The sequence below is a fragment of the Pseudonocardia halophobica genome (genome assembly GCF_027922425.1).
GTDB classification, from domain to species: Bacteria; Actinomycetota; Actinomycetes; order Mycobacteriales; family Pseudonocardiaceae; genus Pseudonocardia; species Pseudonocardia halophobica.
Genome location: NZ_BSFQ01000015.1, coordinates 115,343 through 157,229 on the forward strand (window position 1 = coordinate 115,343; position 41,887 = coordinate 157,229).

41 protein-coding genes (1 of these 41 only partly in view) are annotated in these 41,887 nt (G+C 74.7%); 18 read left to right on the top strand and 23 right to left on the bottom strand.

Annotation, left to right across the window (positions count from 1 at the left end; all coding sequences use genetic code 11):
• On the top strand, window positions 1–13 hold the end of the coding sequence (locus PKE99_RS18835) for an STAS domain-containing protein (protein ID WP_051737674.1). Its footprint begins 458 nt before the window's first position; 13 of the gene's 471 nt are visible here — the last part of the coding sequence; the start codon falls outside the window, past its left edge; the stop codon is at window positions 11–13.
• A 64-nt stretch (window positions 14–77) separates the two neighbouring features.
• On the opposite strand, the gene PKE99_RS18840 is transcribed toward PKE99_RS18835, so the two are convergent.
• The 3 genes from PKE99_RS18840 to PKE99_RS18850 form a co-directional block, all read right to left on the bottom strand.
• Complete coding sequence (locus PKE99_RS18840; RefSeq protein WP_037047790.1) at window positions 78–425, bottom strand: VOC family protein; 348 nt, start codon at window positions 423–425, stop codon at window positions 78–80.
• Window positions 426–455: 30 nt separating this feature from the next.
• Window positions 456–4,835, bottom strand: coding sequence for a Pls/PosA family non-ribosomal peptide synthetase (locus PKE99_RS18845; protein ID WP_197040703.1), 4,380 nt, complete (start codon window positions 4,833–4,835; stop codon window positions 456–458).
• A gap of 234 nt (window positions 4,836–5,069) precedes the next feature.
• Complete coding sequence (locus tag PKE99_RS18850; protein WP_037047791.1) at window positions 5,070–6,173, bottom strand: VIT1/CCC1 transporter family protein; 1,104 nt, start codon at window positions 6,171–6,173, stop codon at window positions 5,070–5,072.
• An 87-nt stretch (window positions 6,174–6,260) separates the two neighbouring features.
• On the opposite strand from PKE99_RS18850, the gene PKE99_RS18855 reads away from it, so the two are divergent.
• Together PKE99_RS18855 and PKE99_RS18860 are read left to right on the top strand one after the other, a co-directional pair.
• Window positions 6,261–7,730 carry an APC family permease gene (locus PKE99_RS18855; protein ID WP_051737675.1) on the top strand — a complete coding sequence of 490 codons (1,470 nt, stop codon included), beginning with the start codon at window positions 6,261–6,263 and terminating at the stop codon, window positions 7,728–7,730.
• 64 nt (window positions 7,731–7,794) lie between these two features.
• On the top strand, window positions 7,795–8,931 hold the full coding sequence (locus tag PKE99_RS18860) for a hypothetical protein (protein ID WP_063739792.1): 1,137 nt from the start codon (window positions 7,795–7,797) through the stop codon (window positions 8,929–8,931).
• Here PKE99_RS18860 and PKE99_RS18865 read toward each other — a convergent pair.
• Window positions 8,873–10,324: a glutamate synthase subunit beta gene (locus PKE99_RS18865; protein WP_037047794.1), complete on the bottom strand. Its 1,452-nt coding sequence runs from the start codon at window positions 10,322–10,324 to the stop codon at window positions 8,873–8,875. The two genes, PKE99_RS18860 and PKE99_RS18865, sit on opposite strands and share 59 nt — an antisense overlap.
• Window positions 10,325–10,479: 155 nt before the next feature.
• Between PKE99_RS18865 and PKE99_RS18870 the strand changes: the two genes are divergently transcribed.
• Together PKE99_RS18870 and PKE99_RS18875 are read left to right on the top strand one after the other, a co-directional pair.
• A complete protein-coding gene (locus PKE99_RS18870; protein WP_037047796.1) occupies window positions 10,480–11,985 on the top strand; it encodes a flavin-containing monooxygenase in 1,506 nt (501 codons plus the stop codon).
• An 8-nt stretch (window positions 11,986–11,993) separates the two neighbouring features.
• Window positions 11,994–12,305, top strand: a complete 312-nt coding sequence (locus PKE99_RS18875) for a Rieske (2Fe-2S) protein (protein WP_051737676.1) — start codon at window positions 11,994–11,996, stop codon at window positions 12,303–12,305.
• A 6-nt stretch (window positions 12,306–12,311) separates the two neighbouring features.
• Here the strand turns inward: PKE99_RS18875 and PKE99_RS18880 are convergent, their stop codons facing one another.
• The gene (locus PKE99_RS18880; RefSeq protein ID WP_051737677.1) at window positions 12,312–13,064 is read right to left on the bottom strand and encodes an SDR family NAD(P)-dependent oxidoreductase; all 753 of its coding nucleotides are present in this window, start codon (window positions 13,062–13,064) and stop codon (window positions 12,312–12,314) included.
• Window positions 13,065–13,074: 10 nt separating this feature from the next.
• Window positions 13,075–14,517 (bottom strand): amidase, encoded by a 1,443-nt coding sequence (locus PKE99_RS18885; RefSeq protein WP_037047799.1) that lies wholly within the window; start codon window positions 14,515–14,517, stop codon window positions 13,075–13,077.
• 130 nt (window positions 14,518–14,647) lie between these two features.
• Between PKE99_RS18885 and PKE99_RS18890 the strand changes: the two genes are divergently transcribed.
• On the top strand, window positions 14,648–15,619 hold the full coding sequence (locus PKE99_RS18890; protein WP_037047800.1) for a helix-turn-helix transcriptional regulator: 972 nt from the start codon (window positions 14,648–14,650) through the stop codon (window positions 15,617–15,619).
• Between the two features lie 15 nt (window positions 15,620–15,634).
• On the opposite strand, the gene PKE99_RS18895 is transcribed toward PKE99_RS18890, so the two are convergent.
• On the bottom strand, window positions 15,635–16,627 hold the full coding sequence (locus PKE99_RS18895) for an acyl-CoA dehydrogenase family protein (RefSeq protein ID WP_037047802.1): 993 nt from the start codon (window positions 16,625–16,627) through the stop codon (window positions 15,635–15,637).
• 191 nt (window positions 16,628–16,818) lie between these two features.
• On the opposite strand from PKE99_RS18895, the gene PKE99_RS18900 reads away from it, so the two are divergent.
• Both PKE99_RS18900 and PKE99_RS18905 read left to right on the top strand, forming a co-directional pair.
• Window positions 16,819–17,259, top strand: coding sequence for a cupin domain-containing protein (locus PKE99_RS18900; RefSeq protein ID WP_051737678.1), 441 nt, complete (start codon window positions 16,819–16,821; stop codon window positions 17,257–17,259).
• 40 nt (window positions 17,260–17,299) lie between these two features.
• Entirely contained in the window at window positions 17,300–18,127 is an 828-nt protein-coding gene (locus tag PKE99_RS18905; RefSeq protein WP_081924290.1) for a CBS domain-containing protein, read from the top strand.
• A 9-nt stretch (window positions 18,128–18,136) separates the two neighbouring features.
• On the opposite strand, the gene PKE99_RS18910 is transcribed toward PKE99_RS18905, so the two are convergent.
• From PKE99_RS18910 to PKE99_RS18935, 6 genes are all read right to left on the bottom strand, one after another.
• Window positions 18,137–18,877, bottom strand: a complete 741-nt coding sequence (locus PKE99_RS18910; RefSeq protein WP_051737679.1) for a DUF2182 domain-containing protein — start codon at window positions 18,875–18,877, stop codon at window positions 18,137–18,139.
• Window positions 18,877–19,506, bottom strand: a complete 630-nt coding sequence (locus PKE99_RS18915) for a DUF1326 domain-containing protein (protein WP_037047805.1) — start codon at window positions 19,504–19,506, stop codon at window positions 18,877–18,879. Before PKE99_RS18915 ends, PKE99_RS18910 begins: the two co-directional genes overlap by 1 nt.
• 81 nt (window positions 19,507–19,587) lie before the next feature.
• Window positions 19,588–20,262 carry a GIN domain-containing protein gene (locus PKE99_RS18920; protein WP_037047806.1) on the bottom strand — a complete coding sequence of 225 codons (675 nt, stop codon included), beginning with the start codon at window positions 20,260–20,262 and terminating at the stop codon, window positions 19,588–19,590.
• Window positions 20,263–20,332: 70 nt separating this feature from the next.
• Complete coding sequence (locus PKE99_RS18925) at window positions 20,333–20,989, bottom strand: TetR/AcrR family transcriptional regulator (RefSeq protein ID WP_156067709.1); 657 nt, start codon at window positions 20,987–20,989, stop codon at window positions 20,333–20,335.
• 114 nt (window positions 20,990–21,103) lie between these two features.
• Entirely contained in the window at window positions 21,104–22,273 is a 1,170-nt protein-coding gene (locus PKE99_RS18930; protein ID WP_063739793.1) for an LLM class flavin-dependent oxidoreductase, read from the bottom strand.
• Between the two features lie 41 nt (window positions 22,274–22,314).
• The gene (locus PKE99_RS18935; protein ID WP_037047808.1) at window positions 22,315–23,526 is read right to left on the bottom strand and encodes a serine hydrolase domain-containing protein; all 1,212 of its coding nucleotides are present in this window, start codon (window positions 23,524–23,526) and stop codon (window positions 22,315–22,317) included.
• A gap of 161 nt (window positions 23,527–23,687) precedes the next feature.
• On the opposite strand from PKE99_RS18935, the gene PKE99_RS18940 reads away from it, so the two are divergent.
• Both PKE99_RS18940 and PKE99_RS18945 read left to right on the top strand, forming a co-directional pair.
• Window positions 23,688–24,041, top strand: coding sequence for a response regulator transcription factor (locus tag PKE99_RS18940; RefSeq protein WP_051737682.1), 354 nt, complete (start codon window positions 23,688–23,690; stop codon window positions 24,039–24,041).
• A gap of 47 nt (window positions 24,042–24,088) precedes the next feature.
• A complete protein-coding gene (locus PKE99_RS18945; RefSeq protein ID WP_051737683.1) occupies window positions 24,089–24,400 on the top strand; it encodes a response regulator transcription factor in 312 nt (103 codons plus the stop codon).
• Between the two features lie 128 nt (window positions 24,401–24,528).
• Here the strand turns inward: PKE99_RS18945 and PKE99_RS18950 are convergent, their stop codons facing one another.
• From PKE99_RS18950 to PKE99_RS18960, 3 genes are all read right to left on the bottom strand, one after another.
• The gene (locus PKE99_RS18950) at window positions 24,529–24,858 is read right to left on the bottom strand and encodes a hypothetical protein (protein ID WP_156067710.1); all 330 of its coding nucleotides are present in this window, start codon (window positions 24,856–24,858) and stop codon (window positions 24,529–24,531) included.
• Between the two features lie 46 nt (window positions 24,859–24,904).
• Window positions 24,905–25,222: a hypothetical protein gene (locus tag PKE99_RS18955; RefSeq protein WP_037047812.1), complete on the bottom strand. Its 318-nt coding sequence runs from the start codon at window positions 25,220–25,222 to the stop codon at window positions 24,905–24,907.
• 83 nt (window positions 25,223–25,305) lie between these two features.
• Entirely contained in the window at window positions 25,306–25,866 is a 561-nt protein-coding gene (locus PKE99_RS18960; RefSeq protein WP_197040704.1) for a DUF6790 family protein, read from the bottom strand.
• A 135-nt stretch (window positions 25,867–26,001) separates the two neighbouring features.
• Between PKE99_RS18960 and PKE99_RS18965 the strand changes: the two genes are divergently transcribed.
• A complete protein-coding gene (locus tag PKE99_RS18965; RefSeq protein ID WP_037047815.1) occupies window positions 26,002–26,907 on the top strand; it encodes an alpha/beta hydrolase in 906 nt (301 codons plus the stop codon).
• 45 nt (window positions 26,908–26,952) lie between these two features.
• Here the strand turns inward: PKE99_RS18965 and PKE99_RS18970 are convergent, their stop codons facing one another.
• Together PKE99_RS18970 and PKE99_RS18975 are read right to left on the bottom strand one after the other, a co-directional pair.
• The gene (locus tag PKE99_RS18970) at window positions 26,953–27,399 is read right to left on the bottom strand and encodes a DUF6197 family protein (RefSeq protein ID WP_037047816.1); all 447 of its coding nucleotides are present in this window, start codon (window positions 27,397–27,399) and stop codon (window positions 26,953–26,955) included.
• Window positions 27,400–27,907: 508 nt separating this feature from the next.
• Complete coding sequence (locus PKE99_RS18975; RefSeq protein ID WP_051737684.1) at window positions 27,908–28,552, bottom strand: DUF5134 domain-containing protein; 645 nt, start codon at window positions 28,550–28,552, stop codon at window positions 27,908–27,910.
• A gap of 538 nt (window positions 28,553–29,090) precedes the next feature.
• Here PKE99_RS18975 and PKE99_RS18980 point away from each other — a divergent pair.
• Window positions 29,091–29,756 (top strand): winged helix-turn-helix domain-containing protein, encoded by a 666-nt coding sequence (locus PKE99_RS18980; protein WP_051737685.1) that lies wholly within the window; start codon window positions 29,091–29,093, stop codon window positions 29,754–29,756.
• Here the strand turns inward: PKE99_RS18980 and PKE99_RS18985 are convergent.
• Window positions 29,735–30,445, bottom strand: coding sequence for a winged helix-turn-helix domain-containing protein (locus PKE99_RS18985; protein ID WP_051737686.1), 711 nt, complete (start codon window positions 30,443–30,445; stop codon window positions 29,735–29,737). The genes PKE99_RS18980 and PKE99_RS18985 overlap by 22 nt on opposite strands.
• Before the next feature lie 458 nt (window positions 30,446–30,903).
• Here PKE99_RS18985 and PKE99_RS18990 point away from each other — a divergent pair, with 458 nt between their 5' ends.
• The 5 genes from PKE99_RS18990 to PKE99_RS19010 all read left to right on the top strand — a co-directional run bounded on the left by PKE99_RS18990 (window position 30,904) and on the right by PKE99_RS19010 (window position 35,752).
• Window positions 30,904–31,284 carry a hypothetical protein gene (locus tag PKE99_RS18990; protein WP_037047818.1) on the top strand — a complete coding sequence of 127 codons (381 nt, stop codon included), beginning with the start codon at window positions 30,904–30,906 and terminating at the stop codon, window positions 31,282–31,284.
• 87 nt (window positions 31,285–31,371) lie between these two features.
• Window positions 31,372–31,977 (top strand): malonic semialdehyde reductase, encoded by a 606-nt coding sequence (locus tag PKE99_RS18995; protein ID WP_037047820.1) that lies wholly within the window; start codon window positions 31,372–31,374, stop codon window positions 31,975–31,977.
• 32 nt (window positions 31,978–32,009) lie between these two features.
• Window positions 32,010–33,236 (top strand): acyl-CoA dehydrogenase family protein, encoded by a 1,227-nt coding sequence (locus PKE99_RS19000; protein ID WP_051737687.1) that lies wholly within the window; start codon window positions 32,010–32,012, stop codon window positions 33,234–33,236.
• Between the two features lie 10 nt (window positions 33,237–33,246).
• On the top strand, window positions 33,247–34,635 hold the full coding sequence (locus PKE99_RS19005; RefSeq protein ID WP_231498275.1) for an isochorismate synthase: 1,389 nt from the start codon (window positions 33,247–33,249) through the stop codon (window positions 34,633–34,635).
• A 31-nt stretch (window positions 34,636–34,666) separates the two neighbouring features.
• Window positions 34,667–35,752 (top strand): methyltransferase, encoded by a 1,086-nt coding sequence (locus PKE99_RS19010; RefSeq protein ID WP_051737688.1) that lies wholly within the window; start codon window positions 34,667–34,669, stop codon window positions 35,750–35,752.
• 100 nt (window positions 35,753–35,852) lie between these two features.
• On the opposite strand, the gene PKE99_RS19015 is transcribed toward PKE99_RS19010, so the two are convergent.
• The 4 genes from PKE99_RS19015 to menD form a co-directional block, all read right to left on the bottom strand.
• Complete coding sequence (locus tag PKE99_RS19015; RefSeq protein WP_037047823.1) at window positions 35,853–37,226, bottom strand: MFS transporter; 1,374 nt, start codon at window positions 37,224–37,226, stop codon at window positions 35,853–35,855.
• Complete coding sequence (locus tag PKE99_RS19020; RefSeq protein ID WP_037047827.1) at window positions 37,219–38,025, bottom strand: PEP/pyruvate-binding domain-containing protein; 807 nt, start codon at window positions 38,023–38,025, stop codon at window positions 37,219–37,221. Before PKE99_RS19020 ends, PKE99_RS19015 begins: the two co-directional genes overlap by 8 nt.
• A gap of 7 nt (window positions 38,026–38,032) precedes the next feature.
• A complete protein-coding gene (locus tag PKE99_RS19025; protein ID WP_037047831.1) occupies window positions 38,033–39,673 on the bottom strand; it encodes a PEP-utilizing enzyme in 1,641 nt (546 codons plus the stop codon).
• Window positions 39,674–39,844: 171 nt separating this feature from the next.
• On the bottom strand, window positions 39,845–41,512 hold the full coding sequence (gene menD / locus PKE99_RS19030) for a 2-succinyl-5-enolpyruvyl-6-hydroxy-3-cyclohexene-1-carboxylic-acid synthase (RefSeq protein ID WP_037047833.1): 1,668 nt from the start codon (window positions 41,510–41,512) through the stop codon (window positions 39,845–39,847).
• A gap of 122 nt (window positions 41,513–41,634) precedes the next feature.
• Here menD and PKE99_RS19035 point away from each other — a divergent pair.
• Window positions 41,635–41,887 (top strand): enoyl-CoA hydratase-related protein (locus PKE99_RS19035; protein WP_271214896.1); only part of this gene is annotated, 253 nt, incomplete at its 3' end.

Genomic DNA, 41,887 nt, shown 5'->3' on the forward strand with positions numbered 1-41,887 from the left:
GGGCGCCGCCTGAGTCCGAGCGGCGCCGGTGCGGCATCAGTGCAGCAGAGCGGCGTCAGGGTGGCGTCGGAGCAGCATCAGTCCCCGACCGGCGCCCCGCCGACGCCGATCTCGTTGCCGTCCGGGTCGCGGTACAGCGCCTTGCGCACACCGTTCCAGTAGGTCTCCCGCGTCTCCGGGTGCACGCCCCGGCCGGCCGCGGCGGACACGAACCCCTCGAGGTCGCCGACGAACAACGTGACCCGCGCGCAGCCGGCGTGGTCCGGGTACAGCTCGACGTACACGTGGCGGTGCTCCGCGATCGTCCAGACGCGCTCGGTGTCGTTCGGCGCGAAGGACCCGACCTCCCCGAGCAGCCGCTCGAACCAGCGAACGGCGCGCGGGAGGTCGCTGACCGCGACACCGGCGAACAGGTCGACGTCCATGTCCCCTCGGACCGGCCGGCGGCCCCGAACTCATCGGTGCGCGCCGACCGCCGTGGGGGCGCGGTCGGGGACCGCGGCGACGGCCTCGCCCAGGTCCTGGGCGGGGTTGCCGCCCCAGTGCGCCCCGGCCGGGACCTCCTCGCCCTTCATGACGAACGTGTCCGGCTCGATCTCCACGGCGTCGCCGACCGACACGCCGTAGTGCACGAGGGCACCGACGCCGAGGGTGACCCCGGCACCGAGCGCGGAGCGGTCGGACTTGAAGGCGCCGTCCTCCTGCGAGTGGCACTGGATGGTCACACCGACGTTGAGCGAGCAGTCGTCGCCGACGGTGGTCATCGTGCGTTCGGTCATCGCCGCGCCGTCGTCGAACACGCGCCGGCCGATGCGCAGGCCGAGCATCCGGGCGACGAGGTTCTTGTACGGGGTGCCGGCCAGCAGCCGCTCCATCGGCGGCATCGTGAGCTTCCAGTACCGCTCGTGCCGCCAGAAGCGCACGTCGTAGATCGAGCAGGACTTCGGCCGGAGGCGACGGAAGCCCGCCCCCGCCCGCTCCCAGAAGATGAACCAGAGCAGCGAGAACAGCACGCTCGCCGCGACCTCGGCGGCGAAGGCGACCGCACCGAGATCGGCGTAGTGGTCCACGGCCACCATCGCGAGCAGCAGGAGCCCGAACACGTGGCCCCACCGGACCAGCAGGGCGAGGACGATCGTGACGGCGTTGTGCGCGTTCTTCCTGCGGAGCAGCCGCCGCCGTTCGTCCCGGTCGATCTCGAAGCCCCGGTCCCGCCGCACCGTCCGCGGGATCTCGAAGGCGGGCGAACCGAGCAGACCGACGCCTTCGCGCACCGGCCCGTCGATCGGGATCGCGACCTTGGTGGCGAGCAGGCAGTCGTCGCCGCTGCGGCCGCCGACGGGGTAGGCGATCTGGTTGCCCAGGAAGTTCCGCGCACCGATCGAGACGCGGGAGGCCCGGAACGAGGTGTTGGAGAAGTCGGCGTTGTTGACGGACAGCCCGTCCGCGATGACGGTGCCGGTGCCCACCGAGACGAGGAACGGCGTCTCCTGTGCCACCAATGAACCGAAGTTCGAGCCGGTCTGCTCGACCTTGCCGAGGTCGTAGCCGAGCAGGTAGAGATAGCCGACGATGTACGAGCTGTCACCGAAGAGCGTGACGAACAGCTTGACGTTGGTGAGCCGGGTGATGGTGCGGTGCAGCGAGTACCGGATCCCGTGCACCGGGTACACGTGGTCGGGCCGCACGAAGGCTGCGAGCAGCCGCGGCACGGTGAACACGACCATCAACCCCACGAGCAGGCCGCCGAAGACGATCGCGACCGATCCGAGCAGGGCGTCGAGGTAGAACTCGGACGTCGTGTACCCGACGGCGCCGGGCTCCAGCAGGATCCGCAGCCGCGGCACCTCGGTCAGCAGGAGGAACAGCCCGCCGAAGCCGAGCGGCAGGTAGATCGCGAACAGCTTGGCCAGCTGGCTCGTCACGTAGGTGACCCTGCGCAGGCGCCGCACCCGGACCGCGGGCACGGCCCGGAAGTCGGTGTGGGTCGGGACCGGCGGCGAGCCGTGCCACCGCTCCCTCGCGGGCACGCTCTGTCCCCGGTGCAGGGAGGAGGCATGGCCCAGCTGGGCGCCGTCGCCCATCGCGGTGCCGATGTCCAGCACGCACTTCTCCCCGACCACGACGTCGCGGCCGAGCGTGACCGGCCCCTGCTGGATCTTCCCCGCGTGTGCGCGGTAACCCAGCAGGAAGGTGTCCTTGCGGACCACGGTCCCGGCGCCCAGCGAGATGAGGTCCGTGCAGATCGGCACGAAACGCGTGAGGATCACGACGTTCGGCCCGACCTTCGCGCCGAGCAGGCGCAGGTACAGGGTGTACAGCGGCGACCCCACCATGAGCAGCACCAGCGGGTTGCCCCGCACGAGTGTCTTGACCAGCCAGAACCGGACGTAGCGCAGGCTCCAGACCGGGAACTCCGTCTCCTTCCAGCGTCCGATCAGCAGCCACTTCGCCACGATCGGCATCAGGGTGAGGGCCAGGAACGCCACGGCTCCCGCCACGAGCGAGCGGAGGTAGATCTCGACCAGCCCGACGCCCGAGGAGATCCAGATGTAGGCACGGTCCATGACGACGCCCGTGCCCGTGACGTAGAGCAGGAAGATCAGCAGCTGGAGGACGCCCGTGAGCACGTACCCCGCGGTGCTGTGCCGCACCGGGACGACAGCCGGTGGGGCGGCCGGAGTGGGGGGCGCCGCGTCCGTCGGGCCGGCAGCAGCGGCGGCCATGCCGTCGAGCGTCGGGGTGGCGTAGACGTCCCGGATCGAGATCGACGGCAGGTCGTCGCGCTTGCGCAGGCGCGCGCAGAACCGGGTCATCACCATCGAGTCCGCGCCGAGGTCGTCGAACACGTTCCGATCGGTCGGCACCTGCTCGACGCCCAGCACCTCGGCCAGCACCCGGGCGAGCCCCTGCGCGACGTCGTCGCGGGACGCCGACGGCGCGGGTGCCTGCGGCACGGGCGTCGCCGCCACGGCGAGCCCGGCGAGCGTCGGGTGCGCGTACACCTCCTTGATGGAGATCGACGGCAGGTCCGGCCGCGTGCGCAGGCGCGCGCAGAACCGGGTCATCACCATCGAGTCCGCGCCGAGGTCGTCGAACACGTTGCGGTCGGTCGGGACGTGCTCCACCGCGAGGACCTCGGCGAGCACGCCGGCCAGCGCCGCGGCCAGGCCAGCGTCGGGCGCGGTCCGGGGGCTCGGCGCCGGGCGCGCCGCCGGCGCCGTCGGCGTCGGGAGGCCCGCGCGGTCGACGTTCCCGTCGAGCCCGATCGGGAGGGAGTCCAGCCGGACCAGGAGCGCCGGGACGTGGCTGCCGGTCAGGCGTTCGCGGAGCCGTGACGAGACGGCCTGCTCGTCGACCGGGGGCGCGTCGGCGCGGCAGGTGTAGTAGCCGACCAGCCCGGCGCCGTCCGGGGCGAGGTCCCGGACCGCGGCGGCCGCGGAGGCCACGCCGGGCACGGCCAGCATCGCCGCCTCGACCGCGCCGAGGTCGACCCGCTCGCCGCGGAGGTCCGCCTGCAGGGCGATCCGGCCGCGGTACTCGATCCGCCCGGTGTCGTCGACCCGCCCGAGATCGCCGGTCCGGTGGATCCGGCCGGACGGGTTGCCGGGGATCCCGAGGAAGTCCTCGACCTCCGCCGGGCCTCCCGGCCGGTACCCGCAGGCGAGCCCGAGCCCGGCGAGCCCGACCTCCCCGGTCTCGCCGTGCCGCAAGGCGATCGGGAAGTCGGGATCGAGGACGACGCCCGCGTAGGTCGGCAGCGGTACGCCGATCGACGCCGGGATGTCCGGGTCGGCCTCGGCCCACGCGGCCGCCACCGCCGCGCCCTCGGGCACGTACGCGGTGAGGAGGCGCCGGCCGGGGCGGTACCACCGCGCGACGAGGGGCTGCGGGCACGGTTCCCCCGCGACGACCAGCAACCGCAGCGCGGGCAGGTCCGGCTCGACCGTCGAGAGCAGGGTCGGGGTGGTGCACCACGCGGTCACCCGACGATCGGCGATCTCGGTGTGCAGCGCGCGTCCGGACAGCGTGGGATCACCGGGCACGAGGGTCGCGCCCGCGACCCACGCCATCCACGTCTCCGCGATCCCGGCCCCGGTGAAGAGCGGTCGCCCCTGGTACACGCGGTGACCGCCGATCCCGAACGTCTCCGAGGCGATCCGCACCGCGTTGCAGAGGCCGCGGTGGTCGATCGCCACCGCCTCCGGGAGGTCCGAGGCACCGGGCGCGTACAGCGCGAAGGCGGGCCGGTCGGCGCGCTCACCCCGTTCGGCCGGCTGCAGCCGCCCGGGGCTCATCTCCGCGATCAGCCGCGCGGCGGCGTCGATCGCGACGACCTCGGCCGTGCTCTGCCGCAGCGCGTCCCGCAGGTGACTGCGCCCGAGCACGACGCGCGCCCCCGAGTCGGCGACGACGAAGGCCAGCCGGTCCGCCGGGGCGCCGGGATCGAGGGGCACGCAGGTCCCGCCGAGGGTGAACACGGCGAGCTGGGCGACGCAGGCGTCGACGGGGTCGTCGAACAGCAACGCGACCCGGTCGCCGGCGCCGGTCCCGCGCACCCGCAGGTAGCGGGCGAGCCGGTTGGCCCGCGCGTCGAGCTCGTCGTAGGTCAGCGCGGCGCCGGGGGCGTCGACGGCGAGCTGGGTCGCGCGCCCGTACTCCCGGATCCAGTCGCACCGCTCCTCGAACACGGCGTCGAGCCGCTCGTGGCGGCGCACCCGCCAGCCCTGCGCCTCGTGGCGGTCGACGACCACGAGGTCCGACAGCGGGACGTCCGGACGCCCGACGGCACCCGGGAGCTCGGGACCGGGGTCCCGTGGCGTGACGATCGACATGAGGCCCCCACCCCAGCACGACATCTGCTGCGCCACACGACGGAGATCGTCGCTGCGACGATTCGTCTCGGCCGTCCGAGGGTGTCCCCGGCGGGGCCCTCGGAACAATGGGACCAAGTACCCGGCGGTGAGATTTTGCCGTCGTCTCACCTGGGGCTTCCGTGAGGAAACAGACATATCGAGGAATGGCCGGGATTCGGCCCCGTCCCCGTTCCGCGAATCGGACGACCGCCCTCACCCGAGCGTTGCGCCGAACAGCACTCCCAGGCCGTAGGTGACCAGGGCGGCGCCCCCGCCGATCGCCAGCTGGCGCAGCGCGCGGCGCAACGGGGGACCGCCGGAGAGCACGCCGACGACGGCCCCGGTGAGCATCAGCGCGATCCCGACGAGCACTCCCGAGACCGCGACGGCGAGACCGCCCGCGAGGCCGACGAGGAACGGCAGGATCGGGATGGCGGCGCCGGAGGCGAAGAACAGGAAGCTCGACAGGGCGGCGCCGAAGCTGCTGCCCACCACGTCGTGCCCCTCCGGGGCGGGGTTCGTCGCGGCCACCGCGAGGGCGGGGTCGTTGCTGCGCAACACCTGCTCGGCCCGCCGCCGGGCCTCGTCGGCGCTCAGCCCGCGCGCCCGGTAGACGAGGGCGAGCTCGTTGGCGTCGACGTCGAGCTGCGGCAGGACCCGGGAGGCGTCGCTGATGTCCGGGGCCGAGGCCGCCAGCAGCTCGCGCTGCGAGCGCACCGACACGTACTCCCCCGCCCCCATCGACAGCGCCCCGGCGAGCAGCCCGGCCAGACCGGTGAGCAGGACCGCCGTGCGGCTCGCCCCGCCGCCGATCACGCCGAGGACGAGCGAGAGGTTGCTGACCAGGCCGTCGTTCGCGCCGAAGACGGCGGCGCGGAAGGTGCCGGACACCCGCGCCCGGCCGCGGACCGCGAGGCCCCGGACGACCTCCTCGTGGATGCGCTCGTCGGCCGCCATCGCCGGCGTGGCGTCGACGTCCCAGCGGTAGGTCGAGCGGGTCTCCGCCCGCTGCGCCAGCGCCAGCACGAACACCGAGCCGAACCGCCGCCCGAGCAGCGCCAGCAGCCGCATCCGCAGCGAGCCGCGCCCGGCCGAGGTCGCGTCGTCGCCGAGCAGGTTCGCCCAGTGGGCGATGTGCCGCTCCTCCGCCTCGGCGAGCCCGAGCAGGATCTCCCGCTCGTCGCCGCTGCGCCGGGCGGCCAGGTCGCGGTAGACCTTGGCCTCCTCGCGCTCGTCGGCCAGCATGCGGCGCCACCGGCGGCGGCTGGCGCGGGACGTCCGTGCCGGAGGCTCGCTCCCCGTCGGGCTGTCGGGCATGGGCGACAGTCTGCGCCCGGCCGGTGGTCCGCGCGTAACCCTCACCCCCGCCCGGGCGACCTCCCCGGGTCGGAAGAGGTGAGCGCGATGGTGCAGAGCTCGACCCCCCGTTCCCGGCTCCGCCGCGGCCTCGGCGTGTGGGAGGCGATCGGGCTCTCCCTGGCGCTGATGGCGCCCTCGATGGCCGCGAACATCAACCCGCAGGGCACGGCGAGCTCGGTCGGCCGCGCGGTCCCGCTGGCCTTCGCGCTGGCGACGGTCGGCGTGCTGCTCGTCGCCTACACGTTCGTGCGACTGTGCCAGCGGTTCCACCACGCGGGCAGCGTCTACGGCTTCGTCGGCGCCACCCTCGGCCCGCGCGCCGGTGTGGTCGCCGGGTGGTCGCTGCTGGGCACGTACGTGTTCTACGGGGTCGTCACGTCGACGGCGGCGGGCATCTTCGGCGCCGACGCCCTGCGGGTGCTGGGGATCTGGCCCGACCAGCCCCGCTGGGCGGGGTTCGCCCTGGCGGCGATCGCCCTGCTCGGTGTGCTGGCCCTCGCCGTCGTCCGGGTGCGCGGCGGGACGCGGGTGCTGCTGACGATCGAGGGCGTGACCGTCGGGTTGATCCTCGCGGTGTGCGTGGTGGTCCTCGTCCGGCTGGCCGACGGTACGGCGCCGGGAGGGCACACCCTGGACGGGTCGGTGTTCAGCGTCGCGCCCGGCACCGGCGTGTCCGCGCTGTTCCTCGGCGTGGTGTTCGGGTTCCTCTCCTTCGCGGGGTTCGAGGCCGCGGCCACGCTCGGCGAGGAGGCCCGCGACCCGCGCCGCAGCATCCCGCGGGCGATCCTGGGCACGGCCGTCTTCGGCGGCGTCTACTTCGTGTTCGTGACCACCGTCGAGGTGATGGGCTTCGGCACCGACCCGGCAGGGATCGCGGCGTTCACGGCCTCGTCGTCGCTGCTCGGCGACCTCGGGGCGGAGTACGTCGCCGGCTGGGTCGGCCACCTGATCACGGTGGGCGCGGCGGTCAGTGCGTTCGGCTGCGCGCTCGCCTGCGCTGTCGGTGCCTCCCGGCTCCTGTTCGCCCTGACCCGCGACGGCGTCGGGCCGGCCGCGCTCGCGGAGGTCTCCCCGCAGCGCGGGACCCCGGTACGGGCGACGTGCGTGGTGGTGGGGGCGATGTACCTCGAGGTCGCGCTCGCGTGGTTCGTGCTGGACTCGGCGCCGTTCACACTGTTCCAGGCCTCGGCGACGATCGGCACGCTGATCCTGCTGGTGGTCTACGCGCTCGCCACGATCGGCGCCGCCCGGCTGCTGTTCTTCTCGGGGCACCGGGAGGTGGCGGCGTGGGAGGTGGTGGTCCCGGCGCTCGCACTGGTCCTGCTCGGGTACACGCTGTTCCGCAACATCGTCCCGTACCCGGAGGGCGGCGCGGGGACCTATCCCGCGATCTCCGCGGCCTGGATCCTGCTCGGTGTCTTCTGGGTGCTCACCCGGCCCGGCACGGCCCGCGCGGCCGGCGCCCGGCTCACCGCGAACGAGGGGCTCGGTCCCGCGGTCACCCCGCCGGGATGAGGTCGACGCGATCTTCCGCGCGGCACGCTCCGCTCGGCGGCCGGTCGGAGGGGGTGGCACCGCGGTGCGACGACGGCGGTTCACGACGCTGCTCGGCCTGCTCGTCGTGCTCGGCCTCGCTCTGGCACCCGGTTCCGCGGCCGGGTTCGGCACGATCGACAGCGGCGGGCAGAGCCGCGAGCACGAGCGGATCACCCGGGCCGCCCTGAGCTGCGCCGGGACGGCCGGTTCCGACCCGGACTGCTTCCAGCCGTTGACCATGGACTACCTGGCCGGGCACGACCGCGAGTTCGGGGCCGTCGGCGCGCCGGACAGCGACGAGCTGTCCGACCCGGCCGCGCACTGCGACGACGCGGACTACGTGGCGGGCACCTACCCCCGCACCCGCGACCAGGCCACGGCCTCGCTCGTCGACTGCCTGAACCACATGCGCATGCGGTTCGCCGAGGGGCTGGACGACGCCCGGGGCCTGCTCGGTCCCGACGGCGAGGTGCTCCCGGCCGAGGTCGAGTCGCACCCGGAGTGCCGGTCCCGCGAGCAACGGGAGGAACGGGCCAAGTGCGCGACCCTGGAGGCGTTCGGCCGGGCCCTGCACGGCGCGCAGGACTTCTACGCCCACAGCAACTGGGCCGACCAGCCCGACCCGGCCCGCCCGATCGGGGACGAGAACCCGCCCGGGCTCGCCCTCCCCGCGCCCAGTCCCCTGCTCGACCTGCGCGGCAGCGCGGCGCCCGACCCGCCCGACGCGCTCAGCACCGGGTGCTTCGTGGCCCGGGACGAGGTCCCCGGCGTCGGGGCCTGCCAGCTGCGCGTCACCCATGCCGGCCTCAATAAGGACCGCGGGCAGATCGACCCCGTCACCGGCGCGGCCGCCGACCCGACGACGCCGCGCGGGATGGTCGGCACCAACTTCGCCAGGGCCGTGACCGGCGCCGTCACCGAGACCCACCGCCAGTGGCAGGACTTCCGCTCCGAGCTGGTCGCGCGGTACGGGACCGAGCGCGGCGAACGCATGGCGTGCGCACTCAGCCACGACGACCCCGTCAACGACTGCGCGGGCACGAACCTGACGGTGGCCGTCGCCGTCGCCGTCGGGCTCGTCGTCGTGGCGGTCGCGGCGATCCTCTGGCTCCGGCGCTCGATCAGGCGATCGGGACGCGGTCCGGACGGATCGGCCGGGGCAGCAGGTCCCGCCCGGTGAGGTAGGCGTCGACCGCGGCGGCCGCGGCGCGGCCCTCGGCGATCGCCCACACGATCAGCGACTGCCCGCGGCCCATGTCCCCGGCGACGAAGACGCCCTCCTCGGTGGACATGAAGTCCTCGTCCCGCAGGACGTTGCCGCGCCCGTCGAGCCGGACGTCCAGCTGCGCGAGGAGGTCACCCTGCTCGGGGCCGGTGAAGCCGAGGGCGATCAGCGCGAGCTGGGCCGGCACGTCGGTCGTCGCCCCGGCGGGGTGGAACCGCTTGGTCTCGTCGCGGAAACCCTCCACGAGCGTGACCGCCCGCAGTCCGCCGTCGGCGTCCCCGTGGAACTCGACGGTGTCGACCGAGAACAGGCGCGCCCCGCCCTCCTCGTGCGCCGGCGACGTGCGCAGCACCGCCGGATAGGTCGGCCACGGCATCTCGGGGGTGCGCCGCTCCGGCGGGCGGGGCCGGATGTCGACGTGCGCCACCGACCGGGCGGCCTGGCGGTGCACGGTGCCCAGGCAGTCCGTGCCGGTGTCGCCCCCGCCGATGATGACGACGTCCTTGCCCTCGGCGCTGATCGGCGACTCGGCGAGGTCGCCCTCCTGCACCCGGTCCGCCCAGGTCAGGTAGTCCATCGCGAGGTGCACCCCGGCCAGGTCACGGCCCGGCACCGGCAGCTCGCGGGCGGCGGTCGCGCCACAGGCCAGGACGACGGCGTCGGACTCGTCCCGCAGCCGCTCGACGCTGACGTCGACGCCGACCTCCACCCCGGCGCGGAAGGCCGTGCCCTCGGCGAGCATCTGCGCCAGCCGCCGGTCCAGCCGGCGCTTCTCCATCTTGAACGCGGGGATGCCGTAGCGGAGCAGGCCGCCGATCCGGTCGGCCCGTTCGCAGACCACCACGTCGTGGCCCGCGCGGGTGAGCTGCTGGGCGGCCGCCAGCCCGGCCGGGCCCGACCCGATCACCGCGACCGACCGGCCCGTCCGACGCGGCGGCGGGAGCGGCCGCACCCACCCCTGGTCCCAGGCGTGGTCGACGATCTGCAGCTCCACCTGCTTGATCGACACCGCGTCGGCGTTGATGGCCAGCACGCACGACTCCTCGCACGGGGCCGGGCACAGCACGCCGGTGAACTCGGGGAAGTTGTTCGTGGCGTGCAGCCGCTCGCTCGCCTGCCGCCAGCGGCCGCGGCGGACGAGGTCGTTCCACTCGGGGATGAGGTTGCCCAGCGGGCACTCCGCGTGGCAGAACGGGACGCCGCAGTCCATGCAGCGCCCGGCCTGCGCGCGCAGCGCCGGCTCCGGCAGCGGCTCGTACACCTCGCGCCAGTCGCGCAGCCGCAGGTCCACCGGCCGCCTCGGCGTGGGCCGGCGTTCGGTGCGCAGAAAACCCCAGGGGTCAGCCACGGCGGGCCTCCCGTCGGTGTGGTCCACGTACGGTGCACCCCCGGGCGGGCGCCTGACAACGCCCTACTTCGCGCGGACCCGCTCGGCCGACGTTGCGCGCCGAAATCCGGACTAACATGAGCTGAGTCACATCGTGCGCACCGGAGGTCGAGCCGATGACGTCTGCACCCGCGAGCGCTCCCCAGGACACCGCCGTCGAGGAGGCCGGACACGTCGACGTCCTCATCGTCGGCGCCGGCGTCTCCGGCATCGGCGCCGCCCACCACCTGCAGGAGAGCTTCCCCGACCGGACCTTCCTCCTCCTCGACGCCCAGCCGGACCGCGGCGGGACCTGGTGGACCCACCGGTACCCGGGTGTGCGCTCCGACAGCGACCTGTTTACCTACGGCTACCGGTTCAAGCCGTGGCGCGGCCCGTCGATCGCCGCCGGGGAGGAGATCCTCGCGTACCTCGACGAGGTCCTCGACGAGGACGACCTGCGCCGCCACATCCGCTACCGGCACCGGGTCGTCGCGGCCGCCTGGTCGTCCGACGAGCGCCGGTGGGCCGTCGAGGTCGACCAGGAGGAGACGGGTCGACGGCTGCGCTTCACCACGGACTTCCTGTGGATGTGCCAGGGCTACTACAACCACGCCGAGCCGTACCGGCCGGAGTGGGAGGGCGTGGACCGCTTCGGCGGCACGATCGTGCACCCCCAGGACTGGCCCGCGGACCTCGATCTCACGGGAAGACGCGTGATCGTGATCGGCTCGGGCTCGACCGCCTCGACGCTGATCCCGGCGATCGCCGAGACGGCCGACCACGTGACGATGCTGCAGCGCTCGCCGTCCTACTACTACGCCCCGCCCGTCACGCACGAGCTCGCCGTCCAGCTGCGGGCACTGGACATCCCGGAGGAGTGGACCCACGAGATCCTGCGCCGCCAGTACATGTCGCAGTACCACTGGCTGGCCCGGACGTCGCTGGACGCGCCCGACGAGGTCCACACGTATCTCATGGAGTCGATGCGCCCGCTGCTGCCGGAGGGCTTCGACATCGAGAAGCACCTCACCCCGCGCTACCGCCCGTGGCAGCAGCGCATCGCCATCGTGCCGGACGGCGACTTCTTCGCGGCCCTGCGCGCGGGGAAGGCGTCGATCGTCACCGACGACATCGCGGAGTTCACCGAGACCGGGATCCGGACGGCCTCGGGCCAGGAGCTCGAGGCGGACGTCGTGGTCACCGCCACCGGCTTCAACCTCTCGGCCTTCGGCGACGTGGCGTTCACCGTCGACGGCGAGCCGGTCGACTTCACGCGGAAGGTCACCTGGCGCGGGGTCATGATCAGCGACGTGCCGAACATGGCCTACGTGTTCGGCTACTTCCGGCACAGCTGGACGCTGCGCCTCGACCTCGTCGCCGACCTGGTGTGCCGACTCTGGGAGCACATGCAGGACAAGGGCGCCACGATGGTCGTCCCGATGCTGCGGCCGGGCGACGCCGACATGCCGCTGCTCCCGTGGTCGGACCCGGAGAACTTCAACTCCGGCTACGTCATGCGCTCCCAGCACGTGCTGTTCAAGCAGGGTGACCGCGAGCCCTGGACGCACATGCTCGAGCACGAGGAGGAACAGGAGATCCTGCCGAAGGCCGACCTCGACGACGGCCTCGTCTACCGCTGAGTCCGCCGGTGTCCGCCACGCTGACGACCACGGACCGGGTTCCCGTCGGTGGCGGGGTGATCGTGGCGGAGCGCGGGGTGGTGGTGACGCAGCCGGTGGAGGGCACGTTCGTCGCCTTCTCCACGACCTGCCCCCACCGCGGCTGCGCGGTCCGGGCCGTGGCCGCCGGGACGATCAACTGCTTCTGCCACGGCAGCCGGTTCCGCATCGCCGACGGCGTCGTCGTCGGCGGGCCGGCGGAGGAGCCGCTGCGGCGGCTCCCGGTCACGGTGGTCGGTACGGAGATCAGGGTGGGCGACGAGGCGGACGACCCGGGCTGAGCGACGTCAGCCGGTCGGCGCGGGCGGGGCCGGCCGGCCGCCGTGGGCGACGGTGCTGGCCTGGTCGACGACGGCGGCCCGCCACTCCGGCGGGACCACGGCGAACACGCCGTCGTCGACTGCACTCAGGGCCTCGCGGGCGGCGTCGGCGGGGTCGGCGCCCACCGGGGACATCCCCGTCGCCACCAGGGCCGGACAGATCATGCTGATCCCGACCGGCGTGCCCTCGAGCGCCATCGCCGTGTGCGCGACGACCGCCGCCACCGCGTGCTTGGACGGGCCGTACGCGCCGCCTCCGGGGAACACCGTCATCCCGGCGAGGGACGCGGTGACCAGCACGTGCGCGGGCTCCGCTGCCGCGAGGAGCCTCGGCACGAAGGCCCGCAGGCCGTTGACCACGCCCGCGACGTTCACCCCGAAGACGCGGTCCCACTCCGCGGCCGGCACCTCCCAGGGCGCGCCGACCGACGAGCCGACGATCCCGGCGTTGAGGCAGACGAAGCGGGCGGCGGCCGCCTGCTCGGCGAGCCGCTCCATCGCCTCCGGGTCGGCGACGTCCACGACCACACCGGCCCCCCCGAGCCGCTCGGCCGCCGTGTGCACGCCCGCCTCGTCGACGTCCGCGAGGACCAGCTCGGCGCCCCGCCCGCGCAACTGCTCGGCCAGCGCGAGACCGATTCCGCCGGCCGCACCGGTGACCACCGCGGTGAACGGCCGGTCCCCGCCCCACGGGCTGGTCAACGGTCCGCCGGTCGTCATGCGCCCCAGGCTAGAGGGCTCGGCCGACCACGGTCGCCGGCCGATGGCCGTCCCACGGCAGGGCCTTCTCGAGGTCGGCCGCCACGGCGAGGAGCATGCCCTCGCCGGCGTAGGGACCGGTCAGCTGCACACCGATCGGCCAGCCCTCGTCGGTGCGGCCGAGCGGGAGGGAGATCGCCGGGTTCCCGGTGACGTTGGACAGCGCGGTGAAGCCGGCGGTCGCGAAGATGCGGTCGTACCAGCCGCGCGCGTCGAGGGAGTCGTCGTCGGCGTCGAGGTGGCCGAGGGGCGTGTTGGGGACGTTCATCGTCGGCGTGAGGATCAGGTCGAACCGCTGGTGGAAGGCGGCGACGGCGCGGGTGGTCGCGTTGAAGACGCGGTCGGCGGCGAACAGGTCCGAGGCCCGGAGGGTGCGCCCGTGGTCGGCGCAGGCACGGGTGGTGGCCTCGAGGTGCTCGGGTCCGGGGTCGACGCCGAGCGCCGCGGCCAGCGAGTCCACCCCGTCGGCGAGGAAGCTCGTCCAGGCGATCAGGTTGGCGTCGTCGAACGCGGCGGCGTCCACCGCGGGGGCCGCCGGCTCCACGGTGTGCCCCAGCTCCTCGAGCGTGCGCCCGACCGCCTCAGTGGCCGCCACGCAGCGCGGGTCGACGGAGCCGTGCCCGGAGAACGCGGCGGTGTGCAGGGCGATCCGCAGCGGCCGGCTCCCGGCGCGGACCTCCTCGGCGAAGGGCCGGACGGGCTCCGGCAGCAGGTACCGGTCGCCCGGCTCGTGCCCGTGCACGGCGTCGAGCAAGCCCGCGCAGTCCCGCACGGTGCGCGTCACGGCGAACTCGATGCCGAGGCCCAGCAGCGGGTCGGCGTAGTCCGGGCCGGGCGACGTCCGTCCGCGGCTGGGCTTGAGCCCGACCAGCCCGCACGCCGCCGCCGGGATGCGGATCGACCCGCCGCCGTCGTTGGCGTGGGCGACGGGCAGCGCGCGGGCCGCGACCAGGGCGGCCGAGCCGCCGCTCGACCCGCCCGGGCTGCGCGTGAGGTCCCACGGGTTGTGGACCGGACCGGTCGCGACGGGCTCCGTGCTGGCGTTGAAGCCCAGCTCCGGGGTGGCGGTGACGCCGAGGGTGGCCAGCCCGGCACGCCGGAAGCGGGCCATGAGGTGGGTGTCCGCGGGCATCGGCACCCCGTCGCCGAGCAGCCGGCTGCCGGCCCGCTGCGGGACTCCCGCGGCGTGCACGATGAGGTCCTTGATCGCGAACGGCACGCCGGCGAACGGCCCGTCCTCCGCGTGGTCGAGCGGCGCGGCGAACCGCTTGCCGACCAGTGCGTTCAGCGCGGGCTGCACGGCGTCGAGGGCCTCGGTCGCGGCGGCCTGCACCTCGCCGGCCGTGACCTCGCCGGAGCGGATCAGGGCGGCGAGCGCGGTGGCGTCGAGGTCGGCGTACTCGTCGGGCTTCATGGCGTCCTCCGTGGTCGGGAGGCGCGACGGTACGGACGCCCGCGCCAGTGCACATCGGTCGGTTGACGGATGCCCGGGCACCCGCCGTCGTCCCTGGTCAGGAGGCTGCGGGCCCGGTAGCGTGCGCCGCGTGACCGCCCTCGCCGCGGCCCGTGAGCTGCGGTCCTTCCTGCGGCGCAACGGCAGCCGCACCCCCGGTGCGGCGTCCGCGGCGCTCGAGGCCCTGCGCCCGGTGGTGCCGGCGGACTGTCTGGCGTTGTCGCTCTGGGACCCCGCGGCGTCCCGGCACCGCACGCTCGCCACCTCGTACCCGCCCGCGGTCACGGCCCTGCTCGACGGGCGCATGCACACCGATCCGCTGTTCGACTCGGTCCGCTCCGGCCGCGTTCCGGTCCGGGTCCGGGACCTGGCGCCCCGCCGCCGGCACGGCGAGATCTTCGACCGGATCATCACGCCGCTCGGCTTCCGGGACGGCGTCACGCAGTGCCTGTTCGCGGCCGACGGGCGGTACGTCGGCATGCTGAACGCGAGCACGCTCGACGCCCGCCATCCGGACGACGACACCGTCGCCCTGCTCGACCTGCTCGGCCCCGACCTCGCCGCCGCGCTCGACCCGGTCGCCGCTCCCCGGTCCCCCACCGAACGGCTGGCGCGCGGGGAGGTCGACGGGTTCGTCGCGAGTGCCGACGGGACCGTCACCCCGCTCTCGCCCGCGCCGCGCCCCGACCTCGTCGCCCCGCCGTCGCCACTGGCCGGCGTGGTGGCACAGCTCCGCGCGGGTGTCCCGCCCGCCGCCCCGGTCCTGCACCTCGTCCGGGACGCCGGCGTGGTCGCCGTCGAGCTGTACGCCTCCCCCTCGGGCGTGGTCGTCCTGCACCGCGAGGCGCCCTCGCCGGCCGGGCTCACCGTGCGCGAGCTGCACGTCCTCGACGGCGTCGCCCGCGGCCTGAGCAACACCGAGATCGCCGCCGCCCACGGCATCGGCGGCCGCACGGTCGCCACGCACGTCGAGCACATCCTGGCCAAGACGGGCTGCCGCAACCGGGTCGAGGCCGCGCGGCTGGCCACGCGGTGGGGCCTGCTGGTGGCCCCGCCGCGCTGAGCGCGCCGCTACCGGTCAGAAGGCGAACAGGGGCCACTCCGGCGGCAGCCCGAACATCAGCTGGCCGACGGACTCGTACCGGCTGGGCGAGACGAAGGCGTGCTGGGTGACGGTGTGGACATCGCGGAAGTGGGCCGCGAACGGGCGATTGTTGCGGATGGCCGAGGTGCCCGCGACCTGGTGCACGAGCCGTACGGCGGTGGCGGCCGCCTCGACCCCGTGGGAGGCCGCCAGCTGGATGGACCGGCGGTGGTCGGTGTCGAAGGGGCGTCCGGCCTCGCAGGCCGCGTAGCCCTCGGCGAGCACCTCGCGCAGGTACGCGCGGGCCGCGCACCGGTGCCCCTCGGCGCGGGCGATCTCCGACTGGGCCACGGCGCGCTCCCGCAGCGGGACGGTCGTGAACGCGGGCGTCTTCGCCGTCGCGAGTTCGGTGACCTCGGCGATCGCGGTGTGCGCAATGCCGAGGGCGATTGCGGCCATCACGGCCGTGCCCTGCCAGATCACCATCCGGTACAGCGGCCCCTGGAAGGCGGATCCCGGTGGGGCGTCGGCGAAGGGCACGAGCAACGGCGCCCGGTGGTCCGGGACGAACACGCCGTCGACGGTCACGTCGTGGCTCCCGGTGCCCCGCATGCCCAGGACGTCCCAGTTCTCGACGATCTGCCACTCGGCCCGCGGCAGGAACACGAGCACCGTGACCGGCTGGCCGTCCTCCGTCGTGCGTGGTATCCCGTCGTCGGTCGGCACGGCGGTGAAGATCAGCCACGTCGCGGCGTGACAGCCGCTGACGAACGGTATCCGGCCCGTGATCCGGTATCCGCCGTCCACGGGAACAGCGGTCATCGGCGGGACCAGCGTCCCGGCGAACCGCGGCTCCCCGGCGAACACCTCGTCGGCGCCCTGCTCCGGCAGCCACATCCCGACGAGGCCCGGGTTCACGGACATGAAGAGGTTCCACGCAGCGGCAGCGTCGGCCCGGGCGATCTCCTCCAGGTCGAAGGCGCTCACCGGGTCGATCTCGAAGCCGGCGGGCGGACCGCGACGGCACCCGTCGGCCTGCCGAGCGGGACGGCCAGGGTCCTGCGCGCCTCGCCCGGCGTCAACGGTCCGCCCGTACGCAGACCTGCGTAGCCGGGAACGGGCCTTCCGCCGGTACCGTCTCCGGGACGGGTCACCAGCTACTCCGGGCAGGTGGAGACATGTCGAGCACCCTGCTTCCCCCTGGCGCGGGCCGCCGCTTCGGCCCCTGGATGACGACCAAGGTCGAGTTCGGCCAGAGCGAGGACTTCGCCGTGTTCGAGTCCGCGCTGCCGCCGCACGCCGACGGCCCGCCGCCGCACATCCACCGCGTCTACGACGAGGCCTTCTACGTCCTCGAAGGAACGATCGCCATCACGGTCGACGGCACCACGACGGAGTGCCCGGCGGGGTCGTGCGCCTTCGTCGGCCGCGGAGCGGTGCACGGCTTCGGCAACCCCGCACCCGAGCCCGCCCGGCTCCTGGTGATCACCACGCCGGAGGCGATCCGGCTCGTCGAGCAGGCGAACGAGCTCATGGCCCAGGATCCGCCCGACCGCGAGGCGATCCTGGCGCTGTTCGCGGCCCACCAGAGCGAGCTCGTCGGCCTTCCCACGCCCTGAACCGGGGGTCGGGGACCGCCCCGCCACTAGGGTCGGACGAATGCCCGTCCGCGTGCGCGATGTCATGACCCGGCGGCTCGTCACGGTGCAGGCGGACGATCCCGTGGACCTCGCGGCCCGGCGGATGCTGCGGGCGGGGTTCAGCGCGCTGCCCGTGGTGCGGGGCGTCGACCGGCTGGTCGGGATCGTCAGCCTGGTCGACGTCCTGCGCCATCAGGAGGACGGCGCGCCCGCCGGCGCGACCGTGGGGTCGATCATGACCACGGACGTGCTGACGATGTCGCCCGCGACGAGCGCCGCCGTCGTCGCGCACCGGCTGCGCACCTACGGCGAGCTGCGGGTGATGCCGATCGTGGAGCGCGGGCTCCTGGTCGGGGTGGTCACCCGCAGCGACCTGCTCCGCGGCCCCCGCGAGCAGCCCGGGCTGTTGTCGCGGCTGTTCGGCCGGACCACGCTGCCCGATCCCGTGCCGGCCCGGATGCCGCGGGAGCGCAGGCCGGACGCCCGGACGGTCGGCGAGGTGATGACCAGCACCGACCTGGTCGTCGTCCGGCCCACCACCCCCTGCTCGCAGGCCGTCGAGCTGCTCCTGACCCGCCGGTTCAGCCTGCTGCCGGTGGTCGAGGACGACGGCGGGCTGGTCGGCGTGGTGAGCGAGGCCGACCTGCTGCGCGACCCGCTCGACGGCAGCCGCAGCGGGCCCCCGCGGACCGTCGGCGCCGCGATGACCCGCTCCCCCACCGTCGTCCGGCCGGACACGCCGCTGGCCGAGGCCCGGCACCTGGTGGTCGACCGGGGCTTCCGGGTCCTGCCGGTGACCCGCGGCCGACGCCTCGTCGGGATGCTCAGCCGCAGCGACCTCGTCTGAACGGGCCGGTCAGGCCGGCCGCGCCACCCCCGCGATCAGGAGCGCACCACCGAGGACGAGCAGCCCGGTCCCGATCACCGGGACCAGCCGGGGCCCGTGCCGGCTCGTCTTCTCCAACACCATCAGCGCGGTGAGGCCGAGCATCCACAGCAGACTCGCCGCCCCGGCCACCACCATGACCAGCATCAACGCCCAGCAGCACCCCACGCAGGACACCCCGTGCCGCAGGCCGAGGCGCGCCGCCCCCGCCGGGCCGCGCCGGTACTCGCGGCGCAGCACGGTCGCCGGGCTGCGGCAGGCGCGCAGGCACGCCTCCTTGAGCCGGCTGAACTGGAAGCCGCCCGCGAGCAGGATCGCCAGGCCGAGCAGGACCTCCGGCCGGGCGGCGAGCCACGGGACCGCGCCGGTCGCCGCGGCCACGCCCAGCGCCACGGCGAAGGCGAGCCCCGCGACGGCCGTCCACACCGCGAGATAGCCGCCGAGCAGCGCCGGCAGCGCCCCGCCCGGCTGCGGGGCCCGCGCCCGGACGTGCGCGAACAGCCGCACCAGCGGCACGACCGTCGGCAGCATCATCGCCCCGACCATCACCAGCCAGGCCACCAGGAACGGGCCCGGCCGGGGCACCGCGGGACCGTGGTGGTGGCCGCCCGCGAGCACGAGCCAGCCGCTGAGCAGCCAGCACGCGCCCGCGGCGGCCCACAGCCCGGTCGCGGGGTCGCGGAGCCGGGCCGGGACCGCGACCGGGGACATCAGCCGGTGAACCGGAAGTGGCCCTGCACCGAGTTGTAGCCGGAGATGTCGATGTCCGGGCGGCCGAGCTTCTTGCCGCTGCGCCGGTACACCGAGGCCGTGCCGGGGTAGGCCGGCGAGCCCGGGATGGTGGAGAACACCGAGTCGGACAGGGTGGTCGGCCTGCCGGTGGCGCCCACCAGCTGCTCGAACTCGGCCTCCACCACGTCGCCGATCTTGAGCGTGCCCTTGCCCTCCTCCACCGTCGCGGCGAAGGGCGCGCGCTCCACGCCCACGACCTCCCCGATCAGCGCGGCGAGGTCCGCGATCGGGCCGCCGAGCCCGCCGGTGAACACGTCGAGCAGCGCCTTCTCCTGCTCCTCGGAGCACCGGTCGTCGACGTAGACCATCGCGGTCCAGTTCCCGGCCAGCACGTTGCCGGGGATGTAGGCGAGCAGGGCGAGGCCGCGGTCGGACACGTCGACGCCCTGCACGGTGCCGCTGTCCACGTACCAGACGACCGAGCCGTCGCACATGCCGCCGTCGGGATCGAGGCCCACCCAGCAGGGGCAGACCGCCTTGCACGTGCAGACCTCCAGCAGGCGCCCCTCGACCACGTAGGTGCCGCTCTCGGTCTCGGTTGCGGTCATCGCCGTCCCTCCTTCCCACCGCCCGGCGGCAGTGTGACGGAGACCACAGCGAACGGCCAGAAGTCGATCCGTGAGCGGTCGCTAGTGGCGCGTGACCTCGCCGAGGCCCGTGACCTCCTGGGTCACCTGCGGCGAGCCCTCGTACCGGATGCTGCCGACGCCGGTGACCCGGGCCTGCAGGGTGCGGCTCACGTCGACCACGGCCGAGCCCGCCCCGCCGACCGTCACCTCGGCCTCCTCGGAGGTGAGGTTCGCGGCGTCGTACTCGCCGATGCCGGTCAGGTCGACCACCTGGCGGGTCACCCGCCCGGACACGGCGACCCGGGCGGCGCCGCCGTGCGTGACCGCGAGCTCGGGCCCGTCGAGCCCGGTCACGGTGACCGCACCGGCACCCGACACGGTCAGGCCGGTCAGCTGCTCGACGGTGACCCGATAGTTGATCACATCGGCGTTCGCCGGGATCGTGCCCTCCTTGATGCCGAGCTTGAGCGTGGTGCCCTGCACCACGCTGGTGAGCGAGGGCAGGATGCCGTCGTCCGCCCGGATCTCGACCGACCCGGTGCCGGTCTGCTCGATGGTGAGGGTCCCGGCGGAGGCGAACTCCACCGAGTCGAAGCCCGGCACCGGGCGGTTCTCGGTCCGTACGTTCCCCGACCCGGTCGCGACCGTGGTCTGGCCGCAGGCCGCCACGAGAACGAGCAGCGCGGTCGCGGCGATCAGGCGCGCGCGACCCTTCCCGAAGGTGACGTGCCCCATCGCCCACCGTCCGTTTCACCGAACCGCCCGTCCGTACGGTCCCAGACGACGGCGTTCCGGGCCACGGGGTTCACGATGCGTCGAGCGATCCGGCGCGGGCGGTGACGACCCGCCAGACCAGGTCCGTCATCGCCCGGACCTGCAGGTCGAGGTCGTCGGGGAAGGGCCTGCTCGTGAACTCGTAGAACATGTAGCGGTAGGTGAGCAGCACGAGCATGACCATCTCGGTGCGGGCGAGGTCGCGGTCCGCTCCGGCGAACTGGCCGAGGTAGCGCGGGAAGGCCGTCTCGACGACCTCGTGCAGGTGCGGCAGGGTCCGCTCGCGCAGCCCGACCTCCACGGCCTCGGCCTGCAGGAACGCGCCGATCAGCGAGGCGTGCTCGCGCCAGTGCCGGAAGCCCTCCCGCACCATCGCCTCGACCCGCTCGCGCGGCACCGGCCCGGCGCCGTCCATGAGGTTGAGCGTGGCCGGCGCCCAGGTCTCGTGCTGCGCGCCGACGAAGCCGAGCAGCGCGAGCTTGCTCTCGAAGTGCAGGTAGAAGGTGGCGCGGGAGGTGCGGGCCGAGGCGGCGATGTCCTCGACCGTCGTCGCGACGTAGCCCTTCTCGGCGAACAGTGCGATGCCCGCCTCCACCAGGCGGCTGCGGGTGAGCAGGCGCTGCTCCTCGCGCAGCGTCGGGCGCCGATCGTCCGGTGCGACCCCGCTGCGGCCCGCGGCTGCGCTCATCGTCCCGTCCTCGTCCACGGAGTCCGACGACGGCGCGACGTGCCCGCGCGCCGTCGTCGGCGACCCTAGTGGCACGGACCCGGCCCGCCCTCGTACGCGACCGGCCCGGCGTCGTCAGGCGGTGAGGGCGTCGTCGTAGGTGACCGGTTCCTCGAGCGGGATGGCCTGCACCGCCGGCAGCACCTCCCGGGAGAACAGCGCGACGTTCCTCTCCGCGACCTCGCGGGGCATGTCGCCGTAGCGCATGACCAGCATGAACTCCTCGGGCCGGAACGCGGCGGCGATCCGGCGCATCTTCTCGACGCACTGGTCGGGGGTGCCCCAGACGTGGTTGGCGAGGTAGGCGTCGCCCATCGCCTTGGCGGCGTCGCCGACCTGCTCGAGCGCGGCGGACTGGGCGGCGTAGTGCTCGTAGCCCTTGGTCGTGGCGAAGTGGTTGCTGTCGAGCTCGTAGTTGCGCCGGGCGCTGTCGGCGTACTCCGGGATGAACCGGCGGGCGTGCTCCTCGGCCTCCTGCTCGGTCTCGCCGCAGAACACGTTCATGTGGATGCGCGGGCGGGCGGGGGCGTAGCCGGCGGCGGCCCGGGCGCGCCCGAACTCGGCGAGCTCGGCGTGGTAGTCGTCCCACGGGCGCTGCGGGATGATCAGCGGCTTCAGGCCGAAGCGCGCGCCGATCGGGGCCGACGACGGGCTGCCCCAGGAGAAGTGGAAGTTGTCGATCAGCTGCTGCGGGTCGCGCGGGCGGGGACGCATGGTCACGTCGTCGAACGTGTAGTGCTCGCCGTGGAAGCTGAAGGACTCCTCGGTCAGGGCCAGCTTCACGACCTGGATCGCCTCGTCGAAGCGGCCGCGCGACTCCCCCATCTCCAGGCCGAGCTGGGCGAACTCGCGCCGGGCCGCGCCGCGGCCGAACCCGATGTACGGAGTGCGACCCTCGCCGAGCAGGTACTGCAGGACCGTGATGTCCTCGGCGACCCGCAGCGGGTGGTGCCACGGCAGCACGACGACCATCGTCCCGACGTCGATCCGCGAGGTCGCCCCGGCGATGTAGGACAGCAGCTGCACCGGGTTGGGGATCATCGTGTAGGGGCTGATGTGGTGCTCGACCGTCCACAGCGAGTCCCAGCCCTGGTCCTCGGCCGCGAGCGCCGCGTCGAGCTCCTCCCGGTACCGACGGCCGTCGGTGGCGGGGTCGAGGGCGGGGACGTCCTCGCCGCGCTCCTTCGCCTCGTAGCGGTCCCAGTCCGCGTAGTTCTGGAAGAACATCGTCATTCCGACACGCACGGCGGTGCCTCCTGATCGGTGCTGGTGGGGGTCGGGTTCGTTCAGGCTCGGGTTCGGGCGAGGGCGCGGCGGAGGGCCGCGATCAGGGCCGCGGTGCGCGGCTCGCCGAGCAGCGAGGCACCGAGCTGGTTCTGGACGTAGCCGAAGCCGACGCGCGAGCTCACGTCGCCGAAGCCGAGCGCGCCCCCGGCGCCCTGGTGCCCGAACGAGCCCTCGCCGAGCAGCGGCGACGCCGGCGTCGGGAGCTGGAAGCCGACACCGAACCGGCTCTCGCCGACGGTCACGAGGTCCGGCCCGCGGACCTGCTCGGTGCGCGCCCGGTCGAGCGCCGCCCCGGACAGGAGCCGTACGCCGTCGACCTCGCCGACGCAGGCCGCGTACAGCCGGGCGAGCGAGCGGGCGTTGGTGACGCCGTTGGCGGCCGGTTGCTCCATCGCGTGGATCGCGGGGTCGTTCCAGGTGGCCGCGTGGGGAGTCGGGAGCGCGCCGTTGGTGGACAGCACCCGGGCGAACAACGACGACGGGTCGCTCATCGCCGCGACGACCCGCAGCACCAGCTCCTTCGCCGCCGGGTCGGTGATGAGGTCGAGCTCGGCCGGGTCGGGCACGCCGTCGATCAGCGGGGCGACCGTGCCCGACAGCTCGGCCGGCAGTCCGATCCAGAAGTGCAGGTCGAGCGGCCGGGCGATCTCGTCGGCGAACACCGTGCCGAGCGTCCGGCCGGTGACGCGGCGCACGAGCTCGCCGGTGAGCCAGCCGAAGGTCAGGGCGTGGTAGCCGTGCGCGGTCCCGGGCGCCCACAGCGGCTCCTGCGCGGCGAGCGCCTCGACGACCGGCGCGCCGCCGATCAGGTCGGCCCGGGTGAGCGGCGCGGACGGCACCGGGAGGCCCGCCTGGTGGCTCAGCAGCTGGGTGACCGAGACGGCGTCCTTGCCCGCGGCACCGAACTCCGGCCAGTACCGGGCGACCGGGGCGTCGAGGTCCAGCTCGCCGCGTTCGGCGAGGAGGTTGACCACCATCGCGGTCGCGCCCTTGGTCGCGGAGTAGACGAGCCCGACGGTGTCGCGCTCCCACGGCCGGCCGGTCGCGGGGTCGGCGAGGCCGCCCCACAGGTCCACCACGGGCGCGCCGTCGACGTACACGGCGAGCGCGGCCCCGACGTCGCCGCGCTCGGTGAAGTTGCGGGCGAACTCGTCCCGGACCTCCTCGAATCCCGCCTCGACCTGCCCCTGGACCTGTACCGCAGTGGTCATCGCGTCCTCTTCCGGTCGCCGCCGAACCGAACTGTACGAACGATCAGTTCCGGTCCGGCACCCCCGAAAGTGACACCTCGATGGCGCCCCGTCTCGTCGATTGACACTCCGTCAGCGAGCGCCCTACCGTGATCGGGACCACGACGAGGTGGGGGCTGGGGATGGGCTCTCCGACATGTCCGCAGGTCCGTGAGGCGTCGCTCTCGGCGGTCGTCGCCGAGCTGCGCGAGCTCGCCGGCCGGATCGGCGACGCGCAGTTGCGCGCCGAGATCGTCGCGGGGTGCGACCGGCTCGGGGGCGACCCGCCGGAACTCGCCGACGCCCACCCCACCCCGCGCGAGCTCGACGTCCTCGCCCTGGCCGCCGCGGGCTGCCGCAACGCCGACATCGCCGGCCTGCTCGGCACCTCCACGAACGCCGTGAAGTCCCAGCTGCGGCGGGCCATGCGACGGCTCGGGGTCCGCACCCGGCACGCCGCCGTCAGCGCGGCGCGGGCCCGCGGCCTGCTGCGATGATCCCCGAGGGGCCGCTGTCAGCCGCCGATCGCGAAGAGGTGCGCCGGATGTTCGCGCGGCTCCGGCGGGCCGCGACGCAGGAACCGGCGCTGCGCGGGCGGTTGACCGGGCTGCAGGCCCGGCTCGTCGAGATCGTCACGCCGGGCCGACCCGCGACCGGTGCGCCGGCGCTGTCCGCCCGCGAGATCGACGTCCTCGCCCACACCGCCCTCGGCCTGCGCAACGGCGAGACCGCCGTGCTGCTCGGGGTGTCCGCGGAGACCGTCAAGAGCTACCTGCGCAGCGCGATGACGAAGCTCGACGCCCACACCCGGCACGAGGCGGTGCTGCGGGCCCGCGAGGGCGGCGCGATCCCCTGAGCGGGTCCGCTCAGGTGCGGCGGTAGTGCAGCGCGACCGCACCGTGCGCGTGGATCTGGGTGCCGTACAGGGACCAGTCCGAGGCCGGGAGCTCGGCGTCGAACAGCCGGAGCCCGCCGCCGACCCTCCTAGGGCCGGACCCGCACGACGACCTCGGCGTCGGTGACCCGCTCGACGCCGACGGTGAAGCCGCCGGCCTCGGTCTGGCCGCCGACCGGCACCCGGACCTGCTGGCCGGCGACCTGGATCTCGGCCACGTCGTTCTCCACGCCGACCAGCCGCGCCTCGACCCCGAGGACGGAGACGGACGCGTCCCCGCTGCGCGGGAAGGTGACGGTGCAGCCGTCGAGCCCGCACTGGGTGCTCGACGACCCGCCCCCGCACCCGGCCAGGCCGAGCGTGAGGACGGCCGCGGCGAGGCCGGTCAGGAGCCGGCGGGATCTCGGGAGTGCGCGCACGGCCGAGATCCTAGCGCCGGGTTTGTCTGGTTCCGAGGCCGCCCGTTCAGAGCGCGGCCGCAACGGCCTCGGCGAACACACGGTCCGTGTCGTAGACCGGCTCCCAGGTCATGTGGGCGACGTGACCGTAGTTCTGCATGTGGAAGACCTGGTACGCGGCGAAGGAGTCCGGGTCGTCGACCTCGATGAGGACGTAGCCGCCCCACGCCGAGCCGAGGCTCTTCTGGTGCGCGACACCCTTGTCCACGTTGCCGTAGTTGCCGGTCCTGGCCATCGCCCGGAAAGCCTCGGCCCAGGCCGCGTCGATGTCGGCCTTGGTCGCGCCGTCGCGGTAGACGAACTTCTGCAGGTAGATCTGGCCCATGACCCCTCCCGGTGCCTCCATCGGACCGGACGACGGTCCCCGGGGGCGCCGGCCGCGAATAGAGCCGGAGGGCCCCCGGCGCGTCAGGAGGCCACGTAGAGGGCGATCACGAGCAGCGGGGCGAGGACGTCGTACCAGAGGATGAAGCCGGCGTTGCCCGCCTCCCGGTTGCCCTGCCGCACGATCTGCACGACGTGCCCGACCGCGGCACCGAGGTAGAAGATCGCGAAGGCGAGCACGGCGGCGAGCTGGAACTGCCGGTCGAAACCGCTGCCCGCGAGGATCCCGAGCACCCCGATCAGCACCCCGGCCAGCCCGACCTCCCGCTGGAACGGGTTGCCGGCCGGCCAGCCGATCGACCTCGCGATGGGGTCGGGGAACATCAGGTGCCCGCAACCGACGATCAGCGAGTTGACGCCCGCGAGCCAGACCAGGGCGTTGAGCAGGCTCGCGGCGGTGAACCCGGCCCAGCCCGACGTCGCGACCTGCACGATCTCGGCCACGACGAACCCGGCGAGCCCGACGTGGGTCGTCATGCCGAGCAGCCGCAGGACGACCGGCGGCGGCCCCTGGTCCTCCTCGGCGGGCACGACCGGCAGCTCGGCCGTCGGCGGCGGGTCGACGGAGCGTTCGGGTACCGGCACGTGTCCCTCCCGGCCTTGGGGTCCTGACGGCCGGTTCGCCGCGGGAGCGGGCGGCGTTAGCGGCGGCACGACGGCGCCCGTCGTGATCCACTGGCAGGGAAGTCCCCGCGACCGCGATCACCCGGGAGCCCGCCCGTGCCGCTCGACCCGCAGTTCCGCACTGTCCTCGACACCCTCGCCGCGGCCGGCTTCACCGGCCTGACCGATGGCGACGCGCTCACCGTGCGCGAGCGGTACCGGACGCTGGCACTGTCCCGGCGCGGGCCGGGGTTCGTGCCGGAGCCGGTCGCCGCGGTGGAGGACACGACGGCCGACGGGGTCCCGGTTCGGATCTTCATGCCGGCGCAGGACCGCGGGCTCGCCGTGGTGTACCTGCACGGCGGCGGCTGGGTGATGGGCGACCTGGACACCCACGACCCCCTGTGCCGCCGCGTGGCCAATGCGCTCGGCGCGGTCGTGGTGTCCGTGGACTACCGGCTCGCGCCCGAGCACCCCTTCCCCTCCGGGCTCGACGACGCCCTCACCGTGCTGCGCTGGACGCTCGCCCGCCACCCCGACCGGCCGGTCGGCGCCGCCGGGGACAGCGCGGGCGCCTCGCTCGCCGCCGGCGTCGCACTGCGGGCGCGCGACGCCGGCCTCCCGCTGGCCGGCCAGCTGCTGTTCTACCCCGCCACCGACCCGGCGATGGCCTCGCCGTCGGTGCGCGACAACGGCGAGGGCTACTTCCTCACCCACGCCGACATGGTCTGGTTCCTCGAGCAGTACGCGCCGGGCGGCGGGACCGGCGTACCCGAGGTGGACCTGCTGGCGGCCGAGGTGGGCGGGGTGGCGCCCGCCGTCGTCGCGACCGCGGAGTTCGACCCGCTCCGCGACGAGGGCGGGGCCTACGTCGAGCGCCTCGCCGCCGCGGGCGTGCCCGTCGAGCACCTGCCCGGGCCCGGCCTCATCCACGGCTACGCGGCCTTCCTCGGGGTCGTCGACGCCGCCGACGCGACGGCCGTGCAGGCCCTCGACTCCTTCGGCCAGGTGCTCACGCGGTGAATCCGGCGGCCCGGGGAGGTGGTTCAGGGGCCCGCCCCGCTCCCGTCAGCCGACCGGCGCGAGGCGCTCCGCCCGCTCGAGCAGGGCGACGACGTCGTCGCGGGTGCGGTGCGGCGCGTCGTTCCACGCGGTGAGGTCGCGGATCACGGCCGCGCCCCACGGTCCGCGCAGCGCCGGCGCGCGCCGCCCGGCCGCGCCCGGCAGGCACCGCCAGACGTGCGCGATCCACGGCATCGCGTCCCGCTCGACGTTGACCAGCCGGCCCCCGCGGTGGGCCGCGACGGTCAGCGCCGCCACCAGGCAGGCCTGCTCCACCTCGTCCGGCCGCGGCGGCCCGGCGAGCAGCCGCGCCACCCTCGACGGGCGGTTGTCCGTGCACCAGCCGTGCTGCAACCACCCGCGCTCCACGATCCCGCGGGCCACCGCGAGAACACTCCGCTCGGGCGTCCGGCGGAGAGGCCGGACCCCGGGCTCGACCAGACAGACGGCCATCGCCGCTCCTCCCGCTCGCTGCCCCACCTCGCAGTGTGGGCCGGGAGCCGCCTGCGCGGTAGGGCCTTCATCGCCGCTGCGGGCACACCGCCCGGACCGCGCCGACCAGCCTGACCACGTCGTCGGCGTGCAGGTGGACCGCGGTGAGCTTTACGGTCCCGTGGCGCGGCAGGTCGACCACGACCGGTTCGCCGAGGCCTACCGGCGGTGATACGTCCGGAGCCCCTCGCACGAGCATCGGGAGGAGAACCTCGCACCGAACCGGAGTGGCGGGACCTGCTCGCGAGCGCCGGGTTCCGGGTCGGGAGCATCGTCCCCGCAGGGCCGGGGCGGTCGGTGATCGAAGCGATCCGTCGAGATGAACATGGTGGTCGGCAGACGTTCATCTCGACGGCCAGAGTCGGCCGCAGCCAGCCAGCCGGCGCGCACGGACGCGACCCTCCGACAGCACCTCGCCCAGCCGCCCCACACCGCGGTTCGACCAGCACCCCCGACCACCCACCGCCCCTCAGATCGCTCCGAGCAGCATGACCGCCATGGAAGCGGCAGCGATGAGGTGTGCGACGGCGGCGACCCGAGCCGTGCGCAGCGCGCCGAGCCGCGCACCCGCAGCCACCCGGTCCGAGCCGGCGCAGGGCGCGGCGGCGGGCGGACCGCCGACCGTGACCGGGAGGTGCGGCACGACCCGGTGCGCGGCGCAGGCCCAGCGGTCGCCGCACCGCATCCCGTGCCACGCGAAGTAGCCGACCAGCAGGAGCGACACCCCGGAGACCCAGATCGGCACACCGGCCACCGCTCCGTGCCCCGAGTGCCCGGCACTCGGCACCTGACCACCGTGCGGACTCAGGACCAGCATGAAGAGCATCGCGAGGCCGCAGACCACGTGGTGCGCGGCGTCGTCGGCGGCCGGGCCGTCGCGGAGGGCGGCGGCCGTGAACCAGGCGGCGCTGAGGCCGAACAGGACCGACCAGGCCACGGACGGCAACGGGTCGAGGGTCGGCGAGAACATCGAGGCCATCCCGAGAGCCATCGCGACGTGGGCCAGCTCCCCGGCGGCGGGGCGGCCGTCGCGTCGGGCGGTCACCAGACGGACGACGTGCAGCAGGCCCACGCCGACCAGGACCGCGGACACTCCGGCATCGAACCAGGCCATGGGCGGGCGGGTCCCTTCGTCGCGAGGAGATCTGGGCGGGCACCTCCGGAGAGTGCGTGACCCGGTGCGGGCCGTCACGAGAGAACTGCACCGTCTCCGCGTTCCGGACACGTTCCCGTCGCGGTACGAGCGCGCGCCCTTCTGGGCGGAGATGCCGGTCCCCGTGTCACCTGCATGACCGTGCGTCGAGACGCGATGACGAGTGCTTCACCGTGGAGCGCCCACGCAGTGAGATCCGCACGGACCTGCACGTCAGACGCGCATCGCTCCCCGAACCGACGCGCGATGCCGCCCCGCACCTGCCGCGCGACGACCGCACCGATGTGGGTGACGACCCCCGCGGGCGATCGCGGCGCGTGACAACACCCAGGTCAGCGCCCCGCGGCCCGAGCTTCTCAACCCTGTTCGTCATCGTGTGAGGGCGAGTTGACCCTGCCGTCATCGAGCGGCCCCGGTCCGGACACGCACACCGGGAGGGATCTCCCGCATCCGTCCGGCACCCCCGCCCGGACGTGACGTCCCGCGGAAGGAGCTCGGCATGGAGGTCCTGGTCCTGACCACCGCACCCGGCGGGCGTTCGGTGCTGCCCGCACTCGACCTGCTCGACCACACCGTGCGCGCGACGGCGCCGTCCGTCAGCGCCTTCCTCGACGCGGGGCGCTGCGACGTCGTGCTCGTCGACGGACGCCGCCAGCCACGGGCCGCCCTCGAGCTCGTGGCCCTGGTCGCGACGGCCGCGCGCGGCACACCCGTCGTGTTCGTCGCCGACGAGACCTGCCTCGCCGGCCTCCCACGAGGACTCGGCGTAACTCAGCTGGTCTTGTCCGACGCCGGCCCCGCCGAGGTCGACGCCCGGCTACGGCTGGCGCGACGACGGTCGGTCGACCCGCGACACGGTTCCGAGCATCCGGTCGTGGTGCGGGTGGGCCCGTTCGAACTCGACCCGTACGCCTACACGATCCGGCTCCAGCACCGGCCGCTCCCGTTGACCCATCGGGAGTTCGAGCTGCTCGGCGCCCTGTTGGCAGAGGCCGGGCGCCCGTTGTCCCGGGAACGTCTGCTCGGTCTCGTCGACGGCGGCGGCGACGGGACCAGCCCGCGGGCGGTCGATTGCCACATCCGCGCCATCCGCGCGAAGCTCGGTGCGCACCGGAGCAGCATCCGCACCGTCCGCGGGCTCGGTTACCTGGTCGCCGCGGGGTGACCCGCCGGCGCGCTCGTGCCGGGCGGCTGCCAGGGCAGCACGTACCCGTGCCCGCGCACCGTGCGCACCAGCCCGCGGTGCGGGCCGAGCTTCGCGCGGATGGCGCGGACGTGGCAGTCGACGGCGCGTGGGCCGGTCCCGTCCGTCCAGCCGTCGCACTCGCTCACCAGCTGCGCACGGGTCAGGGGTCGCCCGGCGTGCAACAGCAGGGCCTTGAGCAGCTCGAACTCGTGATGGGTGAGGGCGAGCGGGGCGCCGTCGAGCGTCACCGTCCAGGCGTGGACGTCGAGGACGAAGGGCCCCACCGCGAGGACGGCCGCGGCGGCTTCGGGCTCCGGGTCGACCAGGCGACGACGGCCGGCCAGCCGCAGCCGGGCATCGATCTCCGCGGGCCCGGCCGAGGCCAGCACGAGCTGCACCACCGCGCAGTCCTCGTCGATCTGCGGCGCGACCAGCTCCTCGATCACCCCGATCACGGGAATCCCCCGCGCGGTCGCCACCAGCCCGCGGCTCAGCTGGCAGGCCGCGAAGGGCTGGGTGCGCCCGTCGACGAGGGCCGCGTCGCACCGGCCCGCCGCCAGGAACTCCTGGACCGAGGGCCGGCAGGTGCGCACGCGGTGCGGCAGGAGGTCGAGCGCGGGCAGGACGGCGTGCACGTCGGGGTTGGAGGTGAGCACCAGGATCTGCACGACTTCTCCCCGGAATGCGCGTCGACGGTTGCGGAACGACTAGAACCATCCCCCCGAGATTCGCACAAGTCGTGCCCCGTGACCATTTCGTCAACACTCGCTCACGCGACCGGAATCCGATTCGTGATCGAGGCTCGCTGGCGAACCTCGCCTTCGCAACCGTTGTGCGACAGCGTATGCCGACCAGCACCGATGCTCCGGTCGCATTTCCCTGACGTGCTCACACCTTCCCGGATCGGCCGGTGAGGGGAGCGATACGCCCTCGACACGAACGGCCACAATCGGGTGAAGGAAACGCGATTAACCGCGGCGTAACTGCGGCCCCACCGAACGCAACGGTCCTGCTGCTTCGCTCAGTGGCAGCCGGGGGCGGCAGGGCTCCCCGCTCCGCCCGGGACCCCGATCCGGGCGTCGGCCGCACCTCGGTTCGTTCCCCACGAAGTCAGAAGGAGACACACATGTCCGAGCGCCAGAGCGTTCTGCGTCGCGCCGGGAAGGCCGGCGTGCTCGTCGCCGGTGGCGTCATGGCCCTGTCGGCCGTCGCCGCGGGCACCGCGTCCGCCCACGAGGGCCACTCGGTCCCCGAGAAGGAGCCGGCCGAGGGCACGGCCAACCCGGCCGCCCCCGTCGAGGAGGTCGTCGGGCACGTCGTCGACGGCTTCGTGGCGCACTGGGGCCAGTACCACTACCAGCACAGCCTGGTCGAGAACGACATCCCGTTCGCGACGTCCGACCCGGTCGAGTACGTCGGCATCCACACCCACATGGTCGAGATGATGACCGGCCAGGCGCCGATCCCGGACGAGTTCCCGATCGGCGAGGGCTACCCGCAGGTCTGATCCGGGCCCTCACCCCTCTCCCCCGCCCCGTGCAGTGCCGCGCGGGGCGGGGAGCCCCCGTACATCCCACCCAGGAAGAGCGCCGCGATGACCAGCACCTTGACCGAGACCCTCGTCCTCGAACCGGCCGCGCAGGACCTGCTGTTCCGCGACGCGCGGACCGTCGCTGCCTTCACCGACGAGCCGGTCGGCGACGACCTCCTCCACGCGGTGTACGACCTCGTCCGCGCCGCCCCCACCTCGATGAACTGCTGCCCGCTGCGGGTGCTGGCGCTGCGCAGCGAGAGCGCGCGGGCCCGGCTGCTGCTGCACATGGCCGAGGGCAACCGGGAGAAGACGGCCGCGGCGCCGCTGGTCCTGGTCCTCGCCGCCGACCACGCCTTCACCGAGCACATGCCCACGCTGTTCCCGTTCGTCGACGCCGACGCCTACTTCGCCGACCCCGCGCTGCGCGCCGGGACCGCCGAGTACAACGCCGCGCTGCAGGCCGGCTACCTGATCCTCGGGCTGCGGGCCGCGGGCCTGGGCGTCGGCCCGATGGCGGGCTTCGACCGCGAGGGCGTCGACGCCGAGTTCTTCCCCGAGGGTCGCCTGCACACCGCGCTGGTGCTGATCGCCGGCCGCCCGGCGGGCGAGAGCCCGTACCCGCGGCTGCCGCGACCGGACTTCGACCAGGTCGTCACCTCGCTGTAGAGACGCCCACCCGCCGGACGAGGAGGATTCCCGTGACCACGACCGCGCTCCCGGTCGACGCGCCGAGCGGCGCGGGCCGCACCCCCGAGCCGATCGACCCGGTCGCGCGCGCCGCGGCCGTCGCGCCGCTGCTGGCCGAGCAGCGCCCGATCGGTGAGTCCCGGCGCCAGCTGACCGACGCCACGGTCGCCGCGCTGGCCGACGCCGGCCAGCTGCGCACCTGGGTCCCGCGCCGGTTCGGCGGGCTGGAGACCGACACACCCACGGTGATCGACGCGACCGCACGGATCTCCGCGGCCGACCCGGCCGCCGGGTGGGTCACGATGATCCTCTCCTGCGCGGACTTCCTGGTCGGGATGCTCGAGCAGCGGGCCCAGCAGGAGGTCTGGTCCGCCGGCCCGGACACCTCGGTGTGCGCGGTGTTCAACCCCAGCTCCACCAGCGAGCGGGTGCCCGGCGGCTGGCGGGTGCGCGGGCGGTGGTTGCCCGCCTCCGGGTGCCGGCACGCGAGCTGGGCCCTGCTCGGCGTCCCGCTGGCCGAGGACCCCAGGGCCGGCGGCGCCACCACCCGAGCCAGCGTCCTGATCCCGATGAGCGAGCTGACGGTCACGGCCAGCTGGAACGCCATCGGCATGCGTGCCACCGGCAGCGACACCCTCGAGACCGTCGACGCGTTCGTCCCCGAGCACCGGGTGTTGCGGCTCGGCCCGGCCCTCGAAGGCCGGTTCCCCGGCTCGTACGGCGCCTCCTGGCGGCACCGCTCGCCGCTGATGCCGACGCTGTCCACCCACATGATGGCCGTCTACCTCGGCATGGCCGCCTCGGCGCTCGACGTCGTGCTCGCCACCTCGGGCACCAAAGGCCTCACCTTCACCACCTACTCCCGCGCCGCCGAGTCCGGCGGGGTGCAGACCGCCGTGGCGAAGGCCGCGCTGACGATCGACGCCATGTGGGCGCTGGCCCACCACGCCGGCCGCGAGGTCGACTGGTGGGCCCGCACCGGGACCCGCCCCTCGACGGCGGACCGGGCGCGGGTCCGCGGTTGGACCGGGCACGTCGCCGCGCAGTGCCGCGAGGCCCTCGACCAGCTCGTCAGCTGCTACGGCGCCTCCGCCTTCGCCGAGACGAACCCGCTGCAGGCCACCGTCCGCGACATGCACGCCGCCAGCCGGCACGCGGTGGCCAACCCGATCACCGGCACCGAGATCTACGGCCGCGCGCTGCTCGGCGTGGAGCCGTCGATCGCCACGCTCATCTGAGGAGCCCCTCGTGACCACCGAGAGCGCCCTGACCGCCACCGACGCGGCCCTGGGCTCGCGGGACCTCGCGGCCCGCGACACCCGCGCCGCAATCCCCCGCGCCCGGCCCGTCCCCGCCGGCCTGCGCTGCACCACCCGCGAGATCGCCGACCCGGGTGACCTGGTCGGCCTGCTGCCCACCGCCGCCGACGCCCTGTCCTGGGTCCGCGGCGGCGAGGGGCTCGTGGCCTGGGGTCGCACGACGACCCTGGAGACCGGCGGTCCCGGCCGCTTCGTCGACGCCGAGGCCGTGTGGCGGGCCCTCGCCGCCCGGATCGAGGTCCACGACGAGGTGGGCCTGCCGGGCACCGGACCCGTCGCCTTCGCGTCCTTCGCCTTCGGCGACGGACCGTTGGGGCGGACCCGCACCCGCGGCGGCGAGCGCTCCGTGCTCGTCGTTCCCCGGGTCGTCGTCGGACGGCGCGGCGGACGGTGCTGGATCACCGAGCTGGGCCCCGTGGCCGGCCACCCCGCCCCCTGGGGCGACGTGGCCGGAGACCCGGCCCGGCTCGGCCCGGACGAGCGCCCCGCGCCGGTGCGCCGGCCGGGTCCCGCGCACTGGGCGCCGGGTGCGATGTCCGCCGCCGCCTACCGCGACGCGGTCGCCGAGGCCGTCACGCGCATGGCCGACGGGCCACTGGACAAGGTCGTGCTCGCCCGGGACGTGGTGGCCCGCCTCGGGCGCCCCGTCGATCCCCGGTTCCTGGTCCGGACCCTCGCCGCGGGCAATCCGCGGTGCTGGACCTACTCGGTCGACGGGCTCGTCGGCGCCACCCCGGAGCTGCTGCTCCGCCGGTCCGGCGCGGTCGTCGAGTCGCGAGTGCTGGCCGGGACGACCTGGCCGGGCGCAGAGGGGACCGAGGACCAGGTGCTGGCCGCGGGGAAGTACCGCGAGGAGCACCGGTTCGCCGTCGAGTCCCTCTGCCGCACCCTCGGCCCCTCCTGCAGCCGCCTGGAGCTCGACGGGCCGCACCTGCTGCGGCTGCCGACCGTCACCCACCTCGCCACCGACGTCCGCGGCCATCTCGACCCGCTGCAGGACCCGTCGGTGCTGGCCCTCGCCGGGGCCGTGCACCCCACCGCCGCCGTGGGCGGCACCCCGCCGGCCCTCGCGGCGGCGACGATCGCCGAGCTCGAGGGCCGCGTCGGCCTGCAGCGCGGCCGCTACGCCGGCCCCGTCGGCTGGGTCGACGCCCACGGCGACGGCGAGCTCGGCATCGCGCTGCGCTGTGCCCAGCTCTCCGGCCGCACCGCCCGCCTGTTCGCCGGTTGCGGCGTCGTGGCCGACTCCGATCCCGATCTCGAGCTCGCCGAGACCGCCGCCAAGCTCCGCGCCGTCACCGAGGCGCTCGGCTCCTGAGCCGGTTCCCGACCCACCGGAGGTCCGTCCCGTGACAGCCGCCGCCGACCCGGCCCTCACCACGGCAGGTCTCCCGGCCCCGCCCGCCCACGCCCCGCGCTCGGTGCTGGCGACCGTCCACCAGGCCTTCCTGGCCCGGGCGATCTACACCGTCGTCGAGCTGGGGGTGGTCGACGAGCTCGCCCACGGCCCGCGCAGCTGCGCCGAGCTGGCCCGCGTGCTGGGCGTGACCGCCGAACCGCTGCACCAGGTCGTGCGCGGCACCGCGAGCGCGGGGCTGCTGCGCTCGCTGGGCGGCACCGGGTCCGACGAGGTCTTCGCGCTCACCGACACCGGCGAGATGCTCCTGCCCGGGCACCCGAGCGCCACCCGCGACCTCGTGCTGATGATGCAGGGTCCGACGGTCCTCGGCTGCCTCGAGGCACTACCCGACCGGGTGCGCAGCGGCCGGACCGGCCCCGAGGTCGCGCACGGGCGCACCTGGTTCGAGAACCTGCGCGCCGACGCCGGGCTGGCCGCCTCCTTCGACCGGATGATGGTCGCGATCCACGGCGGCGAGTACGGCGCGGTGGCCGCCGCCTACGACCTGGGCTGGGCCCGGACCGTCGTGGACGTCGGCGGCGGCACGGGCGGACTGACCGTCGCCCTGCTCGAGGCCAACGCCCACCTGCGCGGCGTGGTCCACGACCTGCCCGACGTCGCCGCCCGGGCCGAGCGGACCCTCCGGCGGGCCGGGCTCGCCCACCGGGCCGAGGTCAGCGGCGGCAGCTTCTTCGACAGCGTCCCCCGCGGGGCGGACGCCTACCTGCTCTCCTACGTCCTCCACGACTGGACCGACGACGACTGCGTCCGGATCCTGCGGACCGTCGCCGCCGCCATGACCACGGGCGCGCGCCTGCTGGTCGTCGAGAACGTGCTGCCGGCCGGGGACGATCCGCACCCCGGCCGGACCCTGGACCTGCTCATGGCCACCCTCACCCACGGCCGCGAGCGCACCGAGGAGGAGTACCGGCGGCTGCTCGCGCGGGCGGGCCTGCGGCTGCGGCGGGTGGTGCCCACGGCGTCCCCGGTCAGTGTCCTGGAGGCCGTCCCGGGGTCGGACGACCAGGGAGCCTGACCCGGTACCGGGGCCGGGCGGGCAGCCTGGGGGACACGAGGACCGACAGGGGATCGGGCGGGGCGGGAGCGGCGGCGCTCCCGCCCCGTTCTGCATCCGGTCACCGGCCGTTCGGCGTCCGGGCCGGCTTCCGTGCTGCCGACCGCCCCGGCAGGGCGGCCGCGCAGGCCAGGCTGACGACCAGCGCCACGGCGAACACGGTGAGGACGCTCCGGTGCTGCCCGAGGACGACGGACCGGTCGCCGGTGAGGTCGACCAGGCGCCCGAGCACGGCGACACCGACGACCCCGCCGAGGTAGCGCATCGTCGATCCGATCCCGGCGGCGGCACCGCTGTGCTCGCGCGCGACAGCCGTGAGCGACGCGGCCTGCGCGGCGGGCGTGGCCAGTCCGACCCCGAGACCGAGCAGGGCCAGCGGGAGCACCAGCTGCCTCAGCGACGAGAGGTCCCCCGCCGCCAGCAGGCCCACCCCAGCGAGGCAGACGACGACCCCGCCGACCGCCATCGGCCGCGGCCCGACGATGTCGGTGAGCCGCCCGGCGACCAGGGACGCGAGGATCACAGTGGCCGTCATCGCGACGAGGAGCCGGCCGGTCCCCGCGGAGTCGACCGCGAGCAGGGCGCCGAGCATCTGCGGCAGCTCGAACAGCAGTGTGTAGGTCACCAGGTTCTGCAGCGCGACCAGCAGTGAGCCCGCGGTGAACGGCACCGATCTGAACAGTCCGAAGGCCACGACCGGGTCGGCGGCGCGGCGCTCCCACCACACGAACGGCACGAGGAGCACGGCGCACGTGGCCAGGAGGACAGCGGCGAGCGTCCCGCTCGCCTCCAGGCCCAGGACCAGCGCGGCCAGCGTCACCGTGAGCAGGACGCTGCCGAGCACGTCGAACCGCGAGCCGTCCCGAAGGTCCGCCTCCCGCCTCCTGCGGGTGGCCGCGAGCAGCGCCACGATCGCGAGCACGGGCAGGTTGACCGCGAATATGCTGGCCCAGCCGAAGGCCCGCACGAGTTCGCCGCCCACTACCGGACCGACACCGGCCGCCAGCGACATGATCGCACCGAACAGGCCGAACGCCCGGCCGCGGCGCTCCGGGGGCAGCTCGATCCGCAGCAGCGCCACCGTCGTCGGCACGACCGCGGCCCCGCCGGCGGCCATCAGCACGCGGGCCACCGCGAGCACGCCGAGCGATCCGGCGACCATCCCGAGCACGGCGCCGGCGGCCATCAGCACCTCGCCGAGGGCGAGGACCCGCCGGTGGCCGAGGCGGTCGCCGAGCTTGCCGCCCGGACTCTGCAGCACGATCGCGGCCACGAGATAGCTCGCGACGACGGCCTGCGCGACCGTCCCGGGCGGGCGAGCGAACTCGCGGGCGATGTCGGGCAGCGCCACCGCGATCATGGTGGAGTTCAGCGGCAGCAGCGAGGAGGCGAGCAGGGCCGCGCCGAGCGACCGCCTGGCCCGGGGGTCAGCCACCGGTGATCGGCCGCCGCTGCAGGAGGAACACGGCGCCGTCGGAGAAGGCGAACTCGATATCGTGCTCCGCGGTGCCGTAGACCGCGTCGCACGCCTCGGCGAGTGCGTGCAGCGCGGCGAGCTGCGTGGCGTCCAGACAGAGCGTGTGCACCGCCGCTCCGGTGACCTCGACCTCCTCGGTGCCCGCCGGGCCGGCGCGCAGCGCCACGTCCTTCTCCCCGGCCGCGAACTCGAGCACCCGGCCCCATGAGTCGAGCCGGTACCGGTCCGGGACGACCAGACCGGCCACGACGGCCTCGCCGAGGCCCCAGCTCGCCTCGATCACCCGCTCCGTGGCGCCGGTCAGCGGGTTACGGGTGAACAGCACCCCCGCTGTATCCGCCGGCACGAGTTCCTGGATCACCACGCCCATCCGGCAGGGGCCGAGGCCGAGCCGGCTCCGGTAGGCGCGCGCGCCCGCCGCGTCGCCGGAGGCGTACACGCTCCGGACGGCCGCGACCACGGCCTCGGGCCGGCACACCCCGAGGACGGTGCGGTGTGCACCCGCGAAGCTGGCCGCGCCGGAGTCCTCCCCCACGGCGCTGGACCGGACCGCGCACGGACCGCCGTCCGCACACGCGTCGTGCAGGGCCGCCAGGACCTCGGGGTCCTCGCGCACCACCGCCTCGACGGCGTCGACGGACAGCGCGAACCCCGCCGGCACGGGCAGTCCGGCCTGGGCGGCCGCCCCGAGCGCCACCGCCTTGCCGCCGAACTCCGCCTGGTCGGAGGCCCACGCGAGCGGGGTCAACCGGAGCATGCCGCCCTCACTTCAGCAACCGCACCTCGCCCGTCGTCCCGTCGACCCGCACGCGCGCGCCGTCCGGGATCAGCCGGGTGGCTTCGCGGGTCCCGACGACGCCTGGGATCCCGTACTCACGGGCCACGATCGCGGCGTGGCTGAGCTGGCCGCCCCGGTCAGTGACGATCGCTCCGAGCAGCGGCAGGACGACCGTGAAGTACGGCGAGGTCATGCGGGTGACCAGGACGTCCCCGGGTCGGACCCGGTCGAAGTCGGTGCCGTCGGCGACCAGCCGGGCCGGGCCCTCGTAGACACCTGTGTTGACCGCGAGGCCGCGGAGCACCGTCGCGGAGTTGGCGGTGTCCGGAACCCCGAACAGGTTGACCATCGCGGCGCCGACGGCGAGCGCGGCGCGGCGGGCCGGCTCCGGAAGCTCCTCCACCGGAGGAGGGGGCGACGGCAGCGGCCCGATCACCGCCGGGGCGTCGTCGACGGTTCGCGTAGTGCGCCGTCGGAACCGCTCGGCGACCTCCTGCGCGGCCGGACCCGGTTCGTCCCGCAGCAGCGCCACGAGTTCGGCGGCGTCCGCGTCGACCGCGTGTGCGGGGTCGGCGAGCGTGCCTCGGGCCGCGAGCCGTCGCCCGGCCTCGAGCACGGCGCGGCGGGCGAGGCCGACGGCCCATCCGTCGGAGTACGTGGCCCGCTCGTCCCGCAGCCGGTTGGCCAGCCGTGCCTCGTGGAGGCGGTCGTCGAACTCGGCCAGGTGCTCGGCGGGGACCCGCGCGCGTATGACGGTCAGGGCGGCGTCCCCGTCGCCGCTGGGTCCGAATTTCCGGGTCGCGACGGCTGCCCGGATCGCGCCGACCAGCATCGCCGGCAGCTCGCCCGCGCACGGCTCACCGACGTCGTAGTCGATCGCCCGGTAGCGGACCGCGTCGAGGTACGTCCGCGCGGCCGCGCCCGCATCTGGGTCGGCGGTGAGGGCGTCGAGCATCGCCTGCGGGTCGCCGGGCGACGCGAGGACGGCCCGTGCGCTGTCGGACGCCGCGACGACGTCCGCCAGCGCATCCAGCTCGACGGTGGCGAAGCCGGTGGAGATAACCGAGGTTCCGCGCAGCAGCCCCATCAGTTCCCCGGCGGTGGCGCCGGTCCACTCCAGCGCACCGGCGAGGAAGTCCCCGGTGGCCATCAGCGACGGGGCGCTGTAGCGGTGGTGTAGCTCGATCATCGTCTCGAGGTGGTCCCGGCACCGCTCGACGTGCGCGGCCAACTCCTCGTCGGACAACGCCGTGGGGTCGACCGCTTCGACGGCCAGGTGCGCCGCCACGGCGCCGGGCTTGACCACCTCGTCCCACCGGGCCAGGTCCTCCCGCCAGAACCGCTCGGCGAACGCCCGGGCCGAGGTCGCGACCCGGGACTGCATCTGCTCGGATGTCGCGGTCCCGCCGGCGCCGAAGGGCAGGGTCTGTGCGTACATGAACCCGCCGATCACCGCCACGTCGTAGCGGCCGATCAGGAGCCCGTACCGCGCCAGGCCCTCGGCGAACCCGCGCGGGAAGCCGGAGACCAGCGGCGACCTCATGAACCAGCTGATCGGCTTGCTGTTGTGGGTCGTGTCCAGCTCCCACGTGCCGTCGTTGGGTGGCTCGAACGCCTCGTCGTCCACGAGGACTCCTTCCGCCGATCCGGCCCGGCGGCTACGGCTGTGACCCCGGACACAGACAAGAGGAACTCGTACGGCATTGCGATCCGTTACCGCCGCTACGTCACCCGTTCACCTTTGGATCACCACCCGTTCGCCCGTCCGTTCGTCGCCCCGCTCACCAGGAGCGGTTGCTCACCGCACACCCACCTGACCCGCCACCCCGGCGGCCTCCTCGATCCGGGCCCGGAGGGCGGCGTGCCCGGTCCGGCGGGTCGCCCGGTCCACGGGCACCTCGACGACGTGGAGGCCGGGGCGGCCGAGCGCTCCGGGCAGCTGCGCGAGGTCGGTGAGCCGGCGGTGGCCCACGTGGTACGCGGCGCAGAGGGCGGCGAGGTCGGTGCCGTGCGGGGTGCCGAAGACCCGCTCGAAGGAGCGCGCGTGCTCCGGCGCACCCTGCTCGAGCAGGGTGAACACACTGCCGCCGTCGTCGTTGGCCACCACGATCGTCAGGTCGGGGCGGGGTTCGCGGGGGCCGGCGAGGAGGCCGCCGGCGTCGTGCAGCAGGGTCACGTCGCCGAGGAGGGCGACGGCGGGTCCGTCGTGGGCCAGGGCGGCGCCGACGGCCGTCGACACCACCCCGTCGATGCCCGCAACGCCCCGGTTCGACAGCACGGTGAGGTCCGGTCGCGGAGCCGCCGCCAGCGCGACGTCCCGGATCGGGCTCGACGGCCCGACGACCAGCAGCCCGCCGGTCGGCACGGCCCGGACGAGCTCGCGCGCCAGTCGCATGGCTCCGACGGGATGGGTGTCCAGGCCGTCGTCGAGCGCGCGCTGGACCGCCGCGTCGGCCTGCCGCCACCGGGCGGCGAAGGCCTTGTCGCCCCACGGGCTCGGCGGCAACGACCCGACCTGCACGACAGAGCCCTGGGTGTCGTTCCACCACGGCCGTGCGGCGGGCGGGACGGCGAACACCCGGATGCGCTCGTCGGCGAGGGCGCGCTGGACGGCGCGGTGCAGCGTCGGCCGCCCGAGGACGACGAGCTGGCGGGGCAGCAGCTCCGGCGCGGCCCCGGAGAGGGCGGCACCGAGCAGCCAGGGGCCGGTGCGGACCGCGCTGCCCCACAGCGTGGACGACGGCTCGGCGACCACCGGGACGTCGGCGGGCGCGTCGCGGTCCTCCGCGCCGTCCCCGGCCACGACGAGCGTCGGCAGGGAGGGATCGAGCCGCAGCGGCGGCAGCGCCACCCGCGCGGAGTGGATCTCGGACCACGGCCGGCCGGCAGGCCGCCCGGGCGGGAAGGCGCCGTCGTCGTCGGGCGGGGGCAGCAGCGGCTCGCGCAGCGGGACGTCGAGCTGGACCGGCCCCGGGTCGTTGCTCAGCGTCCCCCGGGCGGCCGCCACGGCCCGGACGACCGTCGCGCGCCACGCCTCGGGCCGGGTGCCCTCGGCGGACAGCACGCCCTCGAGCCGCAGCGCGTCCCCGAAGATCCCGCACTGGGCGACGGTCTGGCTCGCGCCGGTGCCGACCAGGCCGGCGGGCCGGTCCGCGGTGAGCAGCAGCAGCGGGACGCCGGCGTGCGCGGCCTCGAGCACGGCCGGGTGCAGGTTCGCCACCGCAGTGCCGGAGGTGCACGCCACGGCGACCGGCCGGCCGGAGCGCAGCGCGAGGCCGAGGGCCAGGAAGCCGGCGCCCCGCTCGTCGAGGCGCACGTGCAGCCGGAGCCGGCCCTCGGCGTCGGCGGTGTCGAGCGCGAGGGAGAGCGGCGCGTTGCGCGAGCCCGGGCAGAGGACGACGTCGCGGACGCCGCACCGGGCGAGCTCGTCGACGGCGACGCGGGCGAGGAGGGTCGACGGGTTCACCCGCCGGAGGCTAGGCGGGCGGGTGTTGCGCTTCGTGTGGGCGCCGAAACCGCTGTGTTCCCCTTCGCTCACAACGGGTCCGGGTGTGCGACGGCGGCTCTAGGGTGCCGGTCGTGACCACCCTGGAATCACGCTCCGTGTCCGAGACGTTCGATCCCGCGGCCTGGGCGGCCGTGCCGGGGTTCGCGTTCACCGACATCACCTACCACCGGGCGGTGGACTGCGGGGTGGTCCGGATCGCCTTCGACCGCCCCGAGGTCCGCAACGCCTTCCGCCCACACACCGTCGACGAGCTCCACACCGCCCTCGAACACGCCCGCACCTCCGCCGACGTCGGCGCCGTGCTGCTCACCGGCAACGGACCCTCCCCCAAGG

What these genes read in the sequence shown, in the direction of transcription:
- PKE99_RS18885 (WP_037047799.1), bottom strand. Translation starts at nt 14,517, where the DNA reads ATGAAGCCCGACGAGTACGCCGACCTCGACGCCACCGCGCTCGCCGCC.
- PKE99_RS18955 (WP_037047812.1), bottom strand. Translation starts at nt 25,222, where the DNA reads ATGGGCCAGATCTACCTGCAGAAGTTCGTCTACCGCGACGGCGCGACC.
- PKE99_RS18970 (WP_037047816.1), bottom strand. Translation starts at nt 27,399, where the DNA reads ATGGCCGTCTGTCTGGTCGAGCCCGGGGTCCGGCCTCTCCGCCGGACG.
- PKE99_RS18925 (WP_156067709.1), bottom strand. Translation starts at nt 20,989, where the DNA reads ATGAGCGCAGCCGCGGGCCGCAGCGGGGTCGCACCGGACGATCGGCGC.
- PKE99_RS18870 (WP_037047796.1), top strand. Translation starts at nt 10,480, where the DNA reads ATGACGTCTGCACCCGCGAGCGCTCCCCAGGACACCGCCGTCGAGGAG.
- PKE99_RS18850 (WP_037047791.1), bottom strand. Translation starts at nt 6,173, where the DNA reads ATGCCCGACAGCCCGACGGGGAGCGAGCCTCCGGCACGGACGTCCCGC.
- PKE99_RS18880 (WP_051737677.1), bottom strand. Translation starts at nt 13,064, where the DNA reads ATGACGACCGGCGGACCGTTGACCAGCCCGTGGGGCGGGGACCGGCCG.
- PKE99_RS18920 (WP_037047806.1), bottom strand. Translation starts at nt 20,262, where the DNA reads ATGGGGCACGTCACCTTCGGGAAGGGTCGCGCGCGCCTGATCGCCGCG.
- PKE99_RS18845 (WP_197040703.1), bottom strand. Translation starts at nt 4,835, where the DNA reads ATGTCGATCGTCACGCCACGGGACCCCGGTCCCGAGCTCCCGGGTGCC.
- PKE99_RS18945 (WP_051737683.1), top strand. Translation starts at nt 24,089, where the DNA reads ATGTTCGCGCGGCTCCGGCGGGCCGCGACGCAGGAACCGGCGCTGCGC.
- PKE99_RS19020 (WP_037047827.1), bottom strand. Translation starts at nt 38,025, where the DNA reads ATGCTCCGGTTGACCCCGCTCGCGTGGGCCTCCGACCAGGCGGAGTTC.
- PKE99_RS18940 (WP_051737682.1), top strand. Translation starts at nt 23,688, where the DNA reads ATGGGCTCTCCGACATGTCCGCAGGTCCGTGAGGCGTCGCTCTCGGCG.
- PKE99_RS18905 (WP_081924290.1), top strand. Translation starts at nt 17,300, where the DNA reads ATGCCCGTCCGCGTGCGCGATGTCATGACCCGGCGGCTCGTCACGGTG.
- PKE99_RS18840 (WP_037047790.1), bottom strand. Translation starts at nt 425, where the DNA reads ATGGACGTCGACCTGTTCGCCGGTGTCGCGGTCAGCGACCTCCCGCGC.
- PKE99_RS18900 (WP_051737678.1), top strand. Translation starts at nt 16,819, where the DNA reads ATGTCGAGCACCCTGCTTCCCCCTGGCGCGGGCCGCCGCTTCGGCCCC.
- PKE99_RS18995 (WP_037047820.1), top strand. Translation starts at nt 31,372, where the DNA reads ATGACCAGCACCTTGACCGAGACCCTCGTCCTCGAACCGGCCGCGCAG.
- PKE99_RS18990 (WP_037047818.1), top strand. Translation starts at nt 30,904, where the DNA reads ATGTCCGAGCGCCAGAGCGTTCTGCGTCGCGCCGGGAAGGCCGGCGTG.
- PKE99_RS18935 (WP_037047808.1), bottom strand. Translation starts at nt 23,526, where the DNA reads ATGACCACTGCGGTACAGGTCCAGGGGCAGGTCGAGGCGGGATTCGAG.
- PKE99_RS18910 (WP_051737679.1), bottom strand. Translation starts at nt 18,877, where the DNA reads ATGTCCCCGGTCGCGGTCCCGGCCCGGCTCCGCGACCCCGCGACCGGG.
- PKE99_RS18980 (WP_051737685.1), top strand. Translation starts at nt 29,091, where the DNA reads ATGGAGGTCCTGGTCCTGACCACCGCACCCGGCGGGCGTTCGGTGCTG.
- PKE99_RS18915 (WP_037047805.1), bottom strand. Translation starts at nt 19,506, where the DNA reads ATGACCGCAACCGAGACCGAGAGCGGCACCTACGTGGTCGAGGGGCGC.
- PKE99_RS18855 (WP_051737675.1), top strand. Translation starts at nt 6,261, where the DNA reads ATGGTGCAGAGCTCGACCCCCCGTTCCCGGCTCCGCCGCGGCCTCGGC.
- PKE99_RS18975 (WP_051737684.1), bottom strand. Translation starts at nt 28,552, where the DNA reads ATGGCCTGGTTCGATGCCGGAGTGTCCGCGGTCCTGGTCGGCGTGGGC.